At 68.0% G+C, this 54,531-nt stretch carries 58 protein-coding genes, 1 tRNA gene and 3 rRNA genes (1 of these 62 only partly in view); 5 read left to right on the forward strand and 57 right to left on the reverse strand.

Translation table 11 applies throughout. From position 1 onward, the window contains the following. Positions 1–8: 8 nt before the first annotated feature. The 35 genes from rrf to rpsJ form a co-directional block, all read right to left on the reverse strand. Positions 9–125, reverse strand: a 5S ribosomal RNA gene (gene rrf, locus ACTMMA_RS02040). A gap of 83 nt (positions 126–208) precedes the next feature. Continuing rightward, positions 209–3,337: ribosomal RNA gene (locus ACTMMA_RS02045) — 23S ribosomal RNA — on the reverse strand. 406 nt (positions 3,338–3,743) lie between these two features. Further along, a 16S ribosomal RNA gene (locus ACTMMA_RS02050) occupies positions 3,744–5,264 on the reverse strand. Together the 16S, 23S and 5S rRNA genes form the textbook arrangement of a ribosomal RNA operon. A gap of 418 nt (positions 5,265–5,682) precedes the next feature. After that, positions 5,683–6,516: a tRNA pseudouridine synthase A gene (locus ACTMMA_RS02055; protein ID WP_441188441.1), complete on the reverse strand. Its 834-nt coding sequence runs from the start codon at positions 6,514–6,516 to the stop codon at positions 5,683–5,685. A gap of 99 nt (positions 6,517–6,615) precedes the next feature. Then, positions 6,616–7,545 carry a 50S ribosomal protein L17 gene (gene rplQ, locus ACTMMA_RS02060; protein ID WP_441188442.1) on the reverse strand — a complete coding sequence of 310 codons (930 nt, stop codon included), beginning with the start codon at positions 7,543–7,545 and terminating at the stop codon, positions 6,616–6,618. Positions 7,546–7,581: 36 nt separating this feature from the next. Then, positions 7,582–8,601, reverse strand: a complete 1,020-nt coding sequence (locus tag ACTMMA_RS02065; protein ID WP_441188443.1) for a DNA-directed RNA polymerase subunit alpha — start codon at positions 8,599–8,601, stop codon at positions 7,582–7,584. 172 nt (positions 8,602–8,773) lie between these two features. Continuing rightward, a complete protein-coding gene (rpsD, locus tag ACTMMA_RS02070; protein WP_441188444.1) occupies positions 8,774–9,382 on the reverse strand; it encodes a 30S ribosomal protein S4 in 609 nt (202 codons plus the stop codon). 27 nt (positions 9,383–9,409) lie between these two features. After that, on the reverse strand, positions 9,410–9,817 hold the full coding sequence (rpsK, locus tag ACTMMA_RS02075) for a 30S ribosomal protein S11 (protein ID WP_441188445.1): 408 nt from the start codon (positions 9,815–9,817) through the stop codon (positions 9,410–9,412). Positions 9,818–9,924: 107 nt separating this feature from the next. After that, entirely contained in the window at positions 9,925–10,302 is a 378-nt protein-coding gene (gene rpsM, locus ACTMMA_RS02080) for a 30S ribosomal protein S13 (protein ID WP_441188446.1), read from the reverse strand. A gap of 206 nt (positions 10,303–10,508) precedes the next feature. Then, on the reverse strand, positions 10,509–10,622 hold the full coding sequence (gene rpmJ / locus ACTMMA_RS02085) for a 50S ribosomal protein L36 (protein ID WP_022925314.1): 114 nt from the start codon (positions 10,620–10,622) through the stop codon (positions 10,509–10,511). A gap of 69 nt (positions 10,623–10,691) precedes the next feature. After that, positions 10,692–10,913, reverse strand: coding sequence for a translation initiation factor IF-1 (infA, locus tag ACTMMA_RS02090; RefSeq protein WP_022925313.1), 222 nt, complete (start codon positions 10,911–10,913; stop codon positions 10,692–10,694). Positions 10,914–11,019: 106 nt separating this feature from the next. After that, positions 11,020–11,889: a type I methionyl aminopeptidase gene (map, locus tag ACTMMA_RS02095; RefSeq protein WP_441188447.1), complete on the reverse strand. Its 870-nt coding sequence runs from the start codon at positions 11,887–11,889 to the stop codon at positions 11,020–11,022. Positions 11,890–11,916: 27 nt separating this feature from the next. After that, a complete protein-coding gene (locus ACTMMA_RS02100; RefSeq protein ID WP_441188448.1) occupies positions 11,917–12,507 on the reverse strand; it encodes an adenylate kinase in 591 nt (196 codons plus the stop codon). After that, positions 12,507–13,832 (reverse strand): preprotein translocase subunit SecY, encoded by a 1,326-nt coding sequence (secY, locus tag ACTMMA_RS02105; RefSeq protein ID WP_441188449.1) that lies wholly within the window; start codon positions 13,830–13,832, stop codon positions 12,507–12,509. The genes ACTMMA_RS02100 and secY overlap by 1 nt, the downstream gene beginning before the upstream one ends. Positions 13,833–14,017: 185 nt before the next feature. Beyond that, complete coding sequence (gene rplO / locus ACTMMA_RS02110) at positions 14,018–14,491, reverse strand: 50S ribosomal protein L15 (RefSeq protein ID WP_441188450.1); 474 nt, start codon at positions 14,489–14,491, stop codon at positions 14,018–14,020. Then, positions 14,491–14,673 (reverse strand): 50S ribosomal protein L30, encoded by a 183-nt coding sequence (gene rpmD / locus ACTMMA_RS02115; protein ID WP_141819243.1) that lies wholly within the window; start codon positions 14,671–14,673, stop codon positions 14,491–14,493. Before rpmD ends, rplO begins: the two co-directional genes overlap by 1 nt. Next, a complete protein-coding gene (rpsE, locus tag ACTMMA_RS02120) occupies positions 14,673–15,329 on the reverse strand; it encodes a 30S ribosomal protein S5 (protein ID WP_441188451.1) in 657 nt (218 codons plus the stop codon). Before rpsE ends, rpmD begins: the two co-directional genes overlap by 1 nt. A gap of 31 nt (positions 15,330–15,360) precedes the next feature. Next, the gene (gene rplR, locus ACTMMA_RS02125) at positions 15,361–15,735 is read right to left on the reverse strand and encodes a 50S ribosomal protein L18 (RefSeq protein ID WP_441188452.1); all 375 of its coding nucleotides are present in this window, start codon (positions 15,733–15,735) and stop codon (positions 15,361–15,363) included. Between the two features lie 3 nt (positions 15,736–15,738). Continuing rightward, positions 15,739–16,278: a 50S ribosomal protein L6 gene (gene rplF, locus ACTMMA_RS02130; protein ID WP_441188453.1), complete on the reverse strand. Its 540-nt coding sequence runs from the start codon at positions 16,276–16,278 to the stop codon at positions 15,739–15,741. Between the two features lie 29 nt (positions 16,279–16,307). Beyond that, positions 16,308–16,706, reverse strand: a complete 399-nt coding sequence (gene rpsH, locus ACTMMA_RS02135) for a 30S ribosomal protein S8 (RefSeq protein ID WP_441188454.1) — start codon at positions 16,704–16,706, stop codon at positions 16,308–16,310. Positions 16,707–16,809: 103 nt separating this feature from the next. After that, on the reverse strand, positions 16,810–16,995 hold the full coding sequence (locus ACTMMA_RS02140; protein WP_022925304.1) for a type Z 30S ribosomal protein S14: 186 nt from the start codon (positions 16,993–16,995) through the stop codon (positions 16,810–16,812). Between the two features lie 3 nt (positions 16,996–16,998). After that, entirely contained in the window at positions 16,999–17,589 is a 591-nt protein-coding gene (gene rplE, locus ACTMMA_RS02145; protein ID WP_441188455.1) for a 50S ribosomal protein L5, read from the reverse strand. 2 nt (positions 17,590–17,591) lie between these two features. Continuing rightward, positions 17,592–17,945, reverse strand: a complete 354-nt coding sequence (rplX, locus tag ACTMMA_RS02150) for a 50S ribosomal protein L24 (RefSeq protein ID WP_441188456.1) — start codon at positions 17,943–17,945, stop codon at positions 17,592–17,594. A 3-nt stretch (positions 17,946–17,948) separates the two neighbouring features. Further along, positions 17,949–18,317 carry a 50S ribosomal protein L14 gene (gene rplN, locus ACTMMA_RS02155; protein WP_441188457.1) on the reverse strand — a complete coding sequence of 123 codons (369 nt, stop codon included), beginning with the start codon at positions 18,315–18,317 and terminating at the stop codon, positions 17,949–17,951. Positions 18,318–18,399: 82 nt separating this feature from the next. Then, the gene (gene rpsQ / locus ACTMMA_RS02160) at positions 18,400–18,738 is read right to left on the reverse strand and encodes a 30S ribosomal protein S17 (protein ID WP_441188458.1); all 339 of its coding nucleotides are present in this window, start codon (positions 18,736–18,738) and stop codon (positions 18,400–18,402) included. A 2-nt stretch (positions 18,739–18,740) separates the two neighbouring features. Further along, positions 18,741–18,995 carry a 50S ribosomal protein L29 gene (gene rpmC, locus ACTMMA_RS02165; protein ID WP_441188459.1) on the reverse strand — a complete coding sequence of 85 codons (255 nt, stop codon included), beginning with the start codon at positions 18,993–18,995 and terminating at the stop codon, positions 18,741–18,743. Further along, entirely contained in the window at positions 18,995–19,414 is a 420-nt protein-coding gene (gene rplP / locus ACTMMA_RS02170) for a 50S ribosomal protein L16 (RefSeq protein WP_441188460.1), read from the reverse strand. Before rplP ends, rpmC begins: the two co-directional genes overlap by 1 nt. Beyond that, positions 19,414–20,259: a 30S ribosomal protein S3 gene (gene rpsC / locus ACTMMA_RS02175; RefSeq protein ID WP_441188461.1), complete on the reverse strand. Its 846-nt coding sequence runs from the start codon at positions 20,257–20,259 to the stop codon at positions 19,414–19,416. Before rpsC ends, rplP begins: the two co-directional genes overlap by 1 nt. Then, positions 20,259–20,636 carry a 50S ribosomal protein L22 gene (gene rplV, locus ACTMMA_RS02180; RefSeq protein ID WP_441188462.1) on the reverse strand — a complete coding sequence of 126 codons (378 nt, stop codon included), beginning with the start codon at positions 20,634–20,636 and terminating at the stop codon, positions 20,259–20,261. The genes rpsC and rplV overlap by 1 nt, the downstream gene beginning before the upstream one ends. 29 nt (positions 20,637–20,665) lie before the next feature. Then, positions 20,666–20,947 (reverse strand): 30S ribosomal protein S19, encoded by a 282-nt coding sequence (rpsS, locus tag ACTMMA_RS02185; RefSeq protein ID WP_441188463.1) that lies wholly within the window; start codon positions 20,945–20,947, stop codon positions 20,666–20,668. A gap of 17 nt (positions 20,948–20,964) precedes the next feature. Beyond that, a complete protein-coding gene (rplB, locus tag ACTMMA_RS02190) occupies positions 20,965–21,801 on the reverse strand; it encodes a 50S ribosomal protein L2 (RefSeq protein ID WP_441188464.1) in 837 nt (278 codons plus the stop codon). A 44-nt stretch (positions 21,802–21,845) separates the two neighbouring features. Further along, a complete protein-coding gene (gene rplW / locus ACTMMA_RS02195) occupies positions 21,846–22,154 on the reverse strand; it encodes a 50S ribosomal protein L23 (protein WP_441188465.1) in 309 nt (102 codons plus the stop codon). Continuing rightward, positions 22,151–22,819 carry a 50S ribosomal protein L4 gene (gene rplD, locus ACTMMA_RS02200; RefSeq protein WP_441188466.1) on the reverse strand — a complete coding sequence of 223 codons (669 nt, stop codon included), beginning with the start codon at positions 22,817–22,819 and terminating at the stop codon, positions 22,151–22,153. The genes rplW and rplD overlap by 4 nt, the downstream gene beginning before the upstream one ends. A 5-nt stretch (positions 22,820–22,824) precedes the next feature. Next, entirely contained in the window at positions 22,825–23,484 is a 660-nt protein-coding gene (rplC, locus tag ACTMMA_RS02205) for a 50S ribosomal protein L3 (protein WP_441188467.1), read from the reverse strand. 8 nt (positions 23,485–23,492) lie between these two features. Further along, entirely contained in the window at positions 23,493–23,801 is a 309-nt protein-coding gene (gene rpsJ / locus ACTMMA_RS02210; RefSeq protein WP_006946210.1) for a 30S ribosomal protein S10, read from the reverse strand. Positions 23,802–24,452: 651 nt separating this feature from the next. Here rpsJ and ACTMMA_RS02215 point away from each other — a divergent pair. Next, positions 24,453–24,761, forward strand: coding sequence for a DUF2599 domain-containing protein (locus tag ACTMMA_RS02215; protein ID WP_441188468.1), 309 nt, complete (start codon positions 24,453–24,455; stop codon positions 24,759–24,761). Between the two features lie 53 nt (positions 24,762–24,814). On the opposite strand, the gene ACTMMA_RS02220 is transcribed toward ACTMMA_RS02215, so the two are convergent. From ACTMMA_RS02220 to rplJ, 9 genes are all read right to left on the reverse strand, one after another. Then, a complete protein-coding gene (locus ACTMMA_RS02220; protein ID WP_441188469.1) occupies positions 24,815–25,369 on the reverse strand; it encodes a YceI family protein in 555 nt (184 codons plus the stop codon). A 157-nt stretch (positions 25,370–25,526) separates the two neighbouring features. Beyond that, a complete protein-coding gene (gene tuf, locus ACTMMA_RS02225; protein ID WP_441188470.1) occupies positions 25,527–26,720 on the reverse strand; it encodes an elongation factor Tu in 1,194 nt (397 codons plus the stop codon). A gap of 129 nt (positions 26,721–26,849) precedes the next feature. Further along, positions 26,850–28,952 carry an elongation factor G gene (fusA, locus tag ACTMMA_RS02230; RefSeq protein WP_441188471.1) on the reverse strand — a complete coding sequence of 701 codons (2,103 nt, stop codon included), beginning with the start codon at positions 28,950–28,952 and terminating at the stop codon, positions 26,850–26,852. 134 nt (positions 28,953–29,086) lie between these two features. Beyond that, entirely contained in the window at positions 29,087–29,557 is a 471-nt protein-coding gene (gene rpsG / locus ACTMMA_RS02235; RefSeq protein ID WP_441188472.1) for a 30S ribosomal protein S7, read from the reverse strand. Then, complete coding sequence (gene rpsL / locus ACTMMA_RS02240) at positions 29,557–29,931, reverse strand: 30S ribosomal protein S12 (protein WP_441188473.1); 375 nt, start codon at positions 29,929–29,931, stop codon at positions 29,557–29,559. Before rpsL ends, rpsG begins: the two co-directional genes overlap by 1 nt. Before the next feature lie 427 nt (positions 29,932–30,358). Beyond that, entirely contained in the window at positions 30,359–34,285 is a 3,927-nt protein-coding gene (locus ACTMMA_RS02245) for a DNA-directed RNA polymerase subunit beta' (protein ID WP_441188474.1), read from the reverse strand. A 115-nt stretch (positions 34,286–34,400) separates the two neighbouring features. Continuing rightward, on the reverse strand, positions 34,401–37,874 hold the full coding sequence (gene rpoB, locus ACTMMA_RS02250; RefSeq protein ID WP_441188475.1) for a DNA-directed RNA polymerase subunit beta: 3,474 nt from the start codon (positions 37,872–37,874) through the stop codon (positions 34,401–34,403). A gap of 478 nt (positions 37,875–38,352) precedes the next feature. Beyond that, positions 38,353–38,751 (reverse strand): 50S ribosomal protein L7/L12, encoded by a 399-nt coding sequence (rplL, locus tag ACTMMA_RS02255; protein ID WP_441188476.1) that lies wholly within the window; start codon positions 38,749–38,751, stop codon positions 38,353–38,355. A 78-nt stretch (positions 38,752–38,829) separates the two neighbouring features. Next, complete coding sequence (gene rplJ / locus ACTMMA_RS02260) at positions 38,830–39,459, reverse strand: 50S ribosomal protein L10 (protein WP_441188477.1); 630 nt, start codon at positions 39,457–39,459, stop codon at positions 38,830–38,832. Between the two features lie 300 nt (positions 39,460–39,759). Between rplJ and ACTMMA_RS02265 the strand changes: the two genes are divergently transcribed. Further along, positions 39,760–40,515 carry an esterase family protein gene (locus ACTMMA_RS02265; RefSeq protein WP_441188478.1) on the forward strand — a complete coding sequence of 252 codons (756 nt, stop codon included), beginning with the start codon at positions 39,760–39,762 and terminating at the stop codon, positions 40,513–40,515. Then, entirely contained in the window at positions 40,512–41,507 is a 996-nt protein-coding gene (locus ACTMMA_RS02270; protein ID WP_441188479.1) for a P1 family peptidase, read from the forward strand. The genes ACTMMA_RS02265 and ACTMMA_RS02270 overlap by 4 nt, the downstream gene beginning before the upstream one ends. A gap of 215 nt (positions 41,508–41,722) precedes the next feature. Here ACTMMA_RS02270 and ACTMMA_RS02275 read toward each other — a convergent pair whose 3' ends face one another. From ACTMMA_RS02275 to ACTMMA_RS02300, 6 genes are all read right to left on the reverse strand, one after another. Beyond that, complete coding sequence (locus ACTMMA_RS02275; RefSeq protein WP_441188480.1) at positions 41,723–42,667, reverse strand: type IV toxin-antitoxin system AbiEi family antitoxin domain-containing protein; 945 nt, start codon at positions 42,665–42,667, stop codon at positions 41,723–41,725. 380 nt (positions 42,668–43,047) lie between these two features. Continuing rightward, positions 43,048–43,764 (reverse strand): 50S ribosomal protein L1, encoded by a 717-nt coding sequence (gene rplA / locus ACTMMA_RS02280; RefSeq protein ID WP_441188481.1) that lies wholly within the window; start codon positions 43,762–43,764, stop codon positions 43,048–43,050. 141 nt (positions 43,765–43,905) lie between these two features. Then, the gene (gene rplK, locus ACTMMA_RS02285) at positions 43,906–44,334 is read right to left on the reverse strand and encodes a 50S ribosomal protein L11 (RefSeq protein ID WP_441188482.1); all 429 of its coding nucleotides are present in this window, start codon (positions 44,332–44,334) and stop codon (positions 43,906–43,908) included. A 91-nt stretch (positions 44,335–44,425) separates the two neighbouring features. Then, positions 44,426–45,253 (reverse strand): transcription termination/antitermination protein NusG, encoded by an 828-nt coding sequence (nusG, locus tag ACTMMA_RS02290; protein ID WP_441188483.1) that lies wholly within the window; start codon positions 45,251–45,253, stop codon positions 44,426–44,428. An 82-nt stretch (positions 45,254–45,335) separates the two neighbouring features. After that, positions 45,336–45,581 carry a preprotein translocase subunit SecE gene (gene secE, locus ACTMMA_RS02295; RefSeq protein ID WP_441188484.1) on the reverse strand — a complete coding sequence of 82 codons (246 nt, stop codon included), beginning with the start codon at positions 45,579–45,581 and terminating at the stop codon, positions 45,336–45,338. A 62-nt stretch (positions 45,582–45,643) separates the two neighbouring features. Then, positions 45,644–45,716 (reverse strand) — tRNA-Trp (locus tag ACTMMA_RS02300). Between the two features lie 121 nt (positions 45,717–45,837). Between ACTMMA_RS02300 and ACTMMA_RS02305 the strand changes: the two genes are divergently transcribed. After that, a complete protein-coding gene (locus ACTMMA_RS02305; protein ID WP_441188485.1) occupies positions 45,838–47,070 on the forward strand; it encodes a pyridoxal phosphate-dependent aminotransferase in 1,233 nt (410 codons plus the stop codon). A 104-nt stretch (positions 47,071–47,174) separates the two neighbouring features. Here ACTMMA_RS02305 and argG read toward each other — a convergent pair whose 3' ends face one another. From argG to ACTMMA_RS02330, 5 genes are all read right to left on the reverse strand, one after another. Beyond that, entirely contained in the window at positions 47,175–48,626 is a 1,452-nt protein-coding gene (gene argG, locus ACTMMA_RS02310; RefSeq protein WP_441188486.1) for an argininosuccinate synthase, read from the reverse strand. 83 nt (positions 48,627–48,709) lie between these two features. Further along, positions 48,710–49,420 carry an ABC transporter permease gene (locus tag ACTMMA_RS02315; protein WP_441188487.1) on the reverse strand — a complete coding sequence of 237 codons (711 nt, stop codon included), beginning with the start codon at positions 49,418–49,420 and terminating at the stop codon, positions 48,710–48,712. Further along, the gene (locus ACTMMA_RS02320) at positions 49,417–50,340 is read right to left on the reverse strand and encodes an ABC transporter ATP-binding protein (RefSeq protein WP_441188488.1); all 924 of its coding nucleotides are present in this window, start codon (positions 50,338–50,340) and stop codon (positions 49,417–49,419) included. Before ACTMMA_RS02320 ends, ACTMMA_RS02315 begins: the two co-directional genes overlap by 4 nt. A gap of 1 nt (position 50,341) precedes the next feature. Further along, a complete protein-coding gene (locus ACTMMA_RS02325; protein ID WP_441188489.1) occupies positions 50,342–51,235 on the reverse strand; it encodes a hypothetical protein in 894 nt (297 codons plus the stop codon). Next, on the reverse strand, positions 51,232–52,188 hold the full coding sequence (locus tag ACTMMA_RS02330) for an ABC transporter ATP-binding protein (protein ID WP_441188490.1): 957 nt from the start codon (positions 52,186–52,188) through the stop codon (positions 51,232–51,234). The genes ACTMMA_RS02325 and ACTMMA_RS02330 overlap by 4 nt, the downstream gene beginning before the upstream one ends. A 70-nt stretch (positions 52,189–52,258) precedes the next feature. Here ACTMMA_RS02330 and ACTMMA_RS02335 point away from each other — a divergent pair, with 70 nt between their 5' ends. After that, positions 52,259–53,293: an adenosine deaminase gene (locus ACTMMA_RS02335; RefSeq protein ID WP_441188491.1), complete on the forward strand. Its 1,035-nt coding sequence runs from the start codon at positions 52,259–52,261 to the stop codon at positions 53,291–53,293. Here the strand turns inward: ACTMMA_RS02335 and ACTMMA_RS02340 are convergent. Together ACTMMA_RS02340 and ACTMMA_RS02345 are read right to left on the reverse strand one after the other, a co-directional pair. Then, complete coding sequence (locus tag ACTMMA_RS02340) at positions 53,290–54,228, reverse strand: hypothetical protein (RefSeq protein WP_441188492.1); 939 nt, start codon at positions 54,226–54,228, stop codon at positions 53,290–53,292. The two genes, ACTMMA_RS02335 and ACTMMA_RS02340, sit on opposite strands and share 4 nt — an antisense overlap. A gap of 120 nt (positions 54,229–54,348) precedes the next feature. Continuing rightward, a protein-coding gene (locus tag ACTMMA_RS02345; protein WP_441188493.1) for a UDP-N-acetylmuramate dehydrogenase crosses the window boundary here: on the reverse strand, positions 54,349–54,531 show its end. It continues 924 nt past the right edge of the window; only the last 183 of its 1,107 coding nucleotides appear in the window; its start codon lies off the right edge, out of view; it ends in the stop codon at positions 54,349–54,351.

The raw sequence follows: 54,531 nt of genomic DNA on the forward strand, positions 1-54,531 counted from the left end.
GAAGTGTGGTCCGGCGGTGTCCTACTCTCCCACACCGTCTCCAGTGCAGTACCATCGGCGCTGTCAGGCTTAGCTTCCGGGTTCGGAATGTGACCGGGCGTTTCCCTGACGCTATGGCCGCCGTAACATTATCGAGTTGTTCGAACATCTAGCCCGGGGGCGTGTTCGTATCCCGAGAGACCGTACAGTGGACGCGTAACATCTTTGTTGTTTTATGTTGTCGGCTTATTAGTACCGGTCAGCTCCACACATTACTGTGCTTCCACATCCGGCCTATCAACCCAGTAGTCTAGCTGGGAGCCTCTCCACCCCGAAGGGTGATGGAAACCTCATCTTGGAGTGTGCTTCCCGCTTAGATGCTTTCAGCGGTTATCACGTCCGAACGTAGCTAATCAGCGGTGCCCTTGGCAGGACAACTGACACACCAGTGGTTCGTCCATCCCGGTCCTCTCGTACTAGGGACAGCTCTCCTCAAGTTTCCTACGCGCGCAGCGGATAGGGACCGAACTGTCTCACGACGTTCTAAACCCAGCTCGCGTACCGCTTTAATGGGCGAACAGCCCAACCCTTGGGACCGACTCCAGCCCCAGGATGCGACGAGCCGACATCGAGGTGCCAAACCATGCCGTCGATATGAGCTCTTGGGCAGGATCAGCCTGTTATCCCCGGGGTACCTTTTATCCGTTGAGCGACGGCGCTTCCACAAGCCACCGTCGGGTCACTAGTCCCGACTTTCGTCTCTGCTCGACATGTCTGTCTCACAGTCAAGCTCCCTTGTGCACTTACACTCGACACCTGATTGCCAACCAGGCTGAGGGAACCTTTGGGCGCCTCCGTTACCTTTTAGGAGGCAACCGCCCCAGTTAAACTACCCACCAGGCACTGTCCCTGATCCGGATCACGGACCGAGGTTAGATATCCAGAACGACCAGAGTGGTATTTCAACGTTGACTCCACAACCACTGGCGTGGCTGCTTCACAGTCTCCCACCTATCCTACACAAGCCGTACCGAACACCAATACCAAGCTATAGTAAAGGTCCCGGGGTCTTTCCGTCCTGCTGCGCGTAACGAGCATCTTTACTCGTAGTGCAATTTCGCCGAGTTCGTGGTTGAGACAGTGGAGAAGTCGTTACGCCATTCGTGCAGGTCGGAACTTACCCGACAAGGAATTTCGCTACCTTAGGATGGTTATAGTTACCACCGCCGTTTACTGGCGCTTAAGTTCTGAGCTTCGCGCTTGCGCGCTAACCCGTCCCCTTAACGTTCCAGCACCGGGCAGGCGTCAGTCCGTATACATCGTCTTTCGACTTCGCACGGACCTGTGTTTTTAGTAAACAGTCGCTTCTCCCTGGTCTCTGCGGCCCTTGACGCTAACCCGCTAGGGGTTTCACGCCGCGGGCCCCCCTTCTCCCGAAGTTACGGGGGCATTTTGCCGAGTTCCTTAACCACGATTCACTCGATCGCCTTGGTATTCTCTACCTAACCACCTGAGTCGGTTTGGGGTACGGGCGGCTAGAACCTCGCTAGAAACTTTTCTTGGCAGTATAGGATCGCCCTGCTTCCCGCATACGCGGTCACTATCAAGCCTGAGGCACTGATGGGGCGGATTTACCTCTCCCCGGCCCTGCGCTCTTGGACGTGGACAACCATCGCCACGCGGAGGCTACCTTTCTGCGTCCTTCCATCGCTTACCTACTACACGCTCGGGTCACGCGCTAGACCGCCACGACCTCCACCCGAAGGTGAAGGGGATGCGACGGCTTCGGGCGTTTAGCATCACATGATTCGGTATTGGGCGGTTCTTCGCCGGTTCCGGAATATCAACCGGATGTCCATCGACTACGCCTGTCGGCCTCGCCTTAGGTCCCGACTTACCCAGGGCAGATTAGCTTGACCCTGGAACCCTTGGTTATTCGGCGGAAGAGTTTCTCACTCTTCATTCGCTACTCATGCCTGCATTCTCACTCGTGTCGGCTCCACACCTCGATCACTCGGGCGCTTCTCTGCCGACACGACGCTCCCCTACCCAGCAACACGCCTGGACCCACACAAGTGTGGGCCGAGCAAAGTGTCACTGCCACAGCTTCGGTGGTGTGCTTGAGCCCCGCTACATTGTCGGCGCGGAATCACTTGACCAGTGAGCTATTACGCACTCTTTAAAGGGTGGCTGCTTCTAAGCCAACCTCCTGGTTGTCACAGCAACTCCACATCCTTTCCCACTTAGCACACGCTTAGGGACCTTAGCTGATGATCTGGGCTGTTTCCCTCTCGACTACGAAGCTTATCCCCCGCAGTCTCACTGCCATGCTCTCACTTACCGGCATTCGGAGTTTGGCTGACGTCAGTAACCCGGTGGGGCCCATCAGCCATCCAGTAGCTCTACCTCCGGCAAGAAACACATGACGCTGCACCTAAATGCATTTCGGGGAGAACCAGCTATCACGGAGTTTGATTGGCCTTTCACCCCTACCCACAGCTCATCCCCTCAGTTTTCAACCTAAGTGGGTTCGGGCCTCCACGCGGTCTTACCCGCGCTTCACCCTGGCCATGGGTAGATCACTCCGCTTCGGGTCTAGACCCAGCGACTATGATCGCCCTGTTCGGACTCGCTTTCGCTACGGCTACCCCACACGGGTTAACCTCGCCACTGAGCACTAACTCGCAGGCTCATTCTTCAAAAGGCACGCCGTCACCAGACCGCAGTCCAGCTCCGACGGATTGTAGGCACACGGTTTCAGGAACTATTTCACTCCCCTCCCGGGGTACTTTTCACCTTTCCCTCACGGTACTTGTCCGCTATCGGTCACCAGGGAATATTTAGGCTTAGCAGGTGGTCCTGCCAGATTCGTACGGGATTTCTCGGGCCCCGTACTACTTGGGTGGTGCGATACGGAGTCGACAATATTTAAGCTACCGGGGTATCACCGTCTACGCCAGGCCTTTCCAGACCCTTCGCCTATACCATCGATTTCTTACTCCGCGCACGCGTGTCAGCACGTGCACACACACTCCCACAACCCCTCGCCTGCAACCCCTGACAGGTCATCACACAGACAAGGTTTAGCCTCTTCCACTTTCGCTCGCCACTACTCACGGAATCACATGTTGTTTTCTCTTCCTGTGGGTACTGAGATGTTTCACTTCCCCACGTTCCCTCCACACACCCTATATATTCAGGTGCGGGTGACTGGCGATGAAGCCAGCCGGGTTTCCCCATTCGGAAATCCTCGGATCAATGTCTGGTTATCGACTCCCCGAGGCTTATCGCAGATTCCTACGTCCTTCTTCGGTTCCTGGTGCCAAGGCATCCACCGTGCGCCCTTAAAAACATAAAAGCCACAAAGATGCTCGCGTCCACTGTACAGTTCTCAACATACGACCAGGCCAACCCCCACCGGCCCCAGCAACCAAGCTGGAACAAGCAAAGGCCCCGGACAACCAGAGACACCCAACCCCTCCACGACCCCGCCCAGGCCAGCACAACAGCCGGCACCACGAAGCCACGACAAAGGGGCCCGATCCCTCAGGACCCAACAACGTGTCAGCACCACCACCCACCAGCGACAGCCCCAGCTTTCCCCACCCCCAAAGAGGCCGTACTCACCAACCGGGCCACCACCAACAGCGGCAGCGACAGAATCTTGATGTTCCACCCAGAGCAACCCACCGTGGGACACTCGCCCACGCAGCAGGCCACAAAACCCACCCGACAAAACAGCCGGGGGGCGTGATGCTCCTTAGAAAGGAGGTGATCCAGCCGCACCTTCCGGTACGGCTACCTTGTTACGACTTAGTCCCAATCACCAGTCCCACCTTCGACAGCTCCCTCCACAAGGGTTGGGCCACCGGCTTCGGGTGTTACCGACTTTCGTGACTTGACGGGCGGTGTGTACAAGGCCCGGGAACGTATTCACCGCAGCGTTGCTGATCTGCGATTACTAGCGACTCCGACTTCATGGGGTCGAGTTGCAGACCCCAATCCGAACTGAGACCAGCTTTAAGGGATTCGCTCCACCTCACGGTTTCGCAGCCCTCTGTACCGGCCATTGTAGCATGCGTGAAGCCCAAGACGTAAGGGGCATGATGATTTGACGTCATCCCCACCTTCCTCCGAGTTGACCCCGGCAGTCTCCTATGAGTCCCCACCATCACGTGCTGGCAACATAGAACGAGGGTTGCGCTCGTTGCGGGACTTAACCCAACATCTCACGACACGAGCTGACGACAACCATGCACCACCTGTATACCGACCTTGCGGGGCACCCATCTCTGGATGTTTCCGGTATATGTCAAGCCTTGGTAAGGTTCTTCGCGTTGCATCGAATTAATCCGCATGCTCCGCCGCTTGTGCGGGCCCCCGTCAATTCCTTTGAGTTTTAGCCTTGCGGCCGTACTCCCCAGGCGGGGCGCTTAATGCGTTAGCTGCGGCACGGACCCCGTGGAATGGGACCCACACCTAGCGCCCAACGTTTACGGCGTGGACTACCAGGGTATCTAATCCTGTTCGCTCCCCACGCTTTCGCTTCTCAGCGTCAGTAGTGGCCCAGAGACCTGCCTTCGCCATCGGTGTTCCTCCTGATATCTGCGCATTCCACCGCTACACCAGGAATTCCAGTCTCCCCTACCACACTCTAGCCTGCCCGTACCCACTGCAAGCCCGGAGTTAAGCCCCGGGATTTCACAGCAGACGCGACAAACCGCCTACAAGCTCTTTACGCCCAATAATTCCGGACAACGCTCGCACCCTACGTATTACCGCGGCTGCTGGCACGTAGTTAGCCGGTGCTTCTTCTGCTCCTACCGTCACAAAAGCTTCGTCAGAGCTGAAAGAGGTTTACAACCCGAAGGCCGTCATCCCTCACGCGGCGTCGCTGCATCAGGCTTTCGCCCATTGTGCAATATTCCCCACTGCTGCCTCCCGTAGGAGTCTGGGCCGTGTCTCAGTCCCAGTGTGGCCGGTCACCCTCTCAGGCCGGCTACCCGTCGTCGCCTTGGTAGGCCATTACCCCACCAACAAGCTGATAGGCCGCGAGTCCATCCCATCCCGATAAATCTTTCCACCCCATACCCATGCAGGTTGGAGTCATATCCAGTATTAGCACCGGTTTCCCGGAGTTATCCCAGAGGAAAGGGCAGGTTACTCACGTGTTACTCACCCGTTCGCCACTAATCCACCCAGCAAGCTGGGCTTCATCGTTCGACTTGCATGTGTTAAGCACGCCGCCAGCGTTCGTCCTGAGCCAGGATCAAACTCTCCGATAAAAACCCTTAGATCCCTAAAAGAGAGCCAAGAACCTGACAAAAACCACCAGCACCCACCGCGGGGGGCGACAAGCACCAGTGGCCAAACAAAACAATACTTGGCATCAAAAAACTGACACGCTGTTGAGTTCTCAAGGATCGGACACACACCGACGTTTCCCTCACTGTCGTGAGCGTCCCGTGCGGGGCAACCTCTCTAGCCTACGTCACCCTCCCTGCAGATGCAAATCCGTGTCGGGATCGTCATCGAGGGGGCGGAGCCTTCTGCAGGCTGTTCGCCGCCGCGCTTCCGCGTCGGCAGCGAGGTGAAACATTACACGGGCCCAGGACCGCATGCAAATCCGTGCACCGCCGGCCGCCTTCTCGGACCGGGTTGGTCGACAAACCTGCAGGTCACAGCGCTGACGCGGGCGGGCGATCAGAGATGCTCGCGCACCGCTCGTGCCTCCACGGTCCGGGCGCGCAGAGCCTCCTCCCCGTCGGGGTAGACGATCTCCTCCAGGCACAGTCCGTGCGCCGGCATCACCTGCACGCCCGGGTCACGACGACCGGCTTGCAGGACTTCCAGGGGCCAACCGGGGTCGCGGCGTCGCAGGCCGACCGGCACGATGCCTCCTACGAGGGCGCGCACCATGCTGTGGCAGAAGGCGTCGGCCACCACCGTGCCGAGGACGACGCCGCACCGGTCCCGCTTCCAGCCGTACTCGAGCAAGGTGCGGACGGTGGTGGCCCCTTCCCGGGGCTTGCAGAACGCGGCGAAGTCGCGCAGGCCGGTCAGTCGTGCGGCCGCCTCGTCCATCAGGGTGACGTCCAGCTCGCCCCGGACCAGGACGGTGTCGTGGCGGCGGAGCGGGTCGAGCTGTTCCGGCCGGTCGAGCAGCCGGTAGGTGTAGCGGCGGCGGAGCGCTGAGAAGCGCGCATCGAAGCTCTCCGGCACAGCGGTCGCGGCCCGCACCACGATGTCCGGGGGAAGGACGCCACGGAGCCTGGCGACCAGAGCCTCGCCGGGCTCACGGTCCGACCGACCCGGCAGACGCCCCCACGCCTCGTCGTCGATGTCGACGTGGGCGACCGATCCTCGGGCGTGCACGCCGGCATCGGTGCGACCTCCGACGGTCAGCTCCGGCTCCCCGGTCCGCAGGATCGTGGCCAGCCCCTGTCGCAGCTCCCCCTCCACCGTCCGCAGGCCTGGTTGTCTGGCCCAGCCCGAGAAGGCGGTGCCGTCGTAGGCCAGATCGATCCTGATGCGCACCGCACCATCCTGCCGTGCTGGCGCCGGGATGCGGAAGGCCGCCCCCTCCCTGTCGGGAAGGGGCGGCCTCACGTGAACCATCGGCCGGGGCCGATCAGGTCACTTGTCGTCCTCGGCCATGCCCAGCTCGGCACCGGCGTCCAGGGCCTGGGCGGCGGCGCCGCCGGCAGGCTCGAAGCCGGCGGCCTCGGCAGCCTCGGGGGAGCTGAACCAGACCTCGGCGTCGGTGGCGTCGTACCACTGCGAGCCGGGGACGTGGTACTTCATCGAGTCGGCGTTGCCCTTGATGTCGAAGCCCTCGGGCGCGGAGCCGTCCTCGGTGGCCGGACGGCTCTCGGGACCGAAGTCGCGAGCGTCGTCGGAGCCGGCCGAGACCATCGCGGCCTCGGTGGTGTCCTCGGCCTGGGGCAGGTCGGCGACCTGGGCGATCTCGCCCTCGGCGGCCGGGGTGGCGCCCTGCTCGGCCGCTGCCTCGGAAGCCTCGACCTCGGCCTGGGCCTGGTCGACCTCGGCGGCGTCGGAGGTGGGCTCCTGGGCCTCGAGCTCGGCGTCAGTCAGCGCGGCGTCCTCGGCGGCAGCCGCCTCGGCCGTGGTGGCCTTGGCCTTGGCGTCGTCCTTGGCCGCACGCTTGGCAGCGCCCTCGGCCTGGGTGACGACGGCCTTCTTGGCGACGGCCTCACGGACCAGCTCGATGACCGCCATGGGGGCGTTGTCGCCCTTGCGCGGCGCGATCTTGGTGATGCGGGTGTAGCCACCCTCGCGCTCGGCCATGTCGGGCGCGATCTCGGTGAAGAGGCGGTGCACCACGCCCTTGTCCCGGACGATGGCCAGGACCTTGCGGCGGTTGTGCAGGTCGCCACGCTTGGCGAAGGTCACCATGCGCTCGGCCAGTGGGCGCAGGCGCTTGGCCTTGGCCTCGGTGGTGGTGATGCGGTCGTGCTCGAACAGCGCGGTGGCCAGGTTCGACAGGATCAGGCGCTCGTGCGCCGGACCACCGCCGAGGCGCGGGCCCTTCTTGGGTGCAGGCATTGCGATTTACTCCTCGCGATCAGGCGTGAAAGGGGATCAGTACTGCTCGTCCTCGGCGAAGGCGGCGTCGCCCTCGTCGTCGTAGGACTCGTCGTAGGTGGCGGTGCCGTCGAACCCGGGAGGGCTGTCCTTGAGGGCCAGGCCCATCTCGACCAGCTTCTCCTTGACCTCGTCGATGGACTTGGCACCGAAGTTGCGGATGTCGAGCAGGTCCGCCTCGCTGCGGCCGACGAGCTCGCCCACGGTGTGGATCCCCTCGCGCTTGAGGCAGTTGTAGGAACGGACGGTCAGGTCCAGCTCCTCGATCGGCAGGGCCAGGTCGGAGGCCAGCGCGGCGTCGCCGGCCGCGGGGCCGATCTCGATGCCCTCGGCCTCGACATTGAGCTCACGGGCCAGGCCGAAGAGCTCGACCAGGGTGCGGCCGGCGGAGGCGATGGCGTCGCGGGGCGACATGGAGCGCTTGGTCTCGACGTCGACCACGAGGCGGTCGAAGTCGGTGCGCTGCTCGACACGGGTGGCCTCGACCTTGTAGGTCACGTTGAGCACCGGCGAGTAGATGGAGTCGACCGGGATGCGGCCGATCTCCTGGTCGCCGGCCTTGTTCTGCTGGGCCGAGACGTAGCCGCGACCGCGCTCGACGGTCATCTCCATCTCGATCTTGCCCGAGTCGTTGAGGGTCGCCAGGACCAGGTCGGGGTTGTGGATCTCCACACCGGCCGGCGGGGCGATGTCGGCGGCGGTGACGGCTCCGGCGCCCTGCTTGCGCAGGTACATGACCACGGGCTCGTCGTGCTCGCTGGAGACGACGAGCTCCTTGAGGTTCAGGATGATCTCGGTGACGTCCTCCTTGACACCGGAGATCGTGGAGAACTCGTGCAGCACGCCGTCGATGCGGATGCTGGTCAGCGAGGCGCCGGGGATGCTGGACAGCAGGGTCCGGCGCAGGGAGTTGCCGAGGGTGTAGCCGAAACCGGGCTCCAGCGGCTCGATGATGAACCGGGAGCGGTGGTCGGAGACGACCTCCTCCGACAGGATGGGGCGCTGTGCGATGAGCACTGTTCATTCCTTTCCACGGGCGACCGCTATATGACGCCTCGTGCTTGGCACCGACCGACTCTGTCCTCGGACGGTGAGACGGTGCAGGTATGCCGCGTGAACGGCATACCTGCACCGTTGCTGGGGTCTGGGGTGAGCCCCAGCGGGGGGTCGGGGGCAGGCCCCCGACCGATCAGTTCTTGGAGTAGAGCTCGACGATGAGCTGCTCGGTGAGGATCGTGTCGATCTGCTCACGCGTGGGCAGCTGGTGGATGAGGATCTTCAGCGAACCGGGGACGACCTTCATCCAGGCCGGGACCGGGCGGTCGCCGTAGGTCTCGCGAGCGAGCTGGAAGGGGAAGGTCTCCACCGACTGCGGGCGGACCTCGATGATGTCGTACTGCGAGACGCGGTAGGACGGCACGTCGACGCGCTGGCCGTTGACCAGGAAGTGACCGTGGGTCACCAGCTGGCGGGCGGCGCGACGGGTGCGGGCCAGGCCGGCACGGTAGATGACGTTGTCGAGACGCGACTCCAGGATGATGAGCAGGTTCGCGCCGGTCTTGCCGGGGCGCCGGGCCGCCTCGGCGTAGTAGCGGCGGAACTGCTTCTCCATGACGCCATAGGTGAAGCGGGCCTTCTGCTTCTCCTGGAGCTGGGTGAGGTACTCCTTCTCCTGGCTGCGACGACGACCGTGCTGCCCCGGGGGGAAGGGACGCAGGTCGAAGTTCTTGTCGCCGCCGACGAGGTCGACCTTGAGCCGGCGGGACTTCTTGGTGATGGGTCCGGTGTAACGGGCCATGATGTGTTACCTAGTTCCTTCCGGTGCTCAGTTGCGACGCTTCTTGGGCGGGCGGACGCCGTTGTGCGCCTGGGGCGTCACGTCGGAGATCGCACCGACCTCGAGGCCGGCGGCGGTCAGCGAGCGGATCGCGGTCTCACGACCGGAGCCCGGGCCCTTGACGAAGACGTCGACCTTCTTCATGCCGTGGTCCATGGCACGACGGGCAGCGGCCTCGGCGGCCATCTGCGCGGCGTAGGGCGTCGACTTGCGCGAGCCCTTGAAGCCGACCTGGCCCGAGGAGGACCAGGCGACGACGGCACCGGTCGGGTCGGTGATGCTGATGATGGTGTTGCTGAACGTGCTCTTGATGTGAGCCTGCCCGAAGGCGACGTTCTTCTTCTCCTTGCGGCGCACCTTGCGCGCGCCGGCAGCCTGACGGCTCTTGGGGGGCATGTGGTTTCTCCTAGCGGAAGAGCAAGTGTGAGTCCCGTCCCCGCGGACTGCGCGGGGTCTGGGGCAGGGCCCCAGCGGGGGGACACGGGGGCAGGGCCCCCGTGCGGTTACTTGCCGGCCTTCTTCTTGCCGGCGACGGTGCGCTTGGGGCCCTTGCGGGTGCGCGCGTTGGTCTTGGTGCGCTGACCGTGCACCGGCAGGCCGCGGCGGTGCCGCAGACCCTGGTAGCTGCCGATCTCCTGCTTGCGGCGGATGTCGGCGGCCACCTCACGGCGCAGGTCACCCTCGAGGCGGTAGCTGCCCTCGAGGTGGTCACGCATGGCGACCAGCTGCTCCTCCGTCAGGTCCTTGACGCGGGTGGACGGGTCGACACCCGTGGCCTCCAGCGTCTGGACGGCGCGGGTGCGACCCACGCCGAAGATGTAGGTGAGAGCGACCTCGACGCGCTTGTCGCGCGGGAGGTCGACACCGATGAGTCGTGCCATGTGGCAGTGCTCCTGTATGTCGAGCGAGAGTGTGGTTGCAGCACCGGTCCGCATCCTCTGTGGTGGGCATCTGCCCGCGGTCCCCGGCTCTCGCTGCCGGGGGTGACGTCCCGCGTCGACGGGGGTCGGGTGCTGCGTGTCAATCGTAGATATTCAGTTGTGGCTGTCGCGGAAGCCTGTGCGACGTTCGTGCTGTGGAGCTCTGCTCAGCCCTGGCGCTGCTTGTGGCGCAGGTTGTCGCAGATCACCATGACCCGGCCGTGACGGCGGATCACCTTGCACTTGTCGCAGATCTTCTTCACGCTCGGCTGAACCTTCATGGCCTGCCTGCTTTCGGGTGATCTGTGAATGGGTGTGCGGTGTCGGCGGGCTCCGTGGAGCCCGTTGCCTCAGCGGTAGCGGAAGACGATACGTCCGCGGGTGAGGTCGTACGGGCTGAGCTCCACGACGACCCGGTCCTCGGGGAGGATCCGGATGTAGTGCTGCCGCATCTTGCCGGAGATGTGAGCCAGCACAACGTGACCGTTGGTCAGCTCGACCCGGAAGTTCGCGTTCGGGAGGGCCTCGACAACCGTGCCCTCGATCTCAATGACGCCGTCCTTCTTCGCCATGTCCTCCACTTTTCGCTGATGAGTACTGCATCGGCCCACGCAGGGCCGACGCACCATCCTACGGGATTGGCAAGAGGGAAAGCCAATCGCGGGCGGGAGGAGGGCGTCAGTCCGAGAGCGCGGCGACGGCGACACCGCGCGCGGAGAGCTGCTCCGCTCCCCCGTCGTGCGCGGTGAGCACCCAGAGGCCGGCGTCGGTGACGGCCACGGTGTGCTCCCAGTGCGCGGCCCGGCTGCCGTCGGTGGTCACCACCGTCCAGTCGTCGTCCAGGGTCCGCGTCTCGATCGTGCCCAGGGTCACCATCGGCTCGATCGCCAGGGTCGCGCCGGAGGGCAGCATCGGCCCGGTCGCGATGACCGCGTAGTTGGGCACCTGGGGGTCCATGTGCATCTGCCGACCGATGCCGTGGCCCACGTAGTCCTCGAGGATCCCATAGGCCTGGACCGTGCCCTCGGCGATCCGCCGCTCCAGGGCAGTGTCGATCGAGCCCTCGACCGCGTCGCCCACGTCGTAGAGACGGTGGCCGACCTTCAGCGCCGCGATCCCGTCCCACAGGGAGGTCTCGGTGTCGTCCATCAGGGCCAGGTCGTCGGCACGAGCCTGCTCCCGACCGCCGACCACGAAGGTCACGGCGGCGTCGCCGTGCCAGCCGTCCACGATGGCGCCGCAGTCCACCGAGACCAGGTCGCCGTCGCGCAGCACCCGCTCCCCCGGCACGCCGTGGACGACCTCGTCGTTGACCGAGATGCACAGGCTCCCGGCAAAGCCGTGGTAGCCCAGGAAGCTCGGGATCGCGCCGGCGTCCCTGATCGCCCGCTCCGCCAGGGCGTCGAGCTCACCGGTGGTGATCCCGTCGACGGCGCTGGTCCGGGCCAGCTGCAGGGTGTCGGCGACCACCAGCCCGGCGCGCCGCATGGCGCGCAGCTCGTCGTCGGTCTTGGCCTCGATGGCGCGCTTGCGCTTGAAGAAGGACATGCTGCTCTTCGGGTATGGGGCGCGCGCTCAGTCGGTCTGCGGACCGGAGCCGGTCACCTTGGCCAGGACCTTGTCGATCCGGGCGGTGACCTCGTCGACCGTGCCCATGCCGTCGACGCGGTGCAGCAGCCCACGCTCCTTGTAGACCGCGGCCAGCGGCGCGGTCTCCTCGGCGTAGAGGCGCATCCGGGCCCGGATGACCTCCTCGGTGTCGTCGGCGCGACCCTGCTCGACCGCGCGCGCGAGCAGCCGGCCCACGACCTCGTCGGTGTCGACGGTCAGCTCGACGACGGCGTCCAGCGCGTGGCCCGCCTCGGCGAGCATCGCGTCGAGGGCCTCGACCTGCCCGGTCGTGCGAGGATAACCGTCGAGCAGGAAGCCGCGGGCCGCGTCGTCCTCGGCCAGCCGGTTCTTGACGATCTCGTTGGTGATCTCGTCAGGCACGTAGCCGCCGGAGGCGGTGATCTCCTTGACCTGGAGGCCCAGCGGGGTCTCGTTCTTGATGTTGGCGCGGAAGATGTCGCCGGTGGAGATGGCGGGGATCCCGCGGGAGGAGGACACGAGTGCGGCCTGGGTGCCCTTACCAGCACCGGGAGGACCGAGCATGATCAGACGCATCAGCGGAGGAACCCTTCGTAGTCGTGCTGCTGGAGCTGGGACTCGATCTGCTTGACCGTCTGCAGCCCGACTCCCACGATGATGATGATGGATGCGCCGCCCAGGGGGAAGTCCACGACGCCGAGGGCGTTGAAGGCGATGAGCGGGATCAGCGACAGGGTGGCCAGGTAGAGGGCACCCGGGGTGGTGATGCGGTTGATGACGTACTCGAGGTACTCCGCCGTGGGACGGCCGGCGCGGATGCCCGGGATGAAGCCGCCGTAGCGCTTCATGTTGTCCGCGACCTCGGTCGGCTGGAAGGTGACCGAGGTGTAGAAGAAGGCGAAGAAGATGATCATCGCGGTGTAGAGCAGCATGTAGACCCAGTGCGTGCCCTGGCCGCTGATCCCCATCGAGAGGTACTTGTCGGCGAACTGCACCCAGCCGGGGACCTCGGCCGAGGGATCGGTCGGCCGGGAGAAGTTGGCGGCCATCTGCGGCAGCATCAGGATCGAGCTGGCGAAGATGATCGGGATCACGTTGGCCATGTTGAGCTTGAGCGGGATGTAGGTCGAGGTGCCGCCGTACTGCCGGCGCCCGATCATCCGCTTGGCGTACTGCACCGGGATCCGGCGCTGGCACTGCTCCACGTAGACGACCGCGGTCATGATCGCCAGGCCCAGCACCATCACCAGGACGAAGGTGGGGACCGACTGGGCGTAGATGACCGAGAGCGAGGCCGGGAAGGTGGCGGCGATCGAGACGAAGATGAGCAGCGACATACCGTTGCCCACGCCCTTCTCGGTGATCAGCTCACCCATCCACATGATCAGTCCGGTGCCGGCCGTCATGGTCAGCACCATGAGCAGGAGGGCGGGGACGCCGTCGTCGGGCATGATCGTGGTGCAGGCCCCGCCGAAGAGACGCTCGGGACTGCGGGCCAGGGTGACCAGCGTCGAGGCCTGCAGGACAGCCAGGCCGATCGTGAGATAACGCGTGTACTGCGTCATCTTGGTCTGCCCCGCCTGCCCCTCCTTCTTCAGCTCCTCGAAGCGCGGGATCACCACGGTCAGCAGCTGCACGATGATCGCCGCGGTGATGTAGGGCATGATCCCCAACGCGAAGACCGACAGCTGCATCATCGCGCCGCCGGAGAAGAGGTTGGCCATGCCCAGGACGCTGCCGGCCGCGCTGGCGTTCTGCTGGCACCGCTGCACCAGGCCGTAGTCGATGCCCGGACTGGGCACGTGCGTGCCCAGTCGGTACAACGCCATGATGAACAGCGTGAAGAGGATCTTCTTGCGAAGATCCGGCGTCTTGAACGCGCGCGCGAAGGCGGAGAGCATTCAGGTCCTCCTGTGGTGCCCCCGTCTCCCCCTCCCCCGCCCGGGGGCGCAGGTGGTCGGCGTGGGCCGTGATCAGATCGCAGTGACGATAACACCGCGAAGGTGCCGTGCAGAAAAGTGATGCGGCGAGGCCCCGGCTCGCATGCTCGCGAACCGGGGCCTCACGGGTCGTACGTCGGGGTGGCTCAGACCGTGGTGGTCGTGCCGCCTGCCGCCTCGATCTTCTCCTTGGCGGAGGTCGAGAACTTGTCGGCGGTCACGTCGACCTTGACGGTCAGCTCGCCGTCGCCCAGAACCTTGACCGGCTGGCCCTTGCGGACCGCGCCCTTGGCCACGAGGTCCTCGACGGTGACAGAGCCACCCTCGGGGAACAGCGTGCTGAGCTGGCTCAGGTTCACGACCTGGTAGGTGGTCTTGAACCGGTTCTTGAAGCCACGCAGCTTCGGCAGACGCATGTGCATCGGGGTCTGGCCGCCCTCGAAGGTCTCGGGGACCTGGTAGCGGGCCTTGGTGCCCTTGGTGCCACGACCCGCGGTCTTGCCCTTGGAGCCCTCACCACGACCCACACGGGTCTTCTTGGTCTTGGCGCCGGGGGCCGGACGCAGGTGGTGGACCTTCAGCGCCGAGCCGGTGCCCTGGTTGGCAGTGCTGTCGCTCATCAGTCAACCTCCTCGACGGTCACCAGGTGGGCGACCGTGCGGACCATCCCGCGGAACTCGGGACGGTCCTCCTTGATCACGGTGTCGCCGATCCGCTTCAGGCCCAGGCTGCGCACCGTCTCACGGTGCATGTGCTTGGTCCCGACGGTCGACTTGACCTGGGTCACCTTCAGACGTGCCATCACGCACCTGCCTTCGCCTCGGCACGCGCCTCGGCGCGGGCCCGCAGCATCGCGGCGGGGGCGACGTCCTCGACGGACTTGCCACGGCGGGCGGCCACGGCCTCCGGCTGCTCCAGCTCCTTCAGAGCGGCGACGGCAGCGTGCACGATGTTGATCGAGTTGGACGAGCCGAGCGACTTGCTCAGCACGTCGTGGATGCCGGCGCACTCCAGGACGGCGCGCACCGGGCCACCGGCGATGACACCGGTACCGGGGCTGGCCGGCTTGAGCATGACGACGCCGGCGGAGTCCTCACCCTGGACGGGGTGCGGGATGGTGCCGCCGATGCGGGGGACGCGGAAGAAGTTCTTCTTCGCCTCCTCCACACCCTTGGAGATCGCGGCGGGCACCTCCTTGGCCTTGCCGTAGCCGACGCCCACGGTGCCGTCGCCGTCACCCACCACGACGAGCGCGGTGAAGCTGAAGCGGCGGCCACCCTTGACGACCTTGGCCACACGGTTGATGGTGACGACGCGCTCCAGGTACTGGTTGCGCTCGTCCTCACGGTTGCCGCGACGGTTGTCGCGGTCGCGGCCGTCGCGGTTGCCCCGACGGTTGTCGCGGGAGTCACCGGCAGCGTTGTCGCCGGAGCCTCGGCGCTGGAAGTCACCAGCCATCAGTGGATCCTCTTTCCGTTCTTGGGGGTCATCACAGCGACAGGCCTCCCTCGCGGGCGCCGTCGGCGATCGCCGCGACACGGCCCGCGTAGCGGTTGCCGCCACGGTCGAAGACCGCGGACTCGACGCCGGCCGCCTTGGCGCGCTCGGCGAGCAGCTCGCCGACCCGACGCGCCTTGGCGGTCTTGTCGCCGTCCAGGCCGCGCAGGTCGGCCTCCATGGTGGAGGCCGAGGCCAGGGTGCGGCTCGCGGTGTCGTCGACCAGCTGGACGAAGACGTGGCGCGAGGAGCGGTTCACGACGATGCGCGGACGCTCGGCCGTGCCGGTGATCTTCTTGCGCAGGCGCTCGTGGCGACGGCCGCGGGCCGCGACCTTGCTCTTGGCGCGCTTGATGATCTGTGCCATGGCTTACTTACCAGCCTTTCCGACCTTGCGGCGGACGTGCTCACCCTCGTAGCGCACACCCTTGCCCTTGTAGGGCTCGGGCTTGCGCAGCTTGCGGATGTTCGCTGCGGTCTCGCCGACCAGCTGCTTGTCGATGCCCGTGACCGAGAACCGGGTGGGGTTCTCGACCTGGAAGGTGATGCCCTCGGGCGCCTTGACGAGGATGGGGTGGGAGTATCCGAGGGCGAACTCCAGGTCGCTGCCCTTGGCGACGACGCGGTAACCCGTGCCGTGGATCTCCAGCTTCTTGGTGTAGCCGTTGGTCACGCCCTCGACCATGTTGGAGATGAGCGTGCGGGTCAGGCCGTGCAGGGAGCGGGCCTCCCGCTCCTCGTTGGCGCGGGTCACCTCGATGCTCCCGTCCTCGGCCTTGGCCACGGTGATCTCCTCGCGGACGTCGAGCGCGAGCTGGCCCTTGGGGCCCTTGACGGTCACGGTGGACCCGTCGATGTTCACGTCGACCCCGGAGGGGAGAGTGATCGGAAGTCGTCCGATACGAGACATTCTCTTAGCTCCTTACCTTCTGCCTCGGGTCACCAGATGTAGGCGAGGACTTCCCCACCCACACCCTTCTCGGCCGCCTGGCGATCGGTGAGCAGGCCGGAGGACGTGGAGATGATGGCCACGCCCAGGCCGCCCAGCACGCGGGGCAGGTTGGTGGACTTCGCGTAGACGCGAAGACCCGGCTTGGAGACGCGGCGCACGCCGGCGATGGAGCGCTCGCGGTTGGGGCCGTACTTGAGGTCGACGACGAGCGTCTGACCCACCTCGGCCTCCTCAGAGGTCCAGGAGCCGATGTAGCCCTCGGCCTTGAGGATGTCGGCGATGCTCGCCTTCAGCTTGGAGTACGGCATGCGGACCTGGTCCTTGTGCGCCGAGTTGGCGTTCCGGATGCGGGTCAGCATGTCCGCGATCGGGTCGGTCATGGTCATGGGGCTTCATGCCCTTTCTCACCGCGGTTTCACCCGCGCCGGGGCGGCGGGGCGACCTTCGATGTTCCAGGTGGTATGTGGCTTGCGGTCGGGGGTGCTGGACTTACCAGCTGGACTTGGTCACGCCGGGCAGCTCGCCCCGGTGCGCCATCTCGCGCAGGCAGATCCGGCACAGGCCGAACTTGCGGTAGACCGAGTGCGGGCGGCCGCACCGCTGGCAGCGGGTGTAGGCGCGCACGGCGAACTTCGGCTTGCGGTTGGCCTTGTTGATGAGCGCGGTCTTCGCCATGGATCAGTTCTCCTTGAACGGGAAGCCGAGCGCCTTGAGCAGCGCGCGACCCTCGTCGTCGTTGGTGGCGGTGGTGACGATGGTGATGTCCATGCCCCGGACGCGGTCGATCTTGTCCTGGTCGATCTCGTGGAACATCGACTGCTCGTTCAGGCCGAAGGTGTAGTTGCCACGGCCGTCGAACTGCTTGGGCGAGAGACCGCGGAAGTCGCGGATACGCGGCAGCGCGAGGGACAGCAGGCGGTCCAGGAACTCCCACATGCGGTCGCCGCGCAGCGTTGCGTGGGCGCCGATCGGCATACCCTCGCGCAGCTTGAACTGGGCGATCGACTTGCGGGCCTTGGTGACCTGCGGCTTCTGGCCGGTGATGGTGGCCAGGTCGCGGATCGCGCCCTCGATGAGCTTGCTGTCGCGAGCAGCCTCACCGACGCCCATGTTCACCGTGATCTTGACCAGACCGGGGACCTGCATCGGGTTGGTGAACCCGAACTGCTCGGTCAGCGCGGGGGTGATCTCCTCGCGGTAGCGGGTCTTGAGCCGGGGGGTGACCTTCCCGGCCGGGGCCTCGGTGGTCTCGTTGATGGTGTCAGTCATGCTCACAGGTCCTTACCCGAGCGCACCGCGACGCGGGTGCGCACCGTCTTGCTGCGGTCCGAGCCCTCGCGCTCGACCTGCTCGACGCGGGTCTTCACGCGGGTGGGCGTCTTGGTCTCGGGGTCGACGACCATCACGTTGGACACGTGGATGGGAGCCTCCTGGACCTGGATGCCACCGGTGTTGACACCGCTCTGGCCGCCGGCGCGGGTGTGCTTGGTGATGCGGTTGACGCCCTCGACGGTCACGCGGTCGGTCTCGGTGTGGACCGCGATGACGCGACCCTGCAGACCCTTGTCCTTGCCGGCGATGACCTGCACGAGGTCGTTCTTCTTGATCTTCATCTTCTTCGCCATGGCTCAGATGACCTCCGGCGCCAGCGAGACGATCTTCATGAACTTCTTGTCGCGCAGCTCGCGGCCCACCGGGCCGAAGATGCGGGTGCCACGGGGGTCACCGTCGTTCTTGAGGATCACCGCGGCGTTCTCGTCGAAGCGGATGTAGGAACCGTCGGGGCGACGACGCTCCTTGCGGGTGCGCACGATGACGGCCTTGACGACGTCACCCTTCTTGACGTTGCCGCCGGGGATGGCGTCCTTGACGGTGGCCACGATGGTGTCCCCGATACCGGCGTAGCGGCGGCCGGAACCACCGAGCACGCGGATGCACAAGAGTTCCTTGGCACCGGTGTTGTCGGCGACGCGAAGTCGCGACTCCTGCTGGATCACTGTTCGTTCTCCTAGATGTCAGCTGGTTCTCTTGCCTGCGACCGCAGGGACGAGCCTGGCCGAACGTTGTGGACGGGTAGTTTTACTTGGCCTTCTCGAGGATCTCCACCAGGCGCCAGCGCTTGGTGGCGCTCAGCGGGCGGGTCTCCATGATGAGGACGCGGTCGCCGATGCCGGCGGTGTTGTCCTCGTCGTGCGCCTTGACCTTGCTGCTCTTGCGCATGACCTTGCCGTAGAGCGCGTGCTTGACGCGGTCCTCGACCATGACGGTGATGGTCTTGTCCATCTTGTCGCTGACCACCAGGCCCTGACGGGTCTTGCGGTAGTTGCGGTCACCGCCGTGGCCCAGGGCGGACTCGCTCGGCTCGTGGGCCTCGACGGTCTGCTCGACCTCGGTGGTCTCGGTCTGGGTCTCGCTCATGCTCAGCCCACCTTCTCGTTCTCGTCGCTGGACTGGTCGCGGCCGATGCCGAGCTCGCGCTCACGCATCTCGGTGTAGATGCGCGCGATGTCCTTGCGGACCGCACGCAGCCGGCCGTGGTTCTCGAGCTGGCCGGTGGCCGACTGGAACCGCAGGTTGAACAGCTCCTTCTTGGCCTCGGCGAGCGCGTCGGCCAGGGGGCCCTCCTCGAGCCCGCGCAGCTGCTCGGGCGTCAGGTCCTTGGAACCAACTGCCATCAGATGTCACCACCCTCACGGGAGACGAAGCGGGTCTTCATGGGGAGCTTGTGCATCGCCAGGCGCATCGCCTCGCGGGCGACCTCCTCGGAGACACCGGACAGCTCGAAGAGCATGCGGCCGGGCTTGACGTTGGCGATCCACCACTCCGGGGAGCCCTTACCGGAACCCATGCGGGTCTCGGCGGGCTTCTTGGTCAGCGGACGGTCCGGGTAGATGTTGATCCACACCTTTCCGCCACGCTTGATGTAGCGCGTCATGGCGATACGGGCGGACTCGATCTGCCGGTTGGTGACGTAGGCGGGCTCGAGGGCCTGGATGCCGTAGTCGCCGAAGGCGATCTGGTTGCCACCCTTGGACATGCCCTTACGGCCGGGGTGGTGCTGCTTGCGGTGCTTGACTCGACGTGGAATAAGCATCAGGACTGCTCTCCCTCAGTGGTTGCCGGGGCGGCGGAGCCGGCCTCGGCGGTCTGCGCGTCGGCCTGGGCCGGGGCAGCCTCGTCGCGGCGGGGCGCGCGGGTGCCGCGGCGCTCGGCGCGGGGGCCACGGTCCGGACGGCCACCACGGCCACCACGGCGGTCGCCGCCGGGGGCCTGGGCGGCCTCCTCGCGGGCGAGCTCCTTGGCGGTCAGGTCGCCCTTGTAGATCCAGACCTTGACGCCGATGCGGCCGAAGGTGGTCTTGGCCTCGTAGAAGCCGTAGTCGATGTTCGCGCGGAGGGTGTGCAGCGGCACGCGGCCCTCGCGGTAGAACTCGGAGCGGGACATCTCGGCGCCGCCGAGACGGCCGGAGCACTGGATCCGGATGCCCTTGGCGCCGGCGCGCAGCGCGGACTGCATGCCCTTGCGCATCGCACGACGGAAGGTCACACGGGCGGCCAGCTGCTCGGCGATGCCCTGGGCGACCAGCTGAGCGTCGGTCTCGGGGTTCTTGACCTCGAGGATGTTCAGCTGGACCTGCTTGCCGGTGAGCTTCTCCAGCTCGCCACGGATGCGGTCGGCCTCGGCGCCGCGGCGGCCGATGACGATGCCCGGGCGGGCGGTGTGGATGTCGACGCGGACCCGGTCACGGGTGCGCTCGATCTCGACCTTGGAGATGCCGGCGCGGTCCATGCCCTCGGAGAGCAGGGCGCGGATGGCGACATCCTCCTTGACGTAGTCGCGGTAGCGCTGACCCGGCTTGGTCGAGTCGGCGAACCAGCGGCTGCGGTGGTCGGTCGTGATGCCCAGGCGGTAGCCGTTCGGGTTGATCTTCTGCCCCATCAGCGGGCACCTCCCTTGGTCTTGCCGGTCGGACGGGGCGCGACGAGCACGGTGATGTGCGACGTGCGCTTGTTGATGCGGCTGGCGCGGCCCTGGGCACGCGGACGGAACCGCTTCATGGTCGGGCCCTCGTCCACGTAGGCGGCCGACACGACGAGGTTGGCCTCGTCGAAGGCGGTGCCGGTCTGGTCGGCGGCGAAGCGGGCGTTGGCCACGGCGCTGTTGAGCACCTTCAGGACCGGCTCGCTGGCGGCCTGCGGTGCGAAGCGCATGAGGGCGACGGCCTCGGGGACGCTCTTGCCCCGGATGATGTCGACCACACGGCGCGCCTTCATGGGCGTGACGCGGACGAACCGCGCCTGCGCCTTGGCTTCCATGGTGTTTCCTTCGGTGATGGTGGTCATGGTCAGCGACGCCGGCCCTTCTTGTCGTCCTTCTCGTGACCCTTGAAGGTGCGGGTCGGAGCGAACTCGCCGAGCTTGTGGCCGACCATCGACTCGGTCACGAAGACCGGGACGTGCTTGCGACCGTCGTGCACGGCCAGGGTGTGGCCGAGCATGTCGGGGGAGATCATCGACCGGCGGGACCAGGTCTTGATGACGTTCTTGGTGCCGGCCGCGTTCTGCGCGTCCACCTTCTTGGCCAGGTGGTCGTCGATGAACGGGCCCTTCTTGAGGCTGCGAGGCATGTTCTCGTTACTCCTACTCAGCGCTTCTTGCCGGTCCGGCGACGACGCACGATGAGCTTGTCGCTGGGCTTGTTGGGCTTACGGGTGCGGCCCTCGGGCTGACCCCACGGGCTGACCGGGTGACGGCCACCGGAGGTACGACCCTCACCACCACCGTGCGGGTGGTCGACCGGGTTCATGACGACACCACGGACGGTCGGGCGCTTGCCCTTCCAACGCATACGGCCGGCCTTGCCCCAGTTGATGTTGCTCTGCTCGGCGTTGCCGACCTCGCCGATGGTGGCGCGGCAGCGGGCGTCGACGTTGCGGATCTCGCCGGAGGGCATGCGCAGCTGCGCCATCTTGCCCTCCTTGGCCACCAGCTGCACGCGGGTGCCGGCGGAGCGGGCGATCTTGGCGCCGCCACCGGGCTTGAGCTCGATGCAGTGGATGACGGTACCGACCGGGATGTTGCGCAGCGGCAGGTTGTTGCCCGGCTTGATGTCGGCCGAGGGGCCGTTCTCGAGCACGTCGCCCTGCTTGAGTTTGTTCGGCGCGATGATGTAGCGCTTCTCGCCGTCGGTGTAGTGCAGCAGCGCGATGTGCGCGGTGCGGTTGGGGTCGTACTCGATGTGGGCGACCTTGGCGTTCACGCCGTCCTTGTCGGCCCGGCGGAAGTCGATGACCCGGTAGGCGCGCTTGTGGCCACCACCGATGTGACGGGTGGTGATGCGACCGGTGGAGTTGCGTCCACCGCTCTTGGTCAGCGGCCGGACGAGCGACTTCTCCGGGGTGCTGCGGGTCACCTCGACGAAGTCGGCCACGCTCGAGCCACGGCGGCCCGGCGTCGTCGGCTTGTACTTACGGATAGCCATAGTGTGATGCGTCCTTTAAGTTTCTCGTCTCGAAATCTGCCGGCTCAGAGCGTGCCGAAGATGTCGATGGTGCCTTCGCGGAGCGTGACGATCGCGCGCTTGGTGTCCTTGCGCCTGCCCATCCCGAACCGCGTGCGGCGGGTCTTGCCCGGGCGGTTCAGGGTGTGCACGGAGCTGACCTTGACGCCGAAGATGGACTCGACGGCCTTCTTGATCTCGGACTTGTTGGCGCGCGGGTCGACGATGAAGGTGTACTTGCCCTGGTCGAGCAGGGAGTACGACTTCTCGGAGACGACCGGCGACAGCAGGATGTCGCGGGGGTCCTTGGCCACGTTGAATGCGGGGGTGCTCACTTGCTCTCCTCCTCGACCTTCTCGGCCTTCGTGCCGGAGGCGCTCGCGACGTAGGCGTCGAAGGCGGCCTGGGTGAAGACCACGTCGTCGGCGCACAGCACGTCGTAGGTGTTGAGCTGGTCCACGAACAGGACGTGCACCTCGGCGATGTTGCGCAGGCTCTTGAGGCCGACCTCGTCGTCGCGGTGGATCACCACGAGCAGGTTCGGACGCTCGGTCAGGCCGGACAGGGCGTTCCACGCCGTCCGGGTGGACGGGGCCTCCCCCTCGACGAGCGAGGAGAGGACGTGGATACGGCCGTGACGAGCCCGGTCGGACAGGGCACCGCGCAGGGCGGCGGCCTTCATCTTCTTGGGGGTGCGCTGGGCGTAGCTGCGCGGCTGCGGGCCGTGGACGGTGCCACCACCGGCGAACTGCGGCGCACGGGTCGAACCCTGACGGGCGCGGCCGGTGCCCTTCTGGCGGTAGGGCTTGGCGCCACCACCGCGGACCTCGCCGCGGGTCTTGGTGGCGGCCGTGCCCTGGCGGGCCGCGGCCAGCTGGGCCACGACGACCTGGTGGATGAGCGGCACGTTGGTCTGCACGTCGAACAACTCGGCGGGCAGCTCCACGGTGCCGGCGTCACCGCCGGTCGGGGTCTGGACGGAGATCGTCGCAGTGCTCATACGGATCAGGCCCCCTTCGCGGCCGAACGGACGAGGACGACGCCGCCGCGGGGACCGGGGACGGCACCCTTGATCAGCAGCAGGCCGTTCTCGACGTCCACGGCGTGGATCGTGAGGTTGGCGGTGGTCTGGCGCACGCCACCCATCCGGCCGGCCATCCGCGTGCCGCGGAAGACGCGACCCGGGGTGGCGCAGCCACCGATGGAGCCCGGCTTGCGGTGGTTGCGGTGCGCGCCGTGGGAGGCGGAGACACCGGCGAAGTTGTGACGCTTCATGACACCGGCGAAGCCCTTGCCCTTGGTGGTGCCCGTGACGTCGATGGTCTGGCCGACCTCGAAGGTCTCGGCGGTCAGCTCCTGACCGAGGCTGTAGTCGCCGGCGTCGGCGGTGCGCAGCTCGACCAGGTGGCGACGGGGTGTCACGCCGGCCTTGTCGAAGTGGCCGCGCATCGGCTGGGTCACCTTGCGGGGATCCACGATGCCGAAGCCGATCTGGACGGCGTCGTAGCCGTCGGTGTCGCCGGTGCGGACCTGGGTCACCACGCAGGGACCGGCCTTGATGACGGTCACGGGGACCAGGCGGTTCTCGGCGTCCCAGACCTGGGTCATGCCGAGCTTCTCGCCCAGGACACCCTTGACGGTGCGGGTCGTAGTCGTAGCAGTCATGGTTGCACTCACAGCTTGATCTCGATGTTGACGTCCGCCGGCAGGTCGAGACGCATCAACGAGTCGACCGCCTTGGGGGTGGGGTCGACGATGTCGATGAGGCGCTTGTGCGTGCGCATCTCGAAGTGCTCGCGGCTGTCCTTGTACTTGTGGGGCGACCGGATGACGCAGAAGACGTTCTTCTCCGTCGGGAGCGGCACCGGGCCGACCACCGTGGCGCCGGCACGGGTCACCGTGTCAACGATCTTGCGCGCCGAGCTGTCGATGACCTCGTGGTCATAAGACTTCAGCCGGATGCGGATCTTCTGTCCCGCCATCGCTTGTCTGACTCTCTCTCGTCGTCCTACTGAACATTTGTGGCCGGCTGGGTCGAAGCTCTTCCCCTGACCCCCGCGGTCGGGCGTGTCGCACTACCCGCGGGCGTCACCCATGACAGGATTCCTGCATTGGGCTGGTGTCCGAGCCCGGCCTTCACCGGGGCTTGCGCTGCCGTCGCCCGCGCCGGTCTGGCGCGTGCCGGACGGCCGGCGGCGGGCACATGGGTGCACGCCACGCGTCAAGCAACCTGTCTAGTGTGCCATGAAGCCGGCGCACGCCCAAATCCGGGCCGGAAAGCCTCCGCGCGGAGGCCGCGCGGGGCGAGGACGTCGGCGCGATGGGAGAGGATGCGGGATATGCGGTGCTCGCGGCGGTGGGGTGCGCTCCCCTCCCTCCTTCTTCGGGGCACCCTCCTAGGCGCTCTCCTGGCCGGTTGCCAGGTGGGGCCCCGGGAGGGCGGAGCAGCCTCGTCGCCCGCATCCTCGTCGCCAGCACCCTCGTGGCCCACATCCTCGGCAGCACCGACGGCAGCATCGCCACCCACGCCGGAGGATGCCGTGGCGACCAGCGCGCCCAGCGCTTCCGCCGCTCGGCCTTCCGTTCCCGCTACCGCTCCCTCACGCGCTCCGGGCTGCCCGGAGCGGGTGGACGTGCTGTCCGCGACCTGGGTCGAGCGCACGGACGGGGCCAGCCTGCGGATCGAGCCCGGCGATGCCCTGAGGCGGTGCGGTGGCCCCCTCTCCCCCGCGACCGAGTCACCCCCGGGGTGGGAGTCCGTCCTGGGTCTCGTGCCCGAGGCAGACTCGCCAGGGATGCGGGAGCAGTACGCCTGCCACCTGCGGTTCGCCAGCGGCAAGGAGGTCTGGCACCTGGAGCCGTGGCGTCCCGTGGTCGACGAGCGTCAGCTGGTGGCCGACCGCTGCAATCCCGGCGCCCCCGACCCGGACCTGGCCCCCTGAAGCACCCCTGCCGGCCGATGAGGTCCCCCAGGCTCCCCCTCAGGTCGGCCGGGTCAGCCCTCCTGCTTGATCGCGGAGATCTCGAACTCCAGGGTCACCTTCTCCGACACGAGCACGCCGCCCTTGTCCAGAGGCATGTTCCAGTGCAGCCCGAAGGGGCGGCGGTCCAGCCGCCGGGTGGCCTCGAAGCCGGCCCGGAGGTTGCCCATGGGGTCACGCTGGACACCGAGGAGCTCGATCGGGATGGCGACCTGCTGGGTCACGTCCTTGATCGTCAGGTCCCCGACCACCATGAAGTTGTCGTCCTCCACCTCGTCCACCGTCGTGGACACGAAGCGGATCTCGGGGAACTCCTCGACGTTGAAGAAGTCGATGCTGCGCAGGTGCTCGTCACGCTGCGCGTTGTAGGTGTCCACGCTCGCGGACTGGATGACCACCTCGACCGTGGAGGAGGCGATGTCGTCGACGTTGAGGTCGATCACGCCGCGGACGTCCTTGAACGTCCCGCGCACCGTGGTCACCATCGCGTGCCGCGCCGAGAACCCGACCCGGGTGTGCGCCGGGTCGAAGTGCCACGCGCCGGCCATGGAAGCATCAAGAACAGTCACGCCTCGACATTACCCGTTGATCCGCGGCTCCAGGCCAGCGACTCTCCCGTGCGGTGGAGGCAGAAAGCGGGGCGCGGGACGCCGCATACCCCGGGAACGGCGACGGGCCCCCGTCACCAGAAGGTGACGGGGGCCCGCTGCTCGTGAGGCGTCTAGATCACTTGAGGATCTTGGTGACGCGGCCGGCGCCGACGGTGCGGCCACCCTCACGGATGTTGAACATGAGGCCGTCCTCCATGGCGATGGGCTGGATCAGCTCGACGCGCATGTCGGTGTTGTCGCCCGGCATGACCATCTCGGTGCCCTCGGGGAGGTGCACGACGCCGGTCACGTCCGTGGTACGGAAGTAGAACTGCGGGCGGTAGTTGTCGTAGAACGGGGTGTGACGGCCACCCTCGTCCTTGGACAGGATGTAGGCCTGGGCCTCGAACTCGGTGTGCGGGGTGATCGAGCCGGGCTTGACGATGACCTGGCCGCGCTCGACGTCCTCGCGCTTGGTGCCACGCAACAGCAGACCGACGTTCTCACCCGCGCGGCCCTCGTCGAGCAGCTTGCGGAACATCTCGATGCCGGTGACGGTGGTCTTGGAGGACTGCTCGCGGATACCCACGATCTCGATCTCCTCGTTGACCTTGAGGATGCCGCGCTCGATACGACCGGTGACGACGGTGCCACGACCGGTGATCGTGAAGACGTCCTCGACGGGCATCATGAACGGCTTGTCCAGGTCGCGCTCGGGCTCCGGGATGTACTCGTCCACGGTGTCCATGAGCTCCAGGACGGAGTCGACCCACTTCTGCTCGCCCTCGAGGGCCTTCAGCGCGGAGACGCGCACGACCGGGAGGTCGTCGCCGGGGAACTCGTAGGAGGACAGCAGCTCGCGGACCTCCATCTCGACGAGCTCCATGATCTCCTCGTCGTCGACCATGTCGGACTTGTTGAGGGCCACGACGATGTAGGGAACGCCGACCTGGCGGGCCAGGAGGACGTGCTCCTTGGTCTGCGGCATCGGGCCGTCGGTGGCGGCCACGACCAGGATCGCACCGTCCATCTGCGCCGCGCCGGTGATCATGTTCTTCACGTAGTCGGCGTGACCGGGGCAGTCGACGTGCGCGTAGTGGCGCTTCTCGGTCTGGTACTCGATGTGCGCGATGGAGATGGTGATACCGCGCTGACGCTCCTCGGGAGCCTTGTCGATCGAGTCGAACGGCGACGCCTCGTTGAGGTCCGGGTACTTGTCGTGCAGCACCTTGGAGATGGCAGCCGTCAGCGTGGTCTTGCCGTGGTCGATGTGACCGATGGTGCCGATGTTGACGTGCGGCTTGCTCCGCTCGAACTTGGCCTTAGCCACTGGGGTCCTCCTGTTGGACTGGTTTTCGATCGTCACCGGCCGGGTGCCGGAACGACGGTCTGGGTTTTGCTGGATGGGAACTGCGTCAGGTCCATCACACTCGCCGGTCAGGGCGGAGTGAGAGTCAGCTCACTCGCCGCGGACCTTCTTGATGATCTCCTCGGCGACGTTCCGGGGAACCTCGGCGTAGGAGTCGAACTGCATCGTGTAGTTGGCGCGACCCTGGGTCTTGGACCGAAGGTCACCAACGTACCCGAACATCTCGGACAGGGGCACGACGGCCCGGACGATCTTGGCTCCGGAGATGTCCTCCATCGCCTGGATCTGGCCACGACGGCTGTTGAGGTCGCCGATGACATCGCCCATGTAGTCCTCGGGCGTGCGCACCTCGACGGCCATCATCGGCTCGAGCAGGGCCGGGTCGGCCTTGCGGGCGGCCTCCTTGAAGGCCATCGAGCCGGCGATCTTGAACGCCATCTCCGAGGAGTCGACGTCGTGGTAGGCACCGTCGATCAGGGTCGCCTTGACGCCCACGACCGGGTAGCCCGCCAGGATGCCCAGCTGCATCGCGTCCTGGATGCCGTGGTCCACGGAGGGGATGTACTCCTTGGGCACGCGACCGCCGGTGACCACGTTGTCGAAGGTGTAGAGCTCACCCTCGGAGGTGTCCATCGGCTCGATCGAGATCTGGATCTTGGCGAACTGGCCGGAGCCACCGGTCTGCTTCTTGTGGGTGTAGTCGTACTTCTCCACGGCGCGACGGATGGTCTCGCGGTAGGCGACCTGGGGAGCACCGACGTTGGCCTCGACCTTGAACTCCCGCTTCATGCGGTCGACCAGGATGTCGAGGTGGAGCTCGCCCATGCCGCCGATGACGGTCTGGCCGGTCTCCTCGTCCAGGCGGACGGTGAAGGTCGGGTCCTCCTGCGCCAGCTTCTGGATCGCGGTGCCCAGCTTCTCCTGGTCACCCTTGGTCTTGGGCTCGATGGCCACGTGGATGACCGGCTCCGGGAAGGTCATCGACTCCAGGATGATCTGCTCGTTGACGTCGCAGAGCGTGTCGCCGGTGGTCGTGTCCTTCAGGCCGATGACCGCGTAGATGTGGCCCGCGGAGACCTTCTCGACCGGGTTCTCCTTGTTGGCGTGCATCTGGAAGAGCTTGCCCAGACGCTCCTTGCGGCCCTTGGTGGCGTTCATCACCGGCGAGCCGGCGGTGATCTCACCGGAGTAGACCCGGATGTAGGTCAGGGTGCCGAAGAAGGGGTGCGTGGCGATCTTGAAGGCCAGCGCCGCGAAGGGCTCGTCCGCGGACGGCTTGCGGGTGATGACCGACTCCTCGTCGCCCGGCTTCATGCCCTCGGTGGGGGGCAGGTCGAGCGGGGAGGGCAGGTAGGCCACGACGGCGTCGAGCAGGGGCTGGACGCCCTTGTTCTTGAACGCGGTGCCGCAGAAGACGGGGTTGACCTCGCCGGCCAGGGTCAGCGCACGGACGCCGGCGTGGATCTCCTCCTCGGTCAGCTCCTCGCCACCGAGGTACTTCTCCAGCAGCTCCTCGTCGGACTCGGCGACCTTCTCGATCAGGGCGTTGTGGTACTCCTCCGCCTTGTCCTTGAGGTCGGCCGGGATCTCCTCGAGGTCGTAGGCCTCACCCAGCGGGGTGTCCTTGGACCAGGTCATCGCCTTCATGGTGACCAGGTCGACCATGCCGACGAAGTCGGACTCGGCGCCGATCGGCAGCTGCATGACCAGCGGGGTCGCGCCGAGGCGGTCCACCATGGTCTGCACCGAGTAGTAGAAGTCGGCGCCCATCTTGTCCATCTTGTTGATGAAGCACATGCGGGGCACGCCGTAGTTGTCGGCCTGGCGCCAGACGGTCTCGGACTGGGGCTCCACACCCTCCTTCGCGTCGAAGACGGCGACAGCACCGTCCAGGACGCGCAGGTTGCGCTCCACCTCGACGGTGAAGTCCACGTGGCCGGGCGTGTCGATCAGGTTGATCTGCGTGCCCTTCCAGAAGCTGGTGACGGCCGCGGAGGTGATGGTGATCCCCCGCTCCTTCTCCTGCTCCATCCAGTCGGTGGTCGAGGCGCCGTCGTGCGTCTCGCCCATCTTGTGGTTGACGCCCGTGTAATACAGGATGCGCTCGGTCGTCGTGGTCTTGCCGGCATCGATGTGCGCCATGATGCCGATGTTGCGGACCTTCCTCAGGTCCGTCAGGACGTCCTGTGCCACAGTCTCTCTTCTCTAGCTTGGCTCGGTCGTTCGGTCTGGGGTGGGGTATGCGGTTCGCGTCCCCGTGGGGCGGAGGTGAGGGCGGGGCGCGGCACCGCAGGCGGGCCGCGCCGCAGACCCTCACCCCCGGGGCCTCACCAGCGGTAGTGGGCGAAAGCCTTGTTGGCGTCGGCCATCTTGTGGGTGTCCTCGCGGCGCTTCACCGCAGCGCCCAGGCCGTTGCTGGCGTCGAGGATCTCGTTCATCAGACGCTCGGTCATCGTCTTCTCACGACGCTGACGGGCGTAGCCGACCAGCCAGCGCAGGGCCAGGGTGGTCGAGCGGTTGGGCTTGACCTCGATCGGCACCTGGTAGGTGGCGCCACCGACGCGGCGGGACTTGACCTCCAGGGCCGGCTTGACGTTGTCCAGCGCGCGCTTGAGCGTCTGCACGGGGTCGGTGCCGGTCTTGGCGCGGCAGCCCTCGAGCGCGCCGTAGACGATGCGCTCGGCGGTGGACTTCTTGCCGTCCAGGAGGATCTTGTTGACCAGCTGGGTGACCAGCTGCGACCCGTAGACCGGGTCCTGGATCAGGGGGCGCTTGGGAGCGGGGCCCTTACGAGGCATTACTTCTTCTCCTTCTTGGCGCCGTAGCGGGAGCGGGACTGGTTGCGACCCTTGACGCCCTGGGTGTCCAGGGACCCGCGGATGATCTTGTAGCGGACGCCGGGGAGGTCCTTCACACGGCCGCCACGCACGAGCACGATCGAGTGCTCCTGCAGGTTGTGGCCGACGCCCGGGATGTAGGCCGTGACCTCGACGCCGCTGGTGAGGCGCACACGGGCGACCTTGCGCAGGGCGGAGTTCGGCTTCTTCGGGGTGGTGGTGTAGACACGCGTGCAGACGCCACGGCGCTGCGGGTTGCCCTTGAGGGCCGGGGAGTTGGTCTTCTTGACCTTGTCCTCGCGGCCCTTGCGGACAAGCTGGTTGATCGTAGGCACTGATGCTCTTCTCAGTCGAAGTTTGTCCGTGCTCCCCCGGCTCGCGCCGGTGTCGCACTCCTTGGTCGTTCGCCGTCCTGACCCCCGTGGCCGGGAGTGTCGGACCGCTGCTCTCCCCTGCACTTCCCGTTCTGGGCCCACCGGTGGCCACGGATCGTGGCGAGGATGGCCCGGACGGACTGCCCGGCGAGAGATTGGTGCGGAGCACCGACCACCGGTCGAGGACGGGTCCTGTCCGGCGATGCTGCACTCCGCGCACGCGGGACCTAGCCCACGCACAGTTCTTCAGACTACCGGCAAGTGCCGCGAGCGGCCAAATCACCGCCGTCGCTCCCCCGGACTGGGGCCGCCGGCCCCACGCAGGAGGGGCGGGTATGCGGCCACTCGCGTGACCGCATACCCGCCCCTCGTGCGGCTGATCAGGTGATCAGTAGCGCTCGTCCATGGGCAGGTCGTCGAGGCGGACCGCCTCGCCGCTGCCCTGGCCGAAGGTGCCGGCGTAGTCGAAGTCCTCGTAGACCGGGACCGCGTAGGCGGCGGCCTTGGCCTCCTCGGTCGGCTCCACCGTCAGGTTGCGGTAGCGCGTCAGGCCGGTCCCCGCGGGGATCAGCTTGCCGAGGATGACGTTCTCCTTCAGGCCCAGCAGCGGATCGCTCTTGGCCTCCATCGCGGCCTCGGTGAGGACGCGGGTGGTCTCCTGGAAGGAGGCCGCGGAGAGCCAGGAGTCGGTCGCCAACGAGGCCTTGGTGATGCCCATGAGCTCGGGACGGCCCGAGGCCGGACGACCGCCCTCGGAGACGACGCGGCGGTTCTCGGTCTCGAAGCGACCGCGCTCCACCAGCGTGCCCGGGAGCAGCTCGGTGTCGCCCGCCTCGATCACGGTGATCCGGCGCAGCATCTGCCGCACGATGACCTCGATGTGCTTGTCGTGGATCGACACACCCTGCTGGCGGTAGACGCCCTGGACCTCGTCCACCAGGTGCTGCTGGGTGGCGCGGGGGCCCAGGATGCGCAGGACCTGCTTGGGGTCGATCGCACCGGTGACCAGCTGGGTGCCGACCTCGACGTGCTGCCCGTCCTGGACCAGCAGGCGCGAACGCTTGCTGACCGGGTAGGCGTGCTCCTCCGAGCCGTCGTCCGGCGTGAGCAGGATGCGACGGGACTTGTCGGTGTCCTCGATCTCGATCCGGCCGGTGGCCTCGGCGATCGGGGCGACCGCCTTGGGCGTGCGGGCCTCGAAGAGCTCGACGACACGCGGCAGACCCTGGGTGATGTCGTCACCGGCCACACCTCCGGTGTGGAAGGTCCGCATCGTCAGCTGGGTGCCGGGCTCACCGATGGACTGGGCCGCGATGATGCCGACCGCCTCACCGATGTCGACCAGCTTGCCGGTGGCCAGCGAGCGGCCGTAGCACTTGGCGCAGGTGCCGACCAACGACTCGCAGGTCAGGACCGAACGGACCTTGACCGCCTCGACTCCTGCGGCGACGAGCTTGTCGATGACGACGTCGCCCAGGTCGATGCCGGCCTCGGCCAGCACCGTGCCGTCGGCGTCGGTGACGCTCTCGGCCAGGCTGCGGGCGTAGACGGCCGTCTCGACGTCGTCGTGCTCGCGCAGGTCGCCGGAGGCCGTGCGGACCGCGATCGGCATGACGAAGCCGCGCTCGGTGCCGCAGTCCAGCTCGCGGATGATGACGTCCTGGGAGACGTCCACCAGACGACGGGTCAGGTAGCCCGAGTCGGCGGTCCGCAGCGCGGTGTCGGCCAGGCCCTTACGGGCACCGTGCGTGGAGATGAAGAACTCCAGCACCGACAGGCCCTCACGGAAGTTGGACTTGATCGGACGCGGGATGATCTCACCCTTGGGGTTGGCCATCAGGCCACGCATGCCGGCGATCTGCCGCAGCTGGAACCAGTTGCCTCGGGCGCCCGAGGTCACCATCCGGTAGATGGTGTTGTCCTTGGGCATGGTGGTCTCCAGCTCCTTGGCGACCTCGTTGGTCGCCTGGGTCCAGATCTCCACGAGCTCCTGACGACGCTCGTCGTCGGTGATCAGACCGCGCTCGTACTGCAGCTGGACCTTGCTGGCCTTGGCCTCGTAGCCGGACAGGATCTCGGTCTTGCGGGCCGGGGTCTGGACGTCCGAGATCGACACGGTCGTGCCGGAGCGGCTCGCCCAGTGGTAGCCGAGCTCCTTGAGCGCGTCCAGGCTGGTGGCCACCTCGATCTTGGTGTAGCGCTCGGCCAGGTCGTTGACGATGCCCGAGAGGCGCTTCTTCTCCACCACGTCGTTGACGTAGGGATAGTTGGCCGGCAGGGCCTCGTTGAAGAGCGCACGGCCCAGCGTGGTCTCCAGGTCGAAGGCCTCCACGACGCCGTCCTCGGAGACGGTGGCGCCCTCGGGGACCTCGAAGCCGATCGGGGCGGCGGTGTCGGTGACCCGCACGCGGATCGGCGAGCCGAGGCGGATCTGACCGGCGTCGAAGGCCATCTGCGCTTCGGAGATCGAGGTGAAGGAACGCACGTGCGCGGTCCCCTCGTCGTCCAGGCGGACGTCCTCGGTGCCCTTGCCCTGCTCCACCTCGGAGGTGAGGTGGAACAGGCCGATGACCATGTCCTGGGTGGGCATGGTGACGGGGCGACCGTCGGCCGGCTTGAGGATGTTGTTGCTCGAGAGCATCAGGATCCGGGCCTCGGCCTGGGCCTCGGCGGACAGCGGCAGGTGGACGGCCATCTGGTCGCCGTCGAAGTCGGCGTTGAAGGCGGTGCAGACCAGCGGGTGGATCTGGATCGCCTTGCCCTCGACCAGCTGCGGCTCGAACGCCTGGATGCCCAGACGGTGCAGCGTGGGTGCACGGTTGAGCAGCACGGGGTGGTCGGTGATGACCTCCTCGAGCACGTCCCACACGACGCTGCGGCCACGCTCGACCATGCGCTTGGCCGACTTGATGTTCTGCGCGTGGTCGAGGTCGACCAGACGCTTCATCACGAACGGCTTGAACAGCTCCAGCGCCATCTGCTTGGGCAGACCGCACTGGTGCAGGCGCAGCTGCGGGCCGACGACGATGACCGAACGGCCGGAGTAGTCGACGCGCTTGCCGAGCAGGTTCTGACGGAAACGACCCTGCTTGCCCTTGAGCATGTCGGACAGCGACTTCAGCGGGCGGTTGCCCGGGCCGGTCACCGCACGGCCACGACGGCCGTTGTCGAAGAGGCTGTCGACGGCCTCCTGCAGCATCCGCTTCTCGTTGTTGACGATGATCTCGGGGGCGCCGAGGTCGAGCAGCCGCTTGAGGCGGTTGTTGCGGTTGATGACGCGACGGTAGAGGTCGTTGAGGTCGGAGGTCGCGAAGCGGCCGCCGTCCAGCTGCACCATCGGACGCAGGTCCGGCGGGATGACCGGGACGCAGTCCAGGACCATGCCGGCCGGCTCGTTCTTGGTCTGCAGGAAGGAGGTGACGACCTTGAGGCGCTTGATGGCGCGGGTCTTGCGCTGGCCCTTGCCGGTCGCGATGATCTCGCGCAGCAGCTCGGCCTCGGCGGCCAGGTCGAAGGTCTGCAGACGCTTCTGCAGGGCCGCGGCACCCATGCCACCCTCGAAGTACATGCCGAAGCGGTCACGCATCTCGCGGTAGAGGATCTCGTCGCCCTCCAGGTCCTGGACCTTGAGGTTCTTGAAGCGGTCCCAGACCTGCTCGAGGCGCTCGACCTGCTGGTCGGCGCGACGGCGGATCTGGTTCATCTCCCGCTCGGCGCCGTCCTTGACCTTGCGCTTGGCGTCGGCCTTGGCACCCTCGGCCTCGAGCTCGGCGATGTCCTTCTCGAGCTTCTTGGCGCGCTCCTCCACGTCGGCGTCGCGACGGTTCTCCAGCGCCTTCTTCTCGGTCTGGATCTGCGCCTCGAGCGAGGGCAGGTCCTGGTGGCGGGCCTCTTCGTCGACCGAGGTGATCATGTAGGCCGCGAAGTAGATGACCTTCTCGAGGTCCTTCGGGGCCAGGTCGAGCAGGTAGCCCAGGCGCGACGGGACGCCCTTGAAGTACCAGATGTGGGTGACGGGGGCGGCGAGCTCGATGTGGCCCATCCGCTCGCGGCGCACGCCGGCGCGGGTCACCTCGACGCCGCAGCGCTCACAGATGATGCCCTTGAAGCGGACGCGCTTGTACTTGCCGCAGTAGCACTCCCAGTCGCGGGTGGGGCCGAAGATCTTCTCGCAGAAGAGCCCGTCCTTCTCCGGCTTCAGGGTGCGGTAGTTGATGGTCTCCGGCTTCTTGACCTCGCCGTGGGACCAGGTCCGGATGTCGTCGGCCGTCGCCAGGCCGATGCGAAGCTCGTCAAAGAAGTTGACGTCGAGCACGTGGATCCTTCTCTCCGTGATCTCGTTAAGCAGTTACAGACGTTGTGGGATATGACGTGTGCCGGGTGAGCGGGGCGGGTGCCGGGAAGGGCGACCCGCCCCACGTCATACCTGACTAAACCTCTTCGACCGAGCTGGGCTCGCGCCTCGACAGGTCGATGCCGAGCTCCTCGGCGGCGCGGAAGACCTCGGTGTCGGACTCGCGCAGGTCGATCTGCGTGCCGTCGGAGGAGAGGACCTCGACGTTCAGGCAGAGCGACTGCATCTCCTTGATGAGCACCTTGAAGGACTCGGGGATGCCCGGCTCGGGGACGTTGTCACCCTTGACGATCGACTCGTAGACCTTCACGCGGCCGGTCACGTCGTCGGACTTGATCGTCAGCAGCTCCTGCAGCGCGTAGGCGGCGCCATAGGCCTCCAGCGCCCAGACCTCCATCTCACCGAAGCGCTGGCCACCGAACTGGGCCTTACCGCCGAGCGGCTGCTGGGTGATCATCGAGTAGGGGCCGGTGCTGCGCGCGTGGATCTTGTCGTCCACCAGGTGGTGCAGCTTGAGGATGTACATGTAGCCGACCGAGATCGGGTCCGGGTAGGGCTCGCCGGAACGACCGTCGAACAGGCGCGCCTTGCCGGTGTGGTTGATCAGGCGCTGGCCGTCGCGGGTCTCCAGGGTCGAGTCGAGCAGACCAGAGATCTCCTGCTCCTCGGCGCCGTCGAAGACCGGGCTGGCCACGCGGGTGCGCGGACCGGCCTCGCGGGCGTCGGCGGGGATGCCCTCGGCCCACTCCGGGGAGCCCTCGATCTTCCAGCCCTGCGCCGCGGCCCAGCCGAGGTGCAGCTCCAGGATCTGACCGATGTTCATTCGACCGGGGACGCCCAGCGGGTTGAGCACGACGTCCACCGGGGTGCCGTCCTCGAGGAAGGGCATGTCCTCGACCGGGAGGATCTTGGAGATGACGCCCTTGTTGCCGTGGCGGCCGGCGAGCTTGTCACCGTCGGTGATCTTGCGCTTGTTGGCCACGTAGACGCGGACCAGCTGGTTGACGCCCGGGGGCAGCTCGTCGCCCTCCTCACGGTCGAAGACCTTGACCGCGATGACGGTGCCGGTCTCGCCGTGCGGCACCTTCATCGAGGTGTCGCGGACCTCACGGGCCTTCTCGCCGAAGATGGCGCGCAGCAGGCGCTCCTCCGGGGTCAGCTCGGTCTCACCCTTGGGCGTGACCTTGCCGACGAGCAGGTCGCCGTCGCGGACCTCGGCACCGATGCGGATGATGCCGCGCTCGTCCAGGTCGGCCAGCACCTCGTCGGAGACGTTCGGGATGTCCCGGGTGATCTCCTCGGGGCCCAGCTTGGTGTCGCGGGCGTCGATCTCGTGCTCCTCGATGTGGATCGAGGAGAGGGTGTCGTCCTGCACCAGACGCTGGCTCAGGATGATCGCGTCCTCGTAGTTGTAGCCCTCCCACGGCATGAACGCCACGAGAAGGTTACGACCCAGGGCCATCTCGCCACCGTCGGTGGCGGGGCCGTCGGCCACGAGCGCGCCGACCTCCACGCGGTCACCGGCGTCCACCCGCACCTGCTGGTTGTAGCAGTTGCCCTGGTTGGAGCGGGTGAACTTGTTGATCTTGTATGAGGTGTAGGTCGCGTCGTCGTTGGCGACGGTCACCAGGTCCGCGGAGACCTCCTGGACGACGCCGGCCTTGGTGGCCCGCACGACGTCCCCGGAGTCGAGGGCGGCGCGGTGCTCCATACCGGTGCCGACGAGCGGGGCCTCGGCCCGCACCAGCGGGACGGCCTGACGCTGCATGTTGGCGCCCATGAGCGCACGGTTGGCGTCGTCGTGCTCGAGGAAGGGGATCATCGCGGTGGCGGCCGAGACCATCTGGCGGGCCGAGACGTCCATGTAGTCCACCTCGCCGGCCGGCACGTCGACGGCCTCGCCGTCGCGGGCCCGCACCAGGACGCGCTCGTCCATGAACGAGCCGTCGTCCTCCAGGCGCGCGTTGGCCTGGGCGATGACGAAGCGGTCCTCCTCGTCGGCGGACAGGTAGTCCACCTCGTCGGTGACCTTGCCGTCGACGACACGACGGTAGGGGGTCTCGACGAAGCCGAAGGGGTTGATCCGGCCGTAGGAGGCCAGCGAGCCGATCAGACCGATGTTGGGACCCTCAGGGGTCTCGATCGGGCACATGCGGCCGTAGTGGCTGGCGTGGACGTCACGGACCTCCATGCCGGCGCGGTCACGGGACAGACCACCGGGACCCAGCGCGGACAGACGACGCTTGTGCGTCAGGCCGGCCAGGGGGTTGTTCTGGTCCATGAACTGCGACAGCTGGCTGGTGCCGAAGAACTCCTTGATGGAGGCCACGACCGGCCGGATGTTGATCAGGGTCTGCGGCGTGATGGCCTCGACGTCCTGGGTGGTCATCCGCTCGCGGACGACGCGCTCCATCCGGGACAGGCCGGTGCGGACCTGGTTCTGGATGAGCTCGCCGACGCTGCGCAGGCGACGGTTGCCGAAGTGGTCGATGTCGTCGACCTCGAGGATGACCTCGCCGGTGGGCATCTGCAGGGTCTGCTCGCCGGCGTGCAGCGCGACGAGGTACTTGATGGTCGCGACGATGTCGTCGACCCCGAGCACCGACTCGCCCAGGGGAGCCTGCAGGCCGAGCTTCTTGTTGATCTTGTAGCGACCGACCTTGGCCAGGTCGTAGCGCTTCTCGTTGAAGTAGAGGTTGTTCAGCAGGGCCTCGGCCGCGTCGCGGGTCGGGGGCTCGCCCGGACGCAGCTTGCGGTAGATGTCCAGCAGCGCCTCGTCCTGGTTGGCGGTGTGGTCCTTCTCCAGGGTGGCCCGGATGGACTCGTAGTCGCCGAACTGCTCGAGGATCTCGGCCTCGGTCAGACCCAGGGCCTTGAGCAGGACCGTGACGCTCTGCTTGCGCTTGCGGTCGACGCGGACGCCGACCTGGTCGCGCTTGTCGATCTCGAACTCGAGCCACGCGCCGCGGCTGGGGATGACCTTGACCGAGTAGATGTCCTTGTCGGAGGTCTTGTCGAGGCTGCGCTCGAAGTAGACGCCCGGGCTGCGGACCAGCTGCGAGACGACGACACGCTCGGTGCCGTTGACGATGAAGGTGCCGCGCGGGGTCATGAGCGGGAAGTCGCCCATGAAGACCGTCTGGCTCTTGATCTCACCGGTGGTGTTGTTGATGAACTCCGCGGTCACGAAGAGCGGCGCGGAGTAGGTCATGTCCTTCTCCTGGCACTCCTCGATGGAGTACTTCTGCTCCTCGAACCGGTGGTCGCGGAAGCTCAGCGACATGGACTGAGAGAAGTCCTCGATCGGGGAGATCTCCTCGAAGATCTCCTCCAGGCCCGAGCGGGTGGGGATATCGTCACGACCCTGGGCCGTGGCCTCGGCGACCCGCGCCTGCCACGCCTCGTTGCCGAGGAGCCAGTCGAAGCTCTCGGTCTGGAGGGCGAGCAGGTCGGGGACCTCGAGGGGCTCCCTGATCTTTGCAAAGCTCAGACGGCCAGATGCCGTCTTCGCGGTGGACACAGTCTTCTTCGCAGTGCGCGAGGCAGCCAAGGATGGGTCCTTCCATGGGCCTGGTGGGCGGCTAAGGTCGGCGTCCCCTTCCCACCTCCGGACACGGCCATGCGACGGTGTCAAGCGTGTCGACCCGGCGGGGGCGGCACGCGATGCCGTCGGTCATCGGTGATCGGGAGCAGGCGAGGGGCAGCGCAAAGCGACAGCATACACAGATCTACCGCACGGGTCCAATCCCGCGCCCGATCCGGTCCCGCTCGGACCACGCTCCGGTCCCAGGGCGCCCTTGCCCCTCCCCCGCACGGCAGCGCCCACTGTGCCCCCTGCCGGCCCCCACGTCAAGGCGGCGTGCCGAGAAGGCGCCCGGAGAAGGCGACCCGAGAAGGGCGCTCCGAGCAGGGCGCACCGAGCAGGGGGCATGGGGAATGCGAACGGGCGGGGCCGCATACCCGATAGGCATGCGACCCCGCCCGTGGCGGAGGAGGTGTCCCTGCGGCTCACGCCGCCGGGACAGGGCTCACTTGAGGGTGACGGTGGCGCCAGCGCCCTCGAGGGCCTCCTTGGCCTTGTTGGCGGCCTCCTTGTCGACCTTCTCCAGGACGGGCTTGGGGGCGCCGTCCACGAGGTCCTTGGCCTCCTTCAGGCCCAGGGAGGTCAGCGCGCGGACCTCCTTGATGACCTGGATCTTCTTGTCGCCCGCGGCCTCCAGGATGACGTCGAACTCATCCTGCTCGTCCGCACCGGCGCCGGCGTCGGCACCGCCGCCGGCGGCGGGGGCGCCTGCAGCGGCAACGGCGACGGGGGCGGCGGCGGTGACCTCGAAGGTCTCCTCGAAAGCCTTGACGAACTCGGACAGCTCGATCAGGGTCATCTCCTTGAACTGGTCAAGGAGCTCCTCGGTGCTCAGCTTCGCCATGATGGCGTTCCTTTCTCTTGTGCCGTGAGTGGCGTGTGTTGTGGTCAAGCCGACCGGGACCGGGTGGCCCCGTGGTGGTCAGCTCTCGTCGCCACCCTCGGCGACGTCGGTGGTGGTCTCGGCAGCAGCCTCGACCTCGGTGGCGGCCTCCTCGGTCGCCGCGGGAGCGGCAGCCTCGGGGGTGGCGCCACCCTGCTCCTCGACCTTCGCGCGCAGCGCGTCGACGACCCGGGCGGTCTGCGACAGCGGAGCGGCGAAGAGGTAGACGGCCTTGCTCAGGTTCGCCTTCATGGCGCCGGCGAGCTTGGCCAGCAGGACCTCGCGGGACTCCAGGTCCGCGAGCTTGGTGATCTCCTCCGGGCTCAACGGCTTGCCGTCGAGGACACCCGCCTTGATCACCAGGGCCGGGTTGGCCTTGGCGAAGTCACGCAGACCCTTGGCCGCCTCGACCGGGTCACCGGTGACGAAGGCGATGGCCGTGGGGCCGACCAGGTGCTCGTCGAGGCCCTCGATGCCGGCCTCGGCAGCAGCACGCTTGGTCAGCGTGTTCTTCACCACGGAGTAGGTGGCGTGCTCGCGCATACCGCTGCGAAGCTCGGTGAGCTGGGTCACCGTGAGTCCGCGGTACTCGGTCAGCACGGCCGCACCGGAGTTGCGAAGCTTGTCCGCAATCTCGGCGATGGCTGCGTCCTTCTCAGGCGTTGCCATATGGGCCTCCTTCGTCGTGGTGCCGGATACCCCCGGGCCCCTCCACGACGAGAGCCCCGGCGCAGGCGCGACGGGGCTCGGATCTCCGCACGGCCGATGGCCGGTGCAGCGACGTGCTACGACACTCCTGCGCTGGTCGCCCCGTGCTCGGGAACCTTCGGCCGACATCCCCCGGGGCTTTCGCCCCCGGGCACGCCGACAACCGGCGGTCAATGGGTATGCGGCAAGGTTACGGCATACCTGCTCCCTCGCCCAAATCTGGGGATGGCGCCCGGTGCACCGATGGGGTACCAATGGGTCATGGAGGCGACGAGCAGGCCCACGGACAGATCCAAGGCCCTGGAGCGGTGGTACTCCCCCAGGATGCAGCAGAACATCACCCTGGTCAGATGGGGGCACGCGGGGGTGCCGGTGCTGGCGCTGCCGACCGCCGGCGGCGACGCCGAGGAGATCGAGCGGCACAAGCTGGTCGACGCGCTGGGCGAGCTGATCGACGCCGGGCACGTCCGTCTCTACTCCTGCGACAGCGTGGCCGGGCGAGCCATGATGCACGAGGACGGCGACGTCGCCTACCGCTGCTGGCTGCTCAACCAGTTCCAGCAGGCGGTCGCCCACGAGGTCGTGCCCGCGATCCGCGGCGACTCCGGCCACCAGCAGGCCGTGGTCACCGGCTCCTCCGTCGGCGCCTTCAACTCGGTGGCCCTCCTCGCACGCTTCCCCCACCTTTTCCGGCTGGCCATCGCGATGAGCGGGACCTTCGAGATCGAGCGCTTCATCGGCGGCTATGCCGACGACCTCTACTACTGCTCGCCGCGCCGTTTCCTGCCCGGGCTGGAGGGGCCCAGCCTGGAGCGGCTGCGCGACCGCTTCGTCCTGCTGGCCTCCGGCACCGGCGCGTGGGAGAACATCGAGGAGTCCTGGCAGATGGCCGACGTCCTCGGGGCCAAGGGGATCCCCAACCGCGTCGACGACTGGGGGCCGGGCTACGAGCACGAGTGGCCCACCTGGTGGGCGATGCTCCCGCAGTACCTCCGGGAGCTGCTGGACCTTCGATGAGCGCCCTCCGCCCCCCGGGCGCTCGCCGCCGGGGCGCGATCACCGACGTTCCCGGTGTGCGCGTCGCGCACGTGACCCTGGAGCAGAGCGCCCAGGTGCGCACCGGGGTGACGGTGGTGCTGCCGCATACCCGCGACCTCCTCGCCGAGCCGGTGACGGCGGCGGCGCACGTGGTGAACGGCTACGGCAAGCCGCTCGGACTGCAGCAGGTGGTCGAGCTGGGCGAGGTCGAGACGCCCATCGTGCTGACCAACACCCTGGCGGTCGGCGCCGCCCACGAGGGGGTGGTGCGGGAGCTGCTGGACCGCGACCCCGACCTGGGCCGTCCGCGCACCGTCAACCCCGTGGTCCTGGAGTGCAACGACGGCCGGCTCAACGACCTGCGTGCCCTGGCCGTGCGTCCCGAGCACGTCGTCGAGGCGATCGGAGCCGCGCGCCGTGCCCGGGACGGGCACGCGGTCGAGGAGGGCGCGGTGGGGGCCGGGCACGGGATGGTCGCCTTCGGCTGGAAGGGCGGGATCGGCACCGCCTCGCGGGTGGTGGAGCTCGAGGACGAGGGGGCCACGACGGACGGGTGGGGCGGGACCCTGGGCGCCCTCGTCCTCACCAACATGGGGCGGCCGGAAGATCTGCTCGTCTCCGGCCGGCGGCCGGAGGTGGCTCCCCCCGACCCGCTCGAGGAGGACGTGGACGGCTCGGTCATCGTCCTGCTGGCCACCGACGCCCCCTTCGACGCCCGCCAGCTCGGCCGGCTGGCCCGCCGCGCCCAGAACGGCCTGGCCCGCACCGGCGTGCTCACCGACCACGGCTCCGGGGAGTTCGTCGTGGCCTTCAGCACGGCCACGCCCCTCCACCTACGCGACGGCGACTGGCTGCGGCCGTGGTTCGCCGCCGTGGCCGATGTCGTCGAGGAGGCCGTCCTGTCCTCGCTGCGCGCGGCCCGCCCCGTCACCGGCCGCACGGGCCGCACCGCCCACCGCTGCCCGATCTAGCCCCCACCCCGTCGACGCCACGCTCTGCTGGCCGACCAGCGGCACACGCTGTCCGTGCCCCCGGCACACTCTGCTGCCCGACCGGCTGCACACCTTGTCCGTGTCGGCCATGGCCACAGATGTCGCATGGCCGCCTCGATGTCGCCAAACCGAGGATCTGCCCAGGTTGCAGCAGGCGCGCCTGTCGCGCTCGCCGGCTTCGGCCAGGTTTGCCGTCATCCGGCCCAGGCCGCACGCTCGGCGGAGCGAGCCATGGCAGCCCGGATGCGGTGATTGACCTCCTGCGGGTTCTCCAGGTCGGCCCAGGTCAGCCGGACCACCTCATAACCCAGGGTCCGCAGCCGGTCCTCCCTCACCTTCTCCGCCCGGATGTCCTTGACGTCTGCATACTTCCCCATGCCGTCGAACTCGACGACCACCTTCTCCTTCTCGAACAGGAAGTCCACCCGGCCGACGAACACCCCGTCCGGATCCAGGATGGTGATCTGCTGCCGCGGAGTGGGCAGGCCGAGCAGGATGAACAGCCAGCGGCAGCGGGTCTCGCCGGCCGAGTCGCTCAGCCCGCCCGCCAGCTGCAGCACCCGCCGCGCTCGGGGCTTGCCGGGCACTGGGCCAAGTGCCGTCTCGGCCGCCACCAGGTCTTCGGCGGCGAAGCGTGCGAGCTGCAGCCCGGACTCTGCGGACACCAGCCCGGCCTCGACACCGAAGGTCGCCGCCACCTGCAGACAGGCGAAGGCCGGCGCCACGACGCGGCACCCCTCGACCCTGGTGAGGAAGGCCTCTGGCACACCACCATGGAGCGGGGCGAGGGGGTCCGGCCGCGACCGTCCCCCATCGGTGCGCGCCAGATGCACCCTGTGGTCCACCCCGAAGAGAGCGATGCCGGACAACGCCAGCGCGCTGTGGTGACTCAATGCACGCGGCTGCTCTCGGACCCCGCGGTAGACCGCCCTCGCCCGGAGCGCGTGCTGGTCCCACTCCTTGGCCTCCCGCCAGGTCCGACCCTCGACGAAGACGCCGCGGCGGATCCGGTGCAGCACGCCATCCCGCACCAGCTGACGGATGTCGGGCTCGGACAGGCCGAGTCCCCGCAGATCGTCAGCCGTGCACACACCGGCGTGCCCGGCCAGAAGGGTCCTCAACGCGGTGCGAACTGCCATGCCCCGACTCTGCCCCGCGATCGTCGGCTCGCGCAGAAGTTGTCCACAGGCCCGCCCGTGCACGCCGATCCGGACCAGATCCTGTCCCGCCGGGGCCGGCCGACCACTGATGGCTCACGTCGGGGAGGACATGGGCGCCGAACCTCACAGATGCCGGCAAACCTGCGATGTGTCGGCAAACCCGCGATGAGCCCAGGTTGCGACCCGGGCACATGGCAGGTTTACCGACATGTGCAAGGAACACCGGCGTCGCGGTGCACAGCGGGGCGGAGGCCGGGGCGGACGGGCCGCGTGGCGGGTGGGGCCAGGGCAGCAGGAACGGCGACGGCCCCCGACGACACAGGGTCGTCGGGGGCCGTCGGTCCGTCAGGAGGTCGCGCTCACTCGGAGGCGGCGTCGGCCAGCAGGCTGCCCACGCGCGAGGGGTCCAGCGGGATGCCGGGGCCCATCGTGGTGGCGATGGTGGCCTTGGTGACGTAGCGGCCCTTGGAGGAGGCCGGCTTCAGACGCAGGACCTCGTCGATCGCGGCGCCGTAGTTCTCGACCAGGGCTTTCTCGTCGAAGGAGGCCTTGCCGATGATGAAGTGGAGGTTGCTGTGCTTGTCGACACGGAACTCGATCTTGCCGCCCTTGATGTCGGAGACGGCCTTGGCGGTGTCCATGGTGACGGTGCCGGTCTTGGGGTTCGGCATGAGGCCGCGGGGGCCCAGGACCTTGCCCAGACGACCGACCTTGCCCATCAGGTCCGGGGTGGCGACGACGGCGTCGAAGTCGGTCCAGCCACCGGCGATCTTCTCGATCATGTCGTCCGAGCCGACGAAGTCGGCGCCGGCCTCGCGGGCGGCCTCGGCCTTGTCGCCGTTGGCGATGACCAGGACGCGGGCGGTCTTACCGGTGCCGTGCGGCAGGTTGACGGTGCCGCGGACCAGCTGGTCGGCCTTGCGCGGGTCGACGCCCAGGCGCAGGGCGACCTCGACGGTCGCGTCGTACTTCGTGGAGGTGGTCTCCTTGGCGAGGCGGACGGCCTCGACCGGGGTGTAGAGCTTGCCGTCCTCGATCTTCTCGATCGCGGCGCGGTAGGCCTTGCTGCGCTTCATGGTGCTACTCCTTGGATTCTTGGTGGAGCTGTGGTGAACGGACCTGCGCAGGTCCTCCCACAGGTGGGGCTGGCGCCCCGGGCCCGGTATGCGGTGACGCACCTGGTCAGGTGCGGCACCGCATACCGGAAGAGGGTGTGATCAGTCGGTGGTGACGCCCATCGACCGAGCGGTACCTGCGATGATCCGCTTGGCCATGTCGATGTCGTTGGCGTTCAGGTCGGCCATCTTCATCTCGGCGATCTCGGTGAGCTGGGCGTCGGTGAGCTTGGCGACCTTGGTCTTGTGCGGCTCGCCGGAACCCTTGGGCACACCGGCGGCCTTCTTGATCAGCTCGGCGGCCGGCGGGGTCTTGGTGATGAAGGTGAACGAGCGGTCCTCGTAGACCGTGATCTCGACCGGGATGACGTTGCCACGCTGGGACTCCGTCGCGGCGTTGTACGCCTTGACGAACTCCATGATGTTGACGCCGTGCTGACCCAGGGCGGGACCGACCGGCGGGGCCGGGGTGGCCGCACCGGCCTGGATCTGCAGCTTGATGAAGCCTGCGACCTTCTTCTTGGGGGGCATGATGCCTCTTCCTGTTGGTGGGCCGACGCCGTGGGCGATGACCCGGTTGCATCCCGCCCGCCGGTCGGCGGGCGGAGGGTGCCGGACGGGATCAGATCTTGGCGACCTGGCCGAACGACAGCTCGACCGGGGTCTCCCGGCCGAAGATGGAGACGAGGACCTTGAGCTTCTGGCTCTCGGGGATGACCTCGGAGATGGTGGCCGGAAGGGTCTCGAACGGGCCCTCCATGACCGTGACCGACTCGCCGACCTCGAAGTCGACCTGGGCGGCCGGCTTGGCGGAGGCCTGCGCGCCCGAGCTCGCGGCGGCGCCGGAGGTGGCGGCGGGGGCGTCGAAGGTGGGGGCCAGCATGCTGACGACCTCGTCGATCGACAGCGGCACCGGCTGGTGGGCGTTGCCGACGAAGCCGGTCACGCCGGGCGTGTGGCGCACGGCGCCCCAGGACTCGTCGGTCAGCTCCATCCGGACCAGGACGTAGCCGGGCATCCGGACGCGACGGACCAGCTTGGGCTGGCCGTTCTTGATCTCGCGCACCTCCTCCATGGGGACCTCCACCTCGAAGATGTAGTCCTCCATGTTGAGGCTGGTGATGCGGCTCTCGAGGTTGACCTTGACGCGGTTCTCGTAGCCGGCGTAGGAGTGGATGACGAACCAGTCGCCGTACTTGCCGCGCAGGTTGGCCTTGAACTCCTCCAGGGGGTCCACGGCCTCGGCCGGCTCGTCGGCGTCGGTGTCCTCGGTGTCGCTCTCCTCGTCGGCCTCGATGGCCTCGACCTGGGGCTCCTCGCCGTAGACCTCGTCCTCGGCGGTCACGTCGTCGGCGGGCGCGTCACCGTCGAACTCGCGCGCGGCGGCCAGGTCGGCCTCGGCGACGGACAGCTCGGCGGCCTCGTCGTGCTCGTGGGTCTGCTCGGACATGCCCTACTTCCTCAGGTTTGGTCTGGCCGCGTGGCCAGCGAAGGTTGTGCTCGTGATGGTCGTGAGGTGACCGGCCGGGGCCTCAGGCTCCGAAGACCAGCCCCATCACCCACCGGAACAGCTGGTCGAGGCCGAAGACGAAGCCCATCACGACCGAGACGAACAGCAGGACCACCAGGGTGTAGGTGATCAGCTCCTGCCGGGTCGGCTGGACAACCTTGCGCAGCTCGGCCATGACCTGCGCGACGAAGGTCGCCGGGCGCGGGGGCTGGCCGGCGCCGCTCTGGCTGCGCGCGACACCCTCGGTGTCGTGTGCCGGGTTTGCCACAGGTCGCCTTCCTTCGTGCCGGTATGTGGTCGCTGACGAGATCGTCGACCTCACCGCTCGCGCAGGGCATGAGGGACTCGAACCCCCAACCGCCGGTTTTGGAGACCGGTGCTCTACCAATTGAGCTAATGCCCTACGGGTGCCCTGTGCTGCTGCCAGCGTGCCCCGCGTCCGACCTGCCGTTGGGGGGCAGGCTGGCGCACGGTGCGAACACCCGAGGAGGCAGTCTACGTGACGCACGCGCCAGGGTGCAAAGATGGGCAGCGTGAGCGAGCAGACAGAGAGCAGCAGGGCCCGGATCTCCGCGCGGATCGGCTCCATCGCCGAGTCCGCCACCCTGGCGGTCGACGCCAAGGCCAAGTCCCTCAAGGCCCAGGGTCGACCGGTGGTCGGCTTCGGCGCGGGCGAGCCGGACTTCCCCACCCCCGACTACATCGTGGAGGCGGCCGCCGCGGCCACCCACGACCCCGCCAACCACCGCTACTCCCCCGCCGGCGGCCTGGTGGACCTGAAGAAGGCGATCGTGGCCAAGACCCGGCGCGACTCCGGCTATGAGATCGAGCCGGCCAACGTGCTGATCACCAACGGCGGCAAGCAGGCCGTCTACAACACCTTCGCCACGCTGCTGGACCCGGGCGACGAGGTCATCCTGCCCACCCCCTACTGGACGACCTATCCGGAGGCGATCCGCCTCGCCGGCGGCGTCCCGGTGGAGGTCTTCGCCGGCGCCGACCAGGGCTACCTGGTCACCGTCGAGCAGCTGGAGGCCGCGCGCACGGGGAAGACCAAGGTGCTGCTCTTCTGCTCGCCCTCCAACCCCACGGGTGCGGTCTACCCGCCCGAGCAGGTCGAGGCGATCGGCCGCTGGGCGCTCCAGCACGGCATCTGGGTCGTCACCGACGAGATCTACGAGCACCTGACCTATGACGACGCCACCGCGCCGTCGATGCCCGTGGTCGTCCCCGAGCTGGCCGACACCTGCGTCGTGCTCAACGGGGTCGCCAAGACATACGCGATGACCGGCTGGCGCGTGGGCTGGATGATCGGCCCCACCGACGTCATCAAGGCCGCGACCAACCTGCAGAGCCACGCGACCTCCAACGTCGCCAACGTCTCCCAGCGGGCCGCCATCGCGGCGCTGGAGGGCGACCTGTCCGCGGTCGACGAGATGAAGGTCGCCTTCGACCGCCGTCGCAAGCTCATCGTGGAGATGCTCAACGCGATCGAGGGCGTGCACTGCCCGGTCCCCCAGGGCGCCTTCTACGCCTATCCCTCGGTCGAGGGCGTGCTCGGAAAGACGATCCGCGGCCGCACCCCGCAGACCTCGGCCGAGCTGGCCGAGCTCATCCTCGACGAGGTCGAGGTGGCCTGCGTGCCCGGCGAGGCCTTCGGCCCCAGCGGCTACCTGCGCTTCTCCTACGCCCTGGGCGACGAGGACCTCAAGGAGGGCATCGGCCGGATCCAGGCCCTGCTCGGCGAGGCCCGCTGAGCCGTCTCTGCACCAACCATCCCCGCGGCAACCACCCCGCGACCACGAACGAGACGCCCCGTCCGGTGCAGCACCGGGCGGGGCGTCCTCGCAACGGAAGCGCGTCAGTCGGCGCCGAACTCCATGGACGCCCAGTCGAGGGCGACCTCCTCGTCCTCGGTCGGGCCGACCCCGCCGGCGATGCGGTCCGCACCACCAGGGGTGAGCTCGCCGACCAGCGAGGTCGTGGCCAGCCCCATCGCCGAGGCGGCCGCACCGCCGGAGCCGAGCAGCCCCATCGAGACGTACTGCTCCAGCCGCGAGCGCGAGTCGGCGATGTCCAGGTTGCGCATCGTCAGCTGACCGATCCGGTCGGTCGGGCCGAAGGCGGCGTTGCTCACCCGCTCCATCGACAGCTTGTCCGGGTGGTAGGAGAACGCCGGGCCGTCGGTCGCCACGATCGTGTAGTCCTCGCCCCGCCGCAGCCGCAGCGTCACCGTGCCGGTCACCGCGGAGGCCACCCACCGCTGGAGCGACTCTCGGATCATCAGGGCCTGCGGGTCCAGCCAGCGGCCCTCGTAGAGCAGCCGGCCCAGGGCGCGGCCCTGGTCGTGATAGGCCCGGATCGTGTCCTCGTTGTGGATGGCGTTGACCAGCCGCTCGTAGACGACGTGCAGCAGCGCGATGCCCGGGGCCTCGTAGATCCCACGGGACTTGGCCTCGATGATGCGGTTCTCGATCTGGTCGGCCATGCCCAGCCCGTGCCGGCCGCCGATCTCGTTGGCCTTCATCACCAGCCGGACGGCGTCCCCGTCGAAGTCGTCGCCGTTGATGGCCACCGGCCGCCCGTGGCGGAACTCCACCGTCACGGTCTCCGCGGCGATGTGGACCGACTCGTCCCAGAACGGCACCCCCATGATCGGCTCGACGATCTCCATCGAGGTGTCGAGGTGCTCCAGCGTCTTGGCCTCGTGCGTGGCGCCCCAGATGTTGGCGTCGGTGGAGTAGGCCTTCTCCTTGCTCTGCCGGTAGGGCAGGTCGCGCTCGGTCAGCCACTGGCTCATCTCGTCGCGGCCGCCCAGCTCGTGGACGAAGGCCTCGTCCAGCCAGGGCTTGTAGATCCGCAGGTTGGAGTTGGCCAGCAGGCCGTAGCGGTAGAAGCGCTCGATGTCGTTGCCCTTGAAGGTGGAGCCGTCGCCCCAGATGTTGACGTCGTCCTCCTTCATCGCCTTGATGAGCATGGTGCCGGTGACGGCGCGCCCCAGCGGCGTGGTGTTGAAGTAGAACCGCCCGCCGGAGCGCAGGTGGAAGGCGCCGCACGCCAGGGCGACCAGCCCCTCCTCCACCAGCTCGGCGCGGCAGTCGACCAGCCGCGCGATCTGCGCGCCGTACTCCTTGGCACGGTCGGGGACGGTGTCGATCTCGGGCTCGTCGTACTGCCCGATGTCGGCCGTGTAGGTGCAGGGCACGGCGCCCTTCTCTCGCATCCACGCGACCGCCACCGAGGTGTCCAGACCACCGGAGAAGGCGATCCCGACACGTTCACCGACAGGGATGCTCGTCAAGACCTTGGACATGATGAGGATTGTATGCGCTCATCGGCATAGCTATGCAATCCGCAGGTCAGGCCCTCTTTTTCCGCAGGTATGCGGCAGCTCGCCTACTCGTCCCCGCGCAGCTGGAAGCGCTGCAGCCGCCAGCCGGCGACCAGGGCGCCCAGGACCAGCAGGACCAGGGAGGCGATCACCGCATAGCTCAAGGACATCTCCGCCACCGGCAGGTCGAGGTCCGAGGCCGCCTCGCCCAGCCGCTGGGCGATGGACCCCACCGACAGGTGCCTCATGCCGGACAGGAACCGGGCCAGCAGGCCCTCCACGACCAGGACGTAGACGAGGCCGGCGATCATCCCGTGCCGCGTCGCGGCCGACAGCGCGGTGAACAGCGCGGCGTAGAGCAGCGCCGCCGCCCCGCCGGTCACCACGGCCACCGTCAGCCACGAGTCGTCCATCCCGCCGGCCAGCACCGTCCCCACCAGCCCGGCGACCGAGAGCAAGACCGCGACGCCGGCGGCGACGACGAACTTGGAGGAGGCCACGACATACCGCGAGACCGGTGTGGAGAGCAGGTAGACCACCGAGCCGTCGTCGATCTCCGGGCCCAGCACCCCGTTGGCCGCCAGGAGGGCCACGAGCGGCACGACGAGGGCCAGGCCCACCTCGAGGAAGATCGCGCCCGGGGCGACCGGCTCGCCGACGAGCGCGCGGAGGGTGCCGGCGAGGGCGACCAGCAGCACCGGCAGCGCGATGAGCACCAGGCCCCGCCTCTGCCCCGTGAGCGCCCGCAGCGCCAGGCGGGAGATCGTGGGGTTCATGACTGCACCAGGTAGGTGAACACCGACTCCAGGCTCTCGTCCGACGGCACGAGCTCGCGCACCGTGATCCCCGCCTCCCGCGCCAGGCGCGGGAGTTCCAGCGTGAACTGCCCCATCTCGGTCACCTCCACCGTGATCGCCTCCCCCGTGCCCACGCGTCCGAGGGTCACCCCCCGCACGCTCTCGCGCCCCATGAGGGCCGCCGCCATCCTCCGGTCGTCGGAGGTCCGGACGACATAGCGCGAGGGCCGGTCGGTCATCAGCCGCCGGATCGCACCGAAGTCGCCGCTGGCCGCGTGCCGGCCGGAGACGACGACCTCGATGTGGCGGGCGATCTGCTCGACCTCCTCCAGGATGTGGCTGGAGAACAGGACCGTGCGCCCCTCCTCCCCCATACGCGTCAGCAGCTCCATGAGATGGATCCGTTGCCGGGGATCGACGCCGTTGAAGGGCTCGTCGAGCAGCAGGACCTGCGGCTCGTGGACCAGGGCGGATCCGAGCTTGGCGCGCTGCCGCATACCCTTGGAGTAGGTGCTGATCGGGCGGTCCGCCGCGTCGACCAGGTCGACGAGCTCGAGCGTGCGCCGCGTCGCCGCGCGGACGTCGCGCAGCTTGTGCAGCTCGGCGCTGGCCTGCACGAACTGCCGCCCGGTCAGATAGCTGAAGCTCACCTCCCGCTCGGGCACCAGGCCCAGATCCCGGTATGCGGCCACGTTGCGCCACACCGGCACCTCACCCAGGCGGACCTCGCCGGAGGAGGGCGCCAGGAAGCCGGACATCATCGCGATCAGGGTCGACTTGCCCGCGCCGTTGGGGCCGAGCAGACCGGTCACGCCGGGGCCGACGGTCATGGTGACGTCGTTGACGGCCACGACGTTGCCGTACCAGCGGGAGACCTTCTCCAGGACGAGCTCGGTCATCTCAGGCCCCCTTGCTGCGGTAGCGACGGACGAGCAGGACCAGGCCGAGGACCATGAGGGCCAGCGCCACCGCCAGCATCAGCCAGCCGCGGGCGGTGTCGTCGACCGGTGCCACGGAGTTGCCCCCGGCCGCGCCCCCCAGCCCGACCTGGAGGGAGTCGACCAGGACGAAGGGCGAGAGCAGCGCCAGCCACTGGGCCAGGTCCTCCCGCCCGGCCATCTGCGCCCCGCCCTGCAGGCCGGCGGTGACCCCGAGCCCGACGAGCAGGGCCATGATCGAGCCGGCGACCGCCAGCCCCCGGCGCAGGGTCCAGGAGGACACGAGCGCCGCGACGGTGGCCACGAGGAGGGCCAGGAGGATGGCACCGACGAGCGCCACGACCACCTCGGGCAGCTCCTCGGTGAGATCGGCGCCGGCCGCGAGCCCGCCGACGAGGAGCACCAGGACGGGGGTGAGGACGAAGGCGAAGATCGCCAGCACGAGCGAGGCCCAGCGGGTCAGCGCGAAGACGGTCGCCCCCAGGGGTCGGGCCAGGTAGAGACTGATCACCCCCGAGCGCAGGTCGCGGCTGAAGAGCACCGGCGCCTGGGCCGCGACGAAGAGCACCACGAGGAAGGAGCTGTCGGCCAGGTAGCCGCTGTAGTCCAGCAGGCCGGCGTTCAGGCCCATGAAGGCCATGATCCCGACCATGACGACGGCCGGGACGAGCGTCATGCCCAGCAGCGCGAAGGGCAGCGCCTTGGCCTTGCCGGAGCGGCCGAAGCCGAAGGTCGCCAGCAGCCCCGACCACAGGAGCGAGCCGACGATCGCCGGCAGCCCCAGGCGAGGGCCGTCGTAGCGCCGGTAGCCGATGTCGTGGATGACGCCGCTGCGGGGCGAGGTCGGGCTGCTCACGAGGCCACCTCCTCCCGGAAGACGTCCTCGAGATGGCCCCGCTGCGGCTGGATCCGGACCAGGCCGACGCCGAGGTCGGCCGCGGTGTCGCGGACGAGATCGCGCAGGCGGTCGTGGGCGAGCGCGGGGTCCACGCCCTCCCCGGCGATCGGGTCGATCGCCACCAGCGCGCCGTGCGGCCGGCAGGACAGCCCGGCCGCGGCCAGCGCCTCCCCCAGCGCCCGCTGGGCCGCGTCGTCGTCGCCGTCTGCGGCGTGGACCTCGACGAGCACCACGCCCGTGTCGGCCAGGAAGGTGTCGGTCGCCTCCGAGCGCAACAGCCGGCCCCCGTCGAGGACGACGACGTGGTCGCTGATCCGCTCCAGCTCGCCCATCAGGTGGGAGGTCACCAGGACCGGGATGCCGAAGTCCCCGCCGATGCGCTGGACGAGGCCCAGCATGTCGTCGCGGGCGGCCGGGTCCAGACCGTTGGTGGGCTCGTCCAGCAGGACCAGGGCCGGGTCGTGCACCAGGGCCTGCGCGAGCTTGGCGCGCTGCTTCATACCGGTCGAGTAGCCACCCATCAGGCGGTAGCGCTCCTCGGCCAGCCCGACGTGCCGCAGCACGTCGGCGGCGCGCTCGCGGGCGGCCGCCGGGGGCAGCCCGGACATCCGGCCCATGTGGACGACGAAGTCGATGCAGCGGACGTCGGGCGGCAGGCACTCGTGCTCGGGCATGTAGCCGACGACCTGACGGATCTGGTCGCCCTCCCGGGCGATGTCGTGGCCGAGCACGGTCGCGCTCCCGGAGGTGGGACTGAGCAGGCCCAGCAGGATCTTGATCAGGGTGGACTTGCCGGCGCCGTTGGCGCCCACGAGCCCGGTCACCCCCTCACCGACGTCGACGGTGAGGTCGGCGAGCGCGTGGACCTGGCCGTAGCTCTTGCTCAGTGCGGCTGTCGTGATGACCCCCATGGCGATCACTCTAGGGCCGCGCACGACCCGCCCGGCAGGGGGTTGTCCCCCCAACGTCTAGGGTGTCTGCATGCCGTCGCCGACCAGCTCGCGCTCCGTGCACGAGCTGCCCAAGGCGCACCTCCACCTGCACTTCACGGGGTCGATGCGCGTGCAGACGGTGCGCGATCTCGCGGACAAGCACGGTATGCGGCTTCCCGCCGCCTTCACCTCGCAGTGGCCACCGCGGCTCTCCGGACACGACGAGCGCGGGTGGTTCCGCTTCCAGCGGCTCTACGACGCCGCGCGGGCCTGCGTCCGGGACGAGGCCGACATGCGCCGGATCGTGCGGGAGGCGGCGCAGGACGACGCCGCGGAGGGATCGCGCTGGTTGGAGCTGCAGGTCGACCCGACCTCCTACGCCCCCTTCGTCGGCGGCATCACGCCGGCGCTGGAGATCGTGCTGGACGAGGCGCGGGCCGCGAGCACCGAGACCGGCACCCAGGTCGCGATCGTGGTCGCGGCCAGCCGGATGCGCCACCCGCTCGAGGCCCGCACGCTGGCCCGGCTGGCGGCCCGGCACGCCGGCGAGGGCGCCGGGACGGTCGTCGGCTTCGGGCTGTCCAACGACGAGCGCCGCGGGATGACCAGCGAGTTCGCCCACGCCTTCCGCATCGCCGCGCGCGCCGGGCTGGCCAGCGTCCCGCACGCCGGGGAGCTGCTGGGGGCCGACCACGTCCACGTGGCCCTGGACCACCTGCGCCCGGACCGGCTCGGGCACGGCGTGCGCTCGGTCGAGGACGCGTCGGTGCTGGACCGGGTGGTGCAGGAGCAGGTCACCCTCGAGGTGTGCCCGAGCAGCAACGTGGCGCTGGGGGTCTACGACAGCCTGGCCGAGGTGCCGCTGCCCCGCCTGCTGGAGGCCGGTGCGCGGGTGGCCCTGGGCGCCGACGACCCGCTGCTGTTCGGGAGCCGGCTGGCGGAGCAGTACACCAGCGCCCGGGTCGACCACGGCCTGGACGACGCGGCCCTGGCCACGCTCGCGCGCGGATCCGTCGAGGGCTCGGCGGCACCCGCCGCGCTCAAGGCCGAGCTGGTGACCCAGATCGAGGACTGGCTCGACTAGCCGCCCTGCTCCACGGACCGGAACGCGCTGGTGATGGAGACCTGGGCCGTGTCGAGCCAGGGCGCCACGGTCTCGTGGATCGCCTCGACGGTCGTGGTGTCGGCGACCAGGGCCTGGACCTCCAGGATGCCGCTCGTCCCACCGCCGCCGCTGGAGAGGAGCCGGAGCTCCTGGAAACGCTTGCTCAGCGCGTCCTGGGCCGCGGCCACGTCGGCCTCGGAGGGCAGGTCGCGCTGCTCGAGGCACAACGGTCCGTGGAAGACGGCTCGCAACGCCGTCCGGGCCGCCTTGAGGTCGCCGTCCTCGTTGATCAGCACGTTCATCGTCGGTCCGCCGTCGGAGAGATAGGCCAGGACGTAGCCCTCCAGCCCGCTCGCGACCGCGATCAGCTCCTGCTCCTCGGCCATGCCGGTCCCGTCGGAGGTGCGGGCCGCCTGGTCGACGTCCGGGACGTCCGCGGTGGGGTCGTCGCAGAGCTGGGGGAAGGGGTCCTCGTCGTGCGGCGGGACGGTGATCCCTTCGGGCTGCTCGCTGGTCAGGGGCCTGCTGAGGGTGAAGGTGCCCTGACCGCCGGTGGACAGGTCGAGGTGCCCGACGGCCCAGTAGGCGTCGTTGGTCCAGCGGACCTCGCCCTCCTCCTCGGCATCCAGCCCCTCCCAGGAGAAGTCGCCGGCCAGGACGGGACCGCCGCACTGGGGCGGGTAGGACTCGGCCACCCCACCCACGCACAGCTCGGGCTCGGCGTCGGCGCTGCGCTGCATGATCATGCCGTGGGCGGCGAGCTCGTCCTCCAGGTCGACCACCGCCGGCCCGGTCAGGGCGGCGCCGTCCTCGGGCGCGTCGGTCGTGGTGTCGCTGCCCGGCGCACCCACCGAGCCGCAGGCCGCCAGCGCCGCGGTCAGGCCGATTGCCATCGTCAGTCGGAGGATCCTCATGGTCGCCCATCCTTCCAGCGGTGCCCACGTGGCGGCGGTCGGCGGCCGCCATCCGTCACTGGTCTACCACCTAGACGTCCCGGACCGGCCGGCTCGTTCCCTCACAGCCTCGCAGCACGGTCACAGGTGCAGGCCGACGAGCACCGGCTCGTTGACCAGCCGGACGCCGAAGGCCTCCTCCACCCCGTCGCGGATCTCCCGCGCCAGGGCCAGCACGTCGGCGGCGGTCGCCGAACCCCGGTTGGTCAGCGCGAGCGTGTGCTTCGTCGACAGCCCGGCGGGCCGACCCTCCAGCGTGCCGTA

The sequence above is a fragment of the Ornithinimicrobium panacihumi genome, assembly GCF_052073805.1.
GTDB lineage: Bacteria > Actinomycetota > Actinomycetes > Actinomycetales > Dermatophilaceae > Ornithinicoccus > Ornithinicoccus panacihumi.

Excerpts from the sequence above, each read along its gene's own strand:
- rplQ (WP_441188442.1), bottom strand. The coding sequence starts at position 7,545 with ATGCCTGCACCCAAGAAGGGCCCGCGCCTCGGCGGTGGTCCGGCGCAC.
- rpsD (WP_441188444.1), bottom strand. The coding sequence starts at position 9,382 with ATGGCCCGTTACACCGGACCCATCACCAAGAAGTCCCGCCGGCTCAAG.
- rpsK (WP_441188445.1), bottom strand. The coding sequence starts at position 9,817 with ATGCCCCCCAAGAGCCGTCAGGCTGCCGGCGCGCGCAAGGTGCGCCGC.
- rpsM (WP_441188446.1), bottom strand. The coding sequence starts at position 10,302 with ATGGCACGACTCATCGGTGTCGACCTCCCGCGCGACAAGCGCGTCGAG.
- rpmJ (WP_022925314.1), bottom strand. The coding sequence starts at position 10,622 with ATGAAGGTTCAGCCGAGCGTGAAGAAGATCTGCGACAAGTGCAAGGTG.
- infA (WP_022925313.1), bottom strand. The coding sequence starts at position 10,913 with ATGGCGAAGAAGGACGGCGTCATTGAGATCGAGGGCACGGTTGTCGAG.
- map (WP_441188447.1), bottom strand. The coding sequence starts at position 11,889 with ATGTCCTTCTTCAAGCGCAAGCGCGCCATCGAGGCCAAGACCGACGAC.
- ACTMMA_RS02100 (WP_441188448.1), bottom strand. The coding sequence starts at position 12,507 with ATGCGTCTGATCATGCTCGGTCCTCCCGGTGCTGGTAAGGGCACCCAG.
- secY (WP_441188449.1), bottom strand. The coding sequence starts at position 13,832 with ATGCTCTCCGCCTTCGCGCGCGCGTTCAAGACGCCGGATCTTCGCAAG.
- rplO (WP_441188450.1), bottom strand. The coding sequence starts at position 14,491 with ATGAGCGACAGCACTGCCAACCAGGGCACCGGCTCGGCGCTGAAGGTC.
- rpmD (WP_141819243.1), bottom strand. The coding sequence starts at position 14,673 with ATGGCACGTCTGAAGGTGACCCAGGTCAAGTCGACCGTCGGGACCAAG.
- rpsE (WP_441188451.1), bottom strand. The coding sequence starts at position 15,329 with ATGGCTGGTGACTTCCAGCGCCGAGGCTCCGGCGACAACGCTGCCGGT.
- rplR (WP_441188452.1), bottom strand. The coding sequence starts at position 15,735 with ATGGCACAGATCATCAAGCGCGCCAAGAGCAAGGTCGCGGCCCGCGGC.
- rplF (WP_441188453.1), bottom strand. The coding sequence starts at position 16,278 with ATGTCTCGTATCGGACGACTTCCGATCACTCTCCCCTCCGGGGTCGAC.
- rpsH (WP_441188454.1), bottom strand. The coding sequence starts at position 16,706 with ATGACCATGACCGACCCGATCGCGGACATGCTGACCCGCATCCGGAAC.
- ACTMMA_RS02140 (WP_022925304.1), bottom strand. The coding sequence starts at position 16,995 with ATGGCGAAGACCGCGCTCATCAACAAGGCCAACCGCAAGCCGAAGTTC.
- rplE (WP_441188455.1), bottom strand. The coding sequence starts at position 17,589 with ATGACTGACACCATCAACGAGACCACCGAGGCCCCGGCCGGGAAGGTC.
- rplX (WP_441188456.1), bottom strand. The coding sequence starts at position 17,945 with ATGGCGAAGAAGATGAAGATCAAGAAGAACGACCTCGTGCAGGTCATC.
- rpsQ (WP_441188458.1), bottom strand. The coding sequence starts at position 18,738 with ATGAGCGAGACCCAGACCGAGACCACCGAGGTCGAGCAGACCGTCGAG.
- rpmC (WP_441188459.1), bottom strand. The coding sequence starts at position 18,995 with ATGGCAGTTGGTTCCAAGGACCTGACGCCCGAGCAGCTGCGCGGGCTC.
- rplP (WP_441188460.1), bottom strand. The coding sequence starts at position 19,414 with ATGCTTATTCCACGTCGAGTCAAGCACCGCAAGCAGCACCACCCCGGC.
- rpsC (WP_441188461.1), bottom strand. The coding sequence starts at position 20,259 with ATGGGGCAGAAGATCAACCCGAACGGCTACCGCCTGGGCATCACGACC.
- rplV (WP_441188462.1), bottom strand. The coding sequence starts at position 20,636 with ATGGAAGCCAAGGCGCAGGCGCGGTTCGTCCGCGTCACGCCCATGAAG.
- rpsS (WP_441188463.1), bottom strand. The coding sequence starts at position 20,947 with ATGCCTCGCAGCCTCAAGAAGGGCCCGTTCATCGACGACCACCTGGCC.
- rplB (WP_441188464.1), bottom strand. The coding sequence starts at position 21,801 with ATGGCTATCCGTAAGTACAAGCCGACGACGCCGGGCCGCCGTGGCTCG.
- rplD (WP_441188466.1), bottom strand. The coding sequence starts at position 22,819 with ATGAGCACTGCGACGATCTCCGTCCAGACCCCGACCGGCGGTGACGCC.
- rplC (WP_441188467.1), bottom strand. The coding sequence starts at position 23,484 with ATGACTGCTACGACTACGACCCGCACCGTCAAGGGTGTCCTGGGCGAG.
- rpsJ (WP_006946210.1), bottom strand. The coding sequence starts at position 23,801 with ATGGCGGGACAGAAGATCCGCATCCGGCTGAAGTCTTATGACCACGAG.
- rpsG (WP_441188472.1), bottom strand. The coding sequence starts at position 29,557 with ATGCCTCGTAAGGGCCCCGCTCCCAAGCGCCCCCTGATCCAGGACCCG.
- rplL (WP_441188476.1), bottom strand. The coding sequence starts at position 38,751 with ATGGCGAAGCTGAGCACCGAGGAGCTCCTTGACCAGTTCAAGGAGATG.
- rplJ (WP_441188477.1), bottom strand. The coding sequence starts at position 39,459 with ATGGCAACGCCTGAGAAGGACGCAGCCATCGCCGAGATTGCGGACAAG.
- ACTMMA_RS02265 (WP_441188478.1), top strand. The coding sequence starts at position 39,760 with ATGGAGGCGACGAGCAGGCCCACGGACAGATCCAAGGCCCTGGAGCGG.
- ACTMMA_RS02270 (WP_441188479.1), top strand. The coding sequence starts at position 40,512 with ATGAGCGCCCTCCGCCCCCCGGGCGCTCGCCGCCGGGGCGCGATCACC.
- ACTMMA_RS02275 (WP_441188480.1), bottom strand. The coding sequence starts at position 42,667 with ATGGCAGTTCGCACCGCGTTGAGGACCCTTCTGGCCGGGCACGCCGGT.
- rplA (WP_441188481.1), bottom strand. The coding sequence starts at position 43,764 with ATGAAGCGCAGCAAGGCCTACCGCGCCGCGATCGAGAAGATCGAGGAC.
- rplK (WP_441188482.1), bottom strand. The coding sequence starts at position 44,334 with ATGCCCCCCAAGAAGAAGGTCGCAGGCTTCATCAAGCTGCAGATCCAG.
- nusG (WP_441188483.1), bottom strand. The coding sequence starts at position 45,253 with ATGTCCGAGCAGACCCACGAGCACGACGAGGCCGCCGAGCTGTCCGTC.
- ACTMMA_RS02305 (WP_441188485.1), top strand. The coding sequence starts at position 45,838 with ATGGGCAGCGTGAGCGAGCAGACAGAGAGCAGCAGGGCCCGGATCTCC.
- argG (WP_441188486.1), bottom strand. The coding sequence starts at position 48,626 with ATGTCCAAGGTCTTGACGAGCATCCCTGTCGGTGAACGTGTCGGGATC.
- ACTMMA_RS02315 (WP_441188487.1), bottom strand. The coding sequence starts at position 49,420 with ATGAACCCCACGATCTCCCGCCTGGCGCTGCGGGCGCTCACGGGGCAG.
- ACTMMA_RS02320 (WP_441188488.1), bottom strand. The coding sequence starts at position 50,340 with ATGACCGAGCTCGTCCTGGAGAAGGTCTCCCGCTGGTACGGCAACGTC.
- ACTMMA_RS02330 (WP_441188490.1), bottom strand. The coding sequence starts at position 52,188 with ATGGGGGTCATCACGACAGCCGCACTGAGCAAGAGCTACGGCCAGGTC.
- ACTMMA_RS02335 (WP_441188491.1), top strand. The coding sequence starts at position 52,259 with ATGCCGTCGCCGACCAGCTCGCGCTCCGTGCACGAGCTGCCCAAGGCG.
- ACTMMA_RS02340 (WP_441188492.1), bottom strand. The coding sequence starts at position 54,228 with ATGAGGATCCTCCGACTGACGATGGCAATCGGCCTGACCGCGGCGCTG.